We start from the raw sequence: 45,014 nt of genomic DNA, 5'->3' as shown, positions 1-45,014 counted from the left end.
AGTACGATCAACTCAGAGCGGCAGGCAAAGCCTCAAAGGTCGCTATCACCGCAATCATGGCTCATCCTTCTCGCAAACGCTCTGCTCAGGGACGGTCGAATTTGGACCCAATCCCTTCCTTGACCAACACGGATACTTTAGCAGGCAGCGCCGCAATAGGCCTCGATGCGATAACCGTCCGGATCGATGACGAACGCCGCGTAATAATTCTCGCCATAGTCGGCGCGCGGACCCGGCGCGCCATTGTCGCTGCCGCCTTCACGCAAGGCGCCGGCGTGGAAGGCGTCGACGCTGGCTCGCGTCGGCGCCGCGAAGCAGAAATGCAGGCCGGATTTTTCGTCCGCCGGCACGGGCCGCACAGCATCGTTGACCCACAGTGCGACGCCTTGGGCGCCATAGCCCAACGAGCCCGGCGACTGGCTGAGGCAGGTATAGCCGAGCGGCTTCAGCGCGGCATCGTAGAAGCGCTTGGAAGCGACGGCGTCGCGAACACCGATCGAGATATGATCGAACATGTTTTTCTCCATTGATTACAATGCATTGTCGCGTCATTCTGTTGCCGTTCGGCGGGCCAGGAACTCGACTTCCAGCCGCCATGTCGCGCCATTGTCGTGCGAGCGCTCGCCGAGCCAGCGGAAGGAATTCTCGGTGATCCGCGAAAAGCTCCAGCGCACCGAGGAGCCGGTGCCATCGGCGCCGACTTGCACGATCGTTTCGCCTTCGGCACGGCCAAGCTGTTGGCTGTGATGCTGGTTGCGCGGGTCGCTCCAGAAGATGTGCCAGGCGTCGGCGGCGGGGTCGTAGAGGCGCAATGTCGTGCCGTAGAACGTCCATTTGCCTAGGGACGGCGAGTGGCCGGCGTCGCGTGAGGGCAGGATCCACACATCCTGGATCGCCCGGCCTTCCAGCACCCAGCCGAAGTGCACCTCGCCACGCCCGGTCAGCAGCGTGCCGTCCTCGAGATGGCGCGAAGCGTCGAAAGTCCAGGCGCCGACGAAGCGGCCATAGAGGTTCAGTTTTTCGGCAAGTCCGTCGATTGGTCCGGGACTGTGCAAGGCTTCCGCAAAGGAGGATTGGTCGTACATGGCTCCGGTCTCTTCTTGTCAGGAGATCGGGAGGAGTAGGCCGCGATGGGGTTCTGGGCTTGGGAAAAATTGCTATATTTCGATCATGACAGCGACCACGCACACTCTCGCATCCGGGTCCGGCTGGCACGTGGCGGACGTGATCTGCACGGCCGGCGCCGGTGACCGGCCGTTCGAGGAAGCCCATCAGGATTTCTGCGTCGCCGCGGTCACCGGCGGCACGTTCCGCTATCGCGCGCAGCAAGGCACGGCGATGCTGGCGCCCGGCGCGCTCCTGCTCGGCAATCCCGCCACGTGTTACGAGTGCGGGCATGAACATGGCAGCGGCGACCGTTGCCTCTCGTTCCATTTCGGGCCGGCCTATATGGAGCGGATCGCGGCCGGCGTGCCGGGCGCGAAAAAGCTGGCCTTCGAGGCGCCGCGCCTGCCGCCCTTGCCGGCCTTGGCGCCCCTGCTCGCCGAGGCGGAAACCGCTCGCGAGATGGCCGACATCGACGCCTTCGAGGAACTCGGGCTGCGCATTGCGGGGGCTGCCGTGGCAACGGTCTCCGGCCCCGCGCATCTCAGGCGCGCGCCAAGCCGCCGCGATCAGAAACGGGTTGCCGAAGCGGTGCGGCGGATCGAACTCGACGCCGACGGGCCGATTTCGCTTTCAGCGCTTGCTGATGAGACCGCGACCAGTCCCTATCATTTCCTGCGCATTTTCCGCCAGGTCGCGGGCATGACGCCCTATCAGTTCCTGCTCAAGACCCGGCTGCACCGCGCGGCGGTGCGGCTGCGCATGTCAGACGATGCGGTCTCGGTGATCGCCTTCGAGGCAGGCTTCAACGATTTGTCGACGTTCAATCGCCGGTTTCGACGCGTCATGCGAGAGACGCCGGGGCAGTATCGCGCCCGCCGGGCGGCGGCCCGCTGACGCTTGCAGCACAGGTGCGTTGAGAATCAGGTCAGGCCGGGAGAATTCTCAACGCAGCTCAGTCCGATATCGGTCCGCACCAGCCGGGCAAGTAGTCCGCGTCCTTGCCCTTGGCCAGGTTCAGTGCCTCCCTCATCGCCTTGTCGAAATTTTTCGCCACCGCATCCCGATCGACGCGCCGGCGCAGGAAATCCGCCCACAGGAATTCGCTGAACGGCGTGGTGTCCTTGGCAAAACCGCCTTGCCGGCGCAGTTCGCCGGCCATGCTCCTGTAGGGATCGTCGATGAGTTCGGCCATGGTTTTGGGAATGGCTTCATAGCCCCGGCGCCTGCCGTTCCCGTCGAACGGATGCATCCAGCCGCGATTGTCGAGCACGACGAAGAAGGCGTCCTTGTCGAGGCTCGACAGGTCGCTGATCACCGTGACCAGAACATCCCGGATGCCTTCCTCGAGCAGGGCCCGGGCGAGATGGTGGTGATCGGTGACGTAGTTGCGCTTCTTTGGCCCCAGCACGACGGGGACCATATGGGCGCCGAGAAAAGTGCCGGTCTTCCTGGCGCTCTGCGAGCGGATCATCTGGCGCTTCAAGGCGACTTCCCGCATGCCGACGGTGATCTGTGTCGGCCGCAAATCTTCTACCGCGACGGGGGTCAACAAGGGTTCCCGCTGGGTCGTCATTTGGCTTTGTCCTGTTGTTGCGGCTGCCGGTCCGGACCGAGCGTCCTGATTGCGGCATCGACACTGTGAAAAATCCGCTGCGGGCCGATCAGGTCGGCGATGCCAAATCGTGCCAGCGCCGCTTGGGCACGCAGCGATTCCATCCGCGCGATGGCAAAGATCGCGCCCGCCTTGCGGCAATGGGTAATGGTGTCGATGAGGGCTTGCGCGGCTGTGTAATCGATCTCGACGATGTTGCTGGCTTCCAGCACGACCAGCTTCACGCTCTCACTCCTGGCATCGACAAGATCGCAAAGGCCGCGCTTGAAGCGGTCGGCGTTGACGAAGGACAGCGGTGCCTGGAATGCCGCGACGAGTACGCCGGGGAGCTGTTCGCCGGCAGCTGGCTCGCCGGGCGGCCACCACACCGAGGTGCCCGGCACCTGTTCCAGTTCGAGCGGCTGCGTGCGGGTTGCGCTCCAGATTCCATGCAGCAGCGACAGGCCGATGCCGATCGCCACGCCGGTCTCGATGGGCAGCACGACGATGGCCGCCATGGTGATGAGGATCAATGCGAATTCGACCGGCGCCTGCCGGTAGACACTAGCGAACACCTTCCAGCGCAGAATGTGCAGGGCAACGAACAGCAGAACACCGGCAAGGGCCGCCTGCGGAACATCGGCGAGCAGGCCGCCACCGAAAGCTCCCAGCACCAGCACGATGGCCGCGGCGATGAGGCCCGCGACCTGTGAGCGGCCGCCCGACTGGGATACGATTGCCGTGCGCGGCGGGCTGGCATTGACCGCAAAGGCGCCGAACAGGCCTGACGCGATGCTGCCGGCGCCGACGCCGACGAAATCGCGATTGACGTCAGGAGCGTCGCCCTGTTGCGGCGCGAAGGAGCGGGAGGTGGCCGCCGTCTGCACCATGACGACGATGGCGATCAGCAATGCCAGCGGGACCAGCGCCTGCACATCGTCAAGGCTGGCAAGCGGCAGGCCGGCCCGTGGCAGGCCATTGGGCAAAGCGCCGAGCACCTCGACGCCGCGATCCTCGAGGCCGAAGACGGCAACCGCTGAGGTGGCAAGCACCATGCCGATCAACGCGCCGGGGATGCGGGCGCTGATGCGTTCGGCGCAGAACACGATCGCGAACACGCCGAGGCCGAGCCCGAGGCTCCAGGGATTGGTGAAATGCAGGTTGCCGGCGATCTCACCGACGCGCCGCAAGGTTTCACCGCTCTCGGCGGGCAGGCCGAGCAGTCCGGGCAATTGCGAAACGATGATATGGACGGCGATGCCGGCCAGAAAACCCGTCGTGACCGGCACCGACAAGAGATCGGCAACCCAGCCAAGGCGGAAAACGCCGCTGAGGGTCACGATCAGCCCGACCATCAGCGCCAGCATGGAAGCCAGCACCAGATAATGCGGCGACCCTGATGCGGCGAGCACGGCGAGACTGCCGGCAAAGAGAGGCGTGATGGTCGAGTCCGCGCCGGCCGACAGGTGCCGGTTGGCACCGAACAGGGCGAACGCCACCGAACCGGCAACAAAAGCGAAGAAGCCGACCTCGGGAGCAAAGCCGCCGAGCCGGGCGGTCGCCATCTGTTCGGGAATGGCGATCGCGGCCAGTGTGAGGCCCGCGACCAGATCGCCGTTCAGATCCCTCGGCGTCCAACCACTCAGGGCTCGCAACGGCAGCCAAGAGGTCCAATTCATCGCGCTCGTGGCTTTCGCTGGGGGAAAACGGTCCATCGCAGGCTTTTGCCTTGGTGGCGGCGAAACCGCCTTGGCCATATCGTCGCAATCAGTGGTATCCTTTTGAAATTACCACCAAAATTGACACTGGAAAAGTGTCGCGGATATTGGAGTTTCGGGCTTGCTTCCTATATAAGCAGCAAGTGATTCCTGATTAGATTGTGATCCGATTTGACCGACCAAAAGACACCGCGCGGCGCCGACGGCGGCCCCACCGGCATCGAGCCGATATCCATCGTCGAGGAGATGCAGCGCTCCTATCTCGATTACGCCATGAGCGTGATCGTCAGCCGTGCGCTGCCGGACGTGCGCGACGGCCTGAAGCCGGTGCATCGCCGCATTCTCTTCGCCTCGCATGAGAGCGGTTACCACTGGAACCGCAAATATGTGAAGTCGGCGCGCCCGGTCGCCGACGTGATGGGTAAATACCATCCGCATGGCGACGCCTCGATCTACGACGCTTTGGTGCGTATGGCGCAGGACTGGTCGTTGCGCGTGCCGCTGATCGACGGACAGGGCAATTTCGGCTCCATTGACGGCGATCCGCCGGCGGCGATGCGCTATACCGAATCGCGGCTGACCAAGGTCGCTCATGAACTGCTGGAGGATATCGACAAGGACACCGTCGATTTCCAGGACACCTATGATGCGTCCGGCAGCGAGCCCAAGGTTCTGCCGGCACGGTTCCCCAATCTGCTGGTCAACGGCTCCGGCGGCATTGCCGTCGGCATGGCGACCAACATCCCGCCGCACAATCTCAGCGAAGTCTGCAACGGCGCCATCGCTATCATCGACAATCCGGCGATCGACCTGCCGGCACTGATGGAGATCATCCCGGGGCCGGATTTCCCGACCGGCGGCATCGTGCTTGGCCGTTCCGGCATCTACAGCGCCTATTCGACCGGCCGCGGCTCCATCGTCATGCGCGGCAAGGTCAACATCGAGGCGCGCGGCAACGACCGTGAATCGATCATCATCACCGAGGTTCCCTACCAGGTGAACAAGTCGTCGATGATCGAGAAGATGGCCGAACTGGTGCGCGACAAGCGCATCGAAGGCATTTCCGACATCCGCGACGAGAGCGACCGCCAGGGCTACCGCGTCGTCATCGAGCTGAAACGCGATGCCGTTGCCGATGTCATCCTCAATCAGCTTTACCGCTTCACGCCGCTGCAGACCTCCTTCGGCGCCAATATGGTGGCGCTCAACGGCGGCAAGCCGGAACTGCTGACGTTGACCGACATGCTGAGGGCGTTCGTCGCCTTCCGCGAGGAAGTGATCACCCGGCGTACGAAATTCCTGCTGCGCAAGGCGCGCGACCGCGCCCATGTTCTGGTCGGTCTCGCCATCGCCGTCGCCAACATCGACGAAGTGATCAAGCTCATCCGCACCGCGCCGGATCCGCAGACGGCGCGTGAGCAGTTGATGGAGCGGCGGTGGCCGTCCGGCGACGTCGAATCGCTGATCCTGTTGATCGACGACCCGCGCCATCGCATCAACGAGGACGGCACCTACAATCTGTCCGAGGAGCAGGCGCGCGCCATCCTCGAACTGCGCCTGCAGCGCCTGACCGCGCTCGGCCGCGACGAGATCGCCGACGAGTTGAACACGATCGGCGCCGAAATCATTGATTACCTGGACATTTTGTCTTCCCGCGCGCGGGTCCAGCAGATCGTCAAGGATGAGCTTGCCGCCGTTCGCGACGAGTTCGGTACACCACGCCGCACCGAGCTCACCGACGGTGGCGCGGACATGGAAGACGAGGACCTGATCCAGCGCGAGGACATGGTCGTGACGGTGAGCCATTCCGGCTACATCAAGCGCGTGCCGCTGTCGCTCTACCGGGCGCAGCGCCGCGGCGGCAAGGGTCGCTCCGGCATGTCGACCAAGGAAGAGGATTTCGTCACCCGGCTGTTCGTTGCCAACACGCACACGCCGGTGCTGTTCTTCTCCTCGCGCGGCATCGTCTACAAGGAGAAGGTCTGGCGGCTGCCGATCGGCAACCCGCAATCGCGCGGCAAGGCGCTGATCAACATGCTGCCGCTGGAGCAGGGTGAGCGCATCACCACCATCATGCCGCTGCCCGAGGACGAGACCAGCTGGGGCGAGCTCGATGTGATGTTCGCCACCACGCGTGGCACCGTGCGACGCAACAAGCTTTCCGACTTCGTCCAGGTCAACCGGAACGGCAAGATCGCCATGAAGCTGGAGGAGGAGGGCGACGAGATTCTCGGCGTCGAGACCTGCACCGACAATGACGACGTGCTGCTCACCGCCAGCTCCGGCCAGTGCATCCGCTTCTCGGTCGGCGACGTACGCGTCTTCCAGAGTCGCAACTCGGTCGGCGTGCGCGGCATCGCCATGGCCGAGACAGACCGGGTGATTTCCATGGCGGTGATCGAGAATGTCGATGCGCCGCCGGCAGAGCGCGCCGCCTATCTCAAGCGGGCGGCGGCCGAACGGCGGCTTGCCGCCGGCATCGCGGCCGGCGAAGAGGAAGAGATCGCGCTGACCAACGAAGAGGTCGGCGAGGAGACGGAGCTTTCCGACGAGCGCTACGAATTCCTCAAGCAGCACGAACAATACGTGCTGACGGTGACCGAATATGGCTACGGCAAGCGCTCGTCCTCCTATGATTTCCGGCTGACCGGACGCGGCGGCAAGGGCATTCGTGCCACCGACGTTTCGAAGGTAGCCGAGATCGGCAGGCTGGTGGCGACCTTCCCGGTCGGCAATGACGACCAGATCATGCTGGTGTCGGACGGCGGCACCGTCATTCGGGTGCCGGTGAACGGCATCCGTTTCGCCAGCCGCGCCACCAAGGGCGTGACCATCTTCAACACGGCTGAAGGTGAAAAGGTGGTTTCGGTCGAGCGGATTTCGGAACCGCAATCGGACGAGGAAATCGAAGAAAGCGCCGGCGCCGAGATCGATCCGACGTCGGAGGCTGGCCCCGATGGTGCCGAGTAAGGTCCGGCATCCGGTTCTGACATAGCAACGCCGGCCCATCGGCCGGCGTGACAGCAAGTGAAGACGAACTTAGTAGTGGCGATATGGCTTGCGGGGGCCAAAGCCTTCGAAACGCTTGGCGTTGGCCTTGATGCGGATGCGCTGAGCCTCCTGATGCAAGCCGAAAACGGTGGCGATCAGCATGGCGACGGTCATTGCGGTGGCAAGCATGTAGATCAGCATGTGCGTGTTCTCCTGCGCCTAACAACGGATAGATGGGATTTTGGTTTCATCTTATTAAGGTGCAACCTAGTGAACGCTGCGTGAAGGCTTCGTGATCAGCGTGTTCATCTGTCGTTCACGTGGCGGAAAAGGTTCACGACCGGCTCGCCAATCGGATTTGCCTTTGCGAGAGAGGCTCGTTAGAAGCACCAGCCATGACTGAACGCATCGCCCTCTATGCCGGCTCCTTCGACCCGTTGACCAACGGCCATCTCGATGTGCTGAAAGCGTCGCTGGCGGTGGCCGACGTCGTCTATGCGGCCATCGGTATCCACCCGGGCAAGCAGCCGCTGTTTTCCTTCGAGGAACGGGTGGCGCTGATCGAGAGTGCGACGAAGACTTTATTTGGCCGCGACGGTGCGCGCATCAAGGTTGTCGCCTTCGACGGGCTGGTCATCGACGCGGCCAGGAAGCAGGGCGCCTCGATCATGATCCGCGGCCTGCGCGACGGCACCGACCTCGACTACGAGATGCAGATGGCCGGCATGAACGAGACCATGGCGCCTGAACTGCAGACGGTTTTTCTGCCCGCCAGCCCGTCCGTGCGCACCATTACCGCCACACTTGTCCGCCAGATTGCCTCGATGGGAGGCGACATCCGCCCCTTCGTGCCGGCGGCGGTTGCCGGTGCGCTCACCGCCAAATTCGCGAAATAAGATCCCGGAGATAGATATGCAGCTGAAAAAGCTTGCCTCGTTCCTCATTGTGCTTGCTGGTCTTGTGACTTCGTCTGTCTCGGCCTTCGCCGCCGACCCGGAAAACACCATGATCATCACGCTGAAGGACGGCGACGTCACCATCGCGCTTCGGCCCGATCTGGCACCCAAGAACGTCGCGCAGATCAAGAAGCTGGTGCGCCAGGGCGCCTATGACAACGTCGCCTTCCACCGCGTCATCGGCGGCTTCATGGCGCAGACCGGCGACGTCAAGTTCGGCAACATGAAGAAGGGTTTTAGCGCCGAGGCCGTCGGCACCGGCGGTTCCGATCAACCCGACCTGCCGGCCGAATTCTCGCAGACCGAACACTACAAGCGCGGCGTGGTCGGCATGGCCCGCTCGCAGGACCCCAACTCCGCCAATTCGCAGTTCTTCATCATGTTCGCGCCGGCGCCGCCCCTCGATGGCCAATACACCATCGTCGGCACCGTCGTCAGCGGCATGGAACTGGTGGACCACATCAAGAAGGGCGACGAAGCGGACAATGGCACGGTCACCGACCCTGACCGGATGCTCAAGGTGCGCATCGCCGCAGACAAGTAAAGTTGTCAAATAACTCTGTTTTCTGAAAAGGATATCTGACATGGCCGAGATCAAGGACCGCGAAAACGCGCTCATCATGGAGACGACCAAGGGCAACGTCGTCATCGAACTTTTCCCCGACCTGGCGCCCGGCCATGTCGCCCGTATCAAAGAACTGGCGCGCGAAGGCGCCTATGACGGCGTGGTCTTCCACCGCGTCATCGACGGCTTCATGGCGCAGACCGGCGACGTCAAGTTCGGCAATTCCAGCAAGCCCTCCTTTGCTCCGTCGCGTGCCGGCATGGGCGGCTCCGACAAGCCTGACCTCAAGGCTGAATTCTCCAATGCCAACCATGGCCGCGGCACCTGTTCGATGGCCCGTTCGCAGAACCCAAACTCGGCCAATTCGCAGTTCTTCATCTGCTTCGACGAAGCCGCCTTCCTCAACCGCCAGTACACGGTCTGGGGCCAGGTCATCGAAGGCATGGACAATGTCGACAAGATCAAGCGCGGCGAGCCGGTGCCGGATCCCGACAAGATCGTGTCGCTGAAGGTCGCGGCCGACGTCAAGTAAGGCAAAACATCAATGATGGGCGTCGTCTGGTCGCTTCTCGGCATCCTGTCCGGCGCCTTCATTGCGATTCAGGCGCCGATCAATTCGCAGCTGGCGCGCGGCCTGGGGCTCCCGGTCGCGGCGGCTGCGTTTTCGTTCCTGTCGGGCGCGGTGGTGCTCGGCATCATCTCCGTCACGGTGGTGAAGCTGCAAGGCATCACGCTCGACTGGAAGGCGCCGGCACCGTGGCTGTTCATCGCCGGCGGCATGCTTGGCGGCTTCTATGTGACGCTTTCGACCATCCTAACGCCGCGCATCGGCGCCGCCGCCCTGATGGCGTTTCTGGTGGCCGGACAGTTGCTGGCCGGCATGCTCATCGACCGCGTTGGCTTCCTCGGTGTCGCGGTGCGCGAAATCTCGCTCGGCCGGGTCGCCGGCGCGGTGCTGCTGCTGGCCGGGGCGCTGCTCGTCCGGCTCTACTGATGCGCGTCGATCTGTTTGACTTCGACCTGCCGGAGGAGCGTATCGCGCTTCGCCCGGCAGAGCCGCGCGACAGCGCCAAAATGCTGGTGGTCAAGCCCGGCGACGGGCTCGACGACCGGTCGGTTGGCGACCTGCCGTCCTTGCTCCACGCCGGCGATGTGCTGGTGTTCAACGACACCAAGGTCATTCCGGCGCAGCTGAAAGGCATCAGGCGGCGTGGTGAGGCGCAGGCGCAAGTCGAAGCCACGCTGCACATGCGCATGGCGCCGGACCGCTGGCTGGCCTTCATGCGGCCGGGCAAGCGCATTGCCGCCGGTGACCGTATCCATTTCGGCCATGATGGCAATTCCTGTTTCCTCGGCCAGCTCGACGCCACCGTGATCGAGAAAGGCGAGGGCGGCGAGGCGCTGCTTGGCTTCGACCTGTCGGGGCCCTTCCTGGACGAAGCGCTGCATGCGGTCGGCCATATTCCGCTGCCGCCTTATATCGCCTCGAAGCGCGACGACGACGAACGCGACCGGGCCGACTACCAGACCGTCTATGCCCGGGAAGAAGGCGCCGTTGCCGCACCCACGGCAGGCCTGCATTTCACGCCGGAGCTTTTTGCGACACTCGACGCCAAGGGGGTCGAGCGCCGCTTCGTTACCTTACATGTCGGCGCCGGCACGTTCTTGCCGGTGAAGGCGGATGACACCGCCGACCACAAGATGCACGCCGAGACCGGTTCGGTCAGCGAGGCGACCGCCGACGCGCTCAACGCGGCCAAGGCGAGGGGCGGCCGCATCGTCGCTGTCGGCACGACCTCGCTGCGCCTGCTGGAAAGCGCGGCGCGCGCGGACGGCACCCTGATTGCATGGTCCGGTCCGACCGACATCTTCATCACGCCTGGCTATCGATTTCGTACCGCCGACATGCTGATGACCAATTTCCACCTGCCACGCTCGACACTGTTCATGCTGGTTTCGGCCTTCAGTGGTCTCGATACGATGCGTGCGGCCTATGCGCATGCCATCGAGAATCGCTACAGGTTCTACTCCTATGGAGACGCAAGCCTGCTTTATCGAGCGGAGATGAGCGATGGACGATGATCTCGAGAGCCTGGACCGCGATGCACTGATCGCGGAAGTGAAAAGATTGCGCACCGGCATTCGCCAGCATCGCGACGCCACCGGCCATGATTTGTGCTGGCATCATCCGGATCTGTGGGAACTGCTGCCGGAGAAGACCGACTCGGCGATCGCCGTGCCGCCCTGGCGCAGATTCATGCGTGGCTGCATCCAATACCGCCAGTCGCTCGACAAGCAGGCAGCTGGCGCACCGATTCATGACAAGGAATTCAATGGCTAAACCGTTCAGCTTCAAAGTTCTGGCGACGGACGGCAAGGCGCGACGCGGTGTGATCGACATGCCGCGCGGCGAAATCCGCACGCCTGCCTTTATGCCGGTCGGCACCGGCGGTACGGTCAAGACGATGTATATGGACCAGGTGCGCGGCCTTGGCGCCGACATCATCCTGGGCAACACCTACCATTTGATGCTGCGGCCCGGCGCCGAACGTGTGGCGCGGCTGGGGGGCTTGCACGAATTCGCCCGCTGGCCGCATCCGATCCTGACCGACAGCGGCGGTTTCCAGGTGATGTCGCTGTCCAAGCTTAGAAAGCTGACCGAAAAAGGCGTCACCTTCCGCTCGCATATCGACGGCGCCGCCTATGAGATGTCGCCGGAGCGCTCGATCGAAATCCAGGGTTTGCTCGATTCCGATATCCAGATGCAGCTCGACGAATGCACGGCGCTGCCGGCCGAGTTGAAGGAGATCGAGCGCGCCATGGAGCTGTCGCTGCGCTGGGCAGAGCGCTGCAAGACGGCGTTCGGCGACCAGCCGGGCAAGGCGATGTTCGGCATCGTGCAAGGCGGTGACAACGCGGCACTCAGGGTGCGTTCGGCGCAAGCCTTGAGCGCAATGCAGCTGAAGGGCTATGCGGTCGGCGGCCTGGCTGTCGGCGAGCCGCAAGCGGTGATGCTCGATATGCTCGACATCACCTGCCCGGAACTGCCTGAAAACAAGCCGCGCTATCTCATGGGCGTCGGCACCCCTGACGATATTTTGAAATCGGTGGCGCGGGGCATCGACATGTTCGATTGCGTGATGCCGACGCGGGCCGGCCGGCACGGCCTTGCCTATACCAGGCGCGGCAAGGTCAATCTGCGCAACGCCCGCCACGCCGATGATCCGCGCCCACTCGACGAGGAGAGCGACTGCCCGGCAGCCCGGGATTACTCACGTGCCTATCTTCACCATCTGGTGCGTTCGCAGGAAGCACTTGGTGCGATGCTGCTGACCTGGAACAATCTGTCCTATTATCAGAAGCTTATGCAGGACATTCGCGCTGCCATCGAGGCGGGCGCCTTCGAAGCGCGCGCGGCGGAAATCTCCGAAGGCTGGGCGCGCGGGGATATTCCAACCGCTGTTTGACCTTAGTCGCGTTTGCTCGAGCTGTTTTGGGTGCGCAATTTTACCTGCTGATGCCATTCTTCAAAAGTCGTGCGCCCTCGCCCCTCATTGAACCACTCGGTCTCTAGCTGGTCCCGGATCTTGGCGTTTGCCGGTTTGAGCATTTCAAAGCCGTACCGGCGATTGGCGTCGTCTAACAACCCGCGCATTACACCGCGTTTGCTGCAATCCTCAGGAAGAGGGAATAGGGCCGCAATATGCGCCTTAATTCGACCGATAATTCTGAGACCTATGAGCCCGACGTCGTTGTATGAATTGCAATAGTCTGCCCAAAGATCGGGGTCATTGCTCTGTATGTGTTCCAGCAAAACAATGGCATTCTCATCGTTCCATTCGACGTCACCATTAACTACCTGTCGATGTTTCTTTATGTGCGCTAAGAAACGTTCTCTGCGCGAGAGTCGATTTTCGGGCTGCCACATAGGAAATTTAAAATTCCGCTCATTCGTAAATCGAAAGTCAACTGCGCCAGCGCGGTAGTGCTTCCGATGAAGGTCGGGAAACAGCTCTTCAATGAATGAGCAAATGCGATCGCTCATCGTACTGGAAATGAATCCATTATTGTTCTCAGCTTCAAGATAGGCCTGCCACTCTTCCGGATAGCGTTCCTTGTAGGACGTGATGATGAGGTTGATCTCCTCAGGCGTCCATTCCTTGATGCCGAATATTCGACCCGGAAAGGTTGCACGAATTTTGAAAGGAATTGACGCAACCGCTTCGCTCTCAGGCATCGCGTCCCTGATTTCTGGTTGATAACTAGGACTTACATTTTCACGGCGGACGGATGAACGAATATTCATCATCCAGAACATGAGCATCAAGAACGCTGTAAGCCAAACAGCTGAGAACATCGCCTGCACGACGAGATCGAAACCCCTCAAGTAAGTCACACAATAACATTTTTGTCACGAAAATCACTACTCAACACATCCGCCTTTTGTGATTGTCGTTGAAGTGGATTGCGTCAGGTGCTCAGCGAATTCGACGCGCGCAGGCTGCAGCCGGTGATCTGGAACGTGCCGTCGGGCTGTTGCTGCAGCGTGTAGACAGCCTCGTAATCCTTGCCGTCGGGGCCGACGATCAGCACCTGCTGGACGATCGATGTCGGGCTCGTCTCCTCGACCTTGCCAAAAGAATAGGTCTGTGGGTTGCGCACCGGCGCATAGCCGTTGGTCACCATGTTCATGAAGGTGTCGACGGTCGGGAATATCTGCTTCACGTTGGGTGCGGCGAAGCTATAGGCGGTGGCGCCGTCATTGGCGATGAAGGCTTTCAACTGGCCGTCGATGGCGGCTTGCGCCGCCTTGACCTCGGCATCGCCGGCAAGCGCAGACGACGCCAGGACGAGTGGAACGAACGCGAATGCGAAAAACATGCGGCGCATGGCCTGTCTCCGTTGCCCCTTGCGAAAGCTGCCTCTCCCCAAAACTGTTCCAAGAGGCATTTTAACATACGCATGACGGCGCTTCACGGTTTCATCGGTGGCGAACATTCGTGTCGCCCCCCGCGCGTTGCGGGAAGTCTTAGCCCGGGCCCGAGCCGGCTGAGCATTCATCCGGCGCTTGAAAGCCCGCCTCCAGTCTGTCAGAAGGGCCGCTTGGACTTGGACGTTTAGGGACGAAGCCATGAGGGCGTTTTTCGTGCAGATCAAATGCGAGCTTGGCAAATCCTATGAGGTTGCCAGCGCGCTTGCCGATGCCGAGATCGCCTCGGAAATCTACTCGACTGCCGGCAACTACGATCTGCTCGCCAAATTCTACGTCGACGACGAGGAAGATGTGGGCCATTTCGTCAACGAGAAGGTGCAGATTCTCCCCGGTATCAAGGACACTTTCACCGTCGTCACGTTCCGCGCCTTCTAGAGCCCGTTCCATCCCCGATAGAATCGGGATGGGATTCTATCTCAGTGTTTGAGCATGAACTTCTCCTAAGCTGGATTTCGACTTTTTGGGATCATGCTTCAGCTTCTGAACGCGCCTGCCCGGCCACGAGGCAAAGCCTGATCAAGGGCATATTTCAGCTGCCTTAATTTTGGGCAGCCGCCACATACTGGTCGTCCGTATCCCTCAAATCACCGATTGCGCTTGATTTTCTCCGGCGACGCCAGTGAAATGGTGTCACAGGGGAGTATGCGATTGGCAGCGTTCGATGAAATGCTTCCGGAAGTCTCCGGATTGAGAAGACCGTATTCGGCTTATGATCGCTGGCTGAAGGAGCAGGATCCGGCCAGGCTTACCGAGAAGATGCAGGACGCCGAACGCGTCTTCCGCAAGACCGGCATCACCTTCGCCGTCTATGGCGAGCAGGAAGCTTCCGAGCGGCTGATCCCGTTCGACATCGTTCCCCGCATCATCTCGGGCAATGAGTGGCGGCGCCTGACGCAAGGCATCGAGCAGCGCGTTCAGGCGCTGAACGCTTTCCTCGACGATATCTACCATCGCCAGGAGATCCTGCGGGCAGGGCGCGTTCCCAGGGAATTGATCGCCAAGAACGAGGCGTTCTTGCCGGAAATGATCGGGGTCAGGCCGCCAGCTGGCGTCTACACCCACATCATCGGCGTCGATATCGTCCGCATCAGCGAGGACGAATTCTACGTGCTGGAGGACAATGCGCGCACGCCGTCGGGGGTCTCCTACATGCTGGAGAACCGCGAGACGATGATGCAGCTGTTCCCCGAGCTGTTCCAAAAGATCAAGGTGCGGCCGGTGGAAAACTATCCGCAGCTCCTGAGGCAGTCGCTGGCGGCGGTGCGGCCGCAGAGCACCAAGGGCACGCCGACGATCGCCGTGCTTACGCCCGGCAGCTTCAACTCCGCCTATTTCGAACACGCCTTCCTTGCCGACCAGATGGGCGTGCAGCTTGTCGAAGGTCAGGATCTGCGCGTTGTCGACGGCCATGTCGCGATGCGCACCACCGAAGGCTACAAGCAGATCGATGTGCTTTACCGCCGCGTCGACGATTCTTTCCTCGATCCGCTGACCTTCCGGCCGGACTCCGCACTTGGCATACCCGGCATCATGGACGTCTACCGTGCCGGAAACATCACCATTGCCAATGCGCCGGGAACCGGCATTGCCGACGACAAGGCGATCTACTCCTACATGCCCGAGATCGTGGAATTCTACACCGGCCGCAAGGCGATACTCGGCAACATTCCGACCTGGCGGTGCTCGGAGCCGGACAGCCTGAAATACGTGCTCGAGCACATCGACGAACTGGTGATCAAGGAGGTCCACGGTTCCGGCGGCTACGGCATGCTGGTCGGGCCGGCGGCGACCAAGCAGGAGTGCGAGGATTTTTCCAAAAAACTCGCGGCAAAACCGTCGAACTACATCGCCCAGCCGACGCTGGCGCTGTCGACTTGCCCGATCCTGACTGACAAGGGCCTGGCGCCGCGCCACGTCGATCTCAGACCCTATGTGCTGGTTTCCGACCGCATCCAGATCGTGCCCGGAGGGCTGACGCGCGTCGCGCTGAAGGAAGGGTCGCTGGTCGTCAATTCCTCGCAAGGCGGCGGCACCAAGGATACGTGGGTGCTGGATGATTGATTTTCACTTGAAGGGTTTTTGATGCTTTTAGGCCGCACCGCCAACGGGCTCTATTGGATGAACCGCTATATCGAGCGGGCCGAAAACATGGCGCGGTTGGTGGATGCCGGCTTGCGCATGGCGCTGACCCGCACCCAGAGCGCCTCGGAGGAATGGAATTCGGTGCTGCTCAGCGCCGGCTCCGACGTCGCCTTCACGCAGAAATACCAGGATTATACCGCCGCCAATGTCGCCGACTTCCTGTTGCGCGACACGTCGAACCCGTCGAGCACGATGACGGCGATCGAGACGGCCCGCAACAATGCCCGCATGGTGCGCACCGCGCTGACGCGCGAGACGTGGGAAAGCATCAACGAAGCCTGGATGTCGCTGAAGCGGATGCTGGCAAGGCCGATCGACGAGCGCGACCTGCCGAGCGTGCTCGATGCGATCAAGCGCGAGACGGCGCTGATCCGCGGCTCGTTCTACGGCACCATGCTACGCAACGAGATCTTCGATTTCTCGCAGCTCGGCACCTATGTCGAGCGCGCCGACAACACGGCGCGCATCCTCGACGTGAAATACTATGTGCTGTTGCCCTCGATTTCGTGGGTCGGCTCGACACTCGACAACTACCAATGGGAATCGATCCTGCGCTCGGTGTCGGCGCACCGCTCCTACCGATGGGTCTATGACGCAGACTACAAGCCGACCAACATTGCCGACTATCTAATCCTCAATGTCCGCATGCCGCGTTCGCTGACCTTCTGCTACCGCTTCCTGGCCGAACATCTGAAATTCCTCGGCGATGACTACGGGGAACGTCATGCCTGCCATGCGACCGCCGACAAGACGCAAGCCATGCTGAGAGCCGGGTCGATCAAGGACATATTCGACACCGGCCTGCATGAATTCCTGGCCAATTTCATTCGCGACAACACCAGGCTCGGCGACGAGATCGCGCAGGACTACCGGTTCAATTGAGCATGATCGCGAAAAGTGGGACAAGAGCATGCTCACAAACGGGACATAGTGCATGCGGCTAAAGATCACCCACAGGACCGAATACCGCTACGATGCACCGGTGCACTATCTGCTGCAGCGGCTGCGACTGCTTCCTGTCAGCGGATCGACGCAGACCGTTTTGTCCTGGGCACTGGCCATCGAGGGTGCGCGCGAGGAGGTTCGCTTTGTCGACCATTTCGGCAACGACACCAGGCTGTTGAGCGTCGAGGGCGAGCGCGACTTTATCACCGTGGAAGCGGCCGGCGAAGTGGTGACGCGCGACACTGCGGGCGTCTCCGGACCACACCAGGGTTTTACGCCGCTCTGGCTGTACAGCCATGAAACGCCCTTGACTGCTATCGGCAGCGGTGTTCGCGAGCTCGCCGCATCCGTCGGTAAGGGCACCGACATCGAAAGGCTGCACCGGCTGATGGCTGTCATCGGCGATCGCGTCGCCTACACGCCCGGCACCACCAATGCGGCGACGCCGGCAGAAGAAGCCTTGGCGCTGAAGACCGGTGTCTGCCAGGATCACACCCATATCTTTGCCGCCGCGGCGCGCGCCATGGGCTTTCCTGCCCGCTATATCAGCGGGTATCTGATGCTGGATGCCGCCGTCGAGCAGGCCGCAAGCCATGCCTGGGCCGAAGCGCATGTTGCGGGTCTGGGCTGGGTCGCCTTCGATGCCGCAAACGGCATCTCTCCAGACGAGCGCTATGTAAAAGTGGCAACCGGCCGCGACTATCGCGACGCCACGCCGGTGTCGGGAATTCGGCTGGGACAGGCGGAAGAACAGCTTGCGGTCACCGTCACGGTGGAGCAGTAATCCGCCAGGATTGCTGCCGGAGCAATTCCAGGAAAAGCGTGAAACGGTTTTCCCGGGAAAAGCGGATAGCGCTTTCCCTTGGGAATTGCGTCGAAACAAGGAGATAGAGCGGTTCTGCGTTTCCGTGAAACGATGAATCGCTCTAGAAGAGATTCCATGACCTATTGCGTCGGCCTGAAGATTGATCGCGGGCTCGTGTTCATGTCGGACACGCGCACCAATGCCGGTATGGATTCGATTTCCACCTTCCGCAAGATGCATGTCTGGGAGCAGCCGGGCGAGCGCGTCATCGTGCTGATGTCAGCCGGCAATCTGGCGACGACCCAGGCAGTGGTCAGCCTGCTCGACGAACGCACCAAGGCAATCGCCGATCGTCACGCCACGCTTTTGGAGACGCCGTCGATGTATCAGACGGTGCGGCTGGTCGGCGATACGGTCAAGGAGGTCATCGCCAGCTCGTCACCCGCGGGCGAGAAGGCGGATTCCTACTTCAATGCCTCGTTCATCCTCGGCGGCCAGATCAAGGGCAGCGAACCGCGCCTGTTCATGATCTATCCCGAAGGCAATTTCATCGAATCGACCGACGACACGCCGTTCTTCCAGATCGGCGAGACCAAATATGGCAAGCCGATCATTATCCGCGCCTACGAAAAGACGATGAGCCTTGCAGAGACGGTGAAGCTGCTTCTGGTGTCGTTCGATTCGACACTGAAGTCGAATCTGTCGGTCGGCTTGCCGCTCGACCTGCTCTTCCTGGAGAAGGACACTTTCAAGGTGGGGCTGAAGAAACGGATCGGTCAGGACGACCAGTATTACCGCACGATCTCGGATGGCTGGTCGAATGCGCTGAAGACAGCTTTTGCCAGCCTGCCCGATTTCCCGGGGTAGGCGCGCGGCGCCAGATGGCCGTTGCATATATTTCACATGTTAAATAATATCGAGCCTTGAAGAGCCGGCCGTGACGGGTGGCGGCGAGGAATCCTGTCGGGAGGACACGATGAACAACGATGATTTCCGGCAATGGTCGCGGCGCGCCGCCGACTGGGGCGCCGACTACCGCAACACGCTGCGCGAGCAGCCGGTACGGCCGCTAGTCGAGCCGGGCGATATTTTCAGGAGCATAGAGGCTTCGCCGCCCGAAGACGCCGAACCGATGGACAGGATTTTCTCCGACTTCGAAGAGAAGATCCTGCCGGGGATGACGCATTGGCAGCATCCGCGCTTCTTCGCCTATTTCCCGGCCAATGCGGCGCCGGTCTCGGTGGTGGCGGAATATCTGGTCTCTGCGATGGCCGCGCAATGTATGCTTTGGCAGACCTCGCCGGCGGCGACCGAGCTCGAAACGCGCACCGTCGACTGGATGCGCCAGGCGCTTGGCCTGCCGGAAGGTTTCTCAGGCGTGATCCAGGATTCGGCCTCCTCGGCAACACTGGCCGCGGTGCTGACCATGCGCGAGCGCGCGCTCGACTGGCAAGGCAACAAAAAGGGACTGGCGGGGCAGGCGCGGTTGCGCATCTATTCCTCCGACCAGGTGCACACCTCGATCGACCGGGCGATCTGGGTGTCTGGTATCGGCGAGGACAATCTCGTGCGCATTCCCGTCGGTGGCTGCTTTCGCGCCATGAACACGGCTGCGCTCGAGGCGGCAATCATTGCCGACCGGGAAGCCGGCATGCTGCCGGCCGGCATCATCGCTTGCGTTGGTGGCACAAGCACAGGTGGCACCGACGACATCGCGGCGGTTGCGGAGGTGGCGCGGCGCCATGGCCTTTACCTTCATGTCGACGCGGCCTGGGCCGGCTCGGCAATGATCTGCCCGGAATACCGGCATTTCTGGAGCGGTGTCGAAGCGGCGGATTCCGTTGTCTTCAATCCCCACAAATGGCTCGGTGCGCAGTTCGATTGCTCGATCCAGTTCCTGCGCGATCCCGAAAGCCATGTGCGGACGCTGGCCATCAAGCCGGATTACCTGAAGACCCATGGCCATGACGGCATCATCAATTATTCCGAGTGGTCGGTGCCTCTCGGCCGGCGGTTCCGCGCACTGAAATTGTGGTTCCTGCTGCGCGCGCATGGGCTGGAAAGCCTGCGAACGATGATCCGCAACCATGTCGCCTGGAGCGAAGGCCTTGCCGCGCGGCTGGCAAAGGAGCCGGATTTCGAGATCGTCAGCGAACCGATGCTGTCGCTGTTTTCGTTCCGGCACAAGGCTGCCACCGGCGCCGACGCGGACGAGCACAATCTGCGGCTGGTCAATGCGATCAACGACGATGGCCGCATCTACCTGACGCAGACGAGAGTCGACGGACGAGTGGCGATCCGGTTCCAGGTCGGACAGTTCGAGGCGACTGCCGGCGATGTCGATGCCGCCTTCGTCGTCATCGCCGAAATCGCGCGCGGCATGGGCTGAATCTGCCTTGATGAGGTTGCGTACAGCTTTGGCTTTGCGATCAGGTAAATTCTATTAGCCGGCTTATGCCTTTTCATTGCTTTCGTTTTCGACTATAGACAAGAAAAACGAAAACGGGAGGTTGCCCATGTATCTGTCGCCGCGCCATTCCGAAATCATCCAGATGGCCAAGGATCATGGTCGCGTGCTGGTCGACGATCTGGCCACCCACTTCAATGTGACGCCGCAGACCATACGCAAGGATCTCAACGACCTGTGCGATCAGCGGCTGCTTTCGCGCATCCATGGTGGTGCGTTGTTCCCCTCCGGCATCGAGAACATGGAGTATGAGGCCAGGCGCAAGATCGCCGCCGACGAGAAGGAAGCGATCGGCCGCGCGGCAGCCAGACTGATCCCCGACAATGCCTCGCTGTTCATCAACATCGGCACCACGACGGAGTCGGTCAGCAAGGCGCTGCTCGATCACAACGGGCTGATGGTCATCACCAACAACATCAATGTTGCCAACAGGATGCGCATATATCCCTCGATCGAGGTGGTGATCGCCGGTGGGGTTGTGCGCGGTTCCGATGGCGGCGTGGTCGGCGAAGCTGCGGTCGATTTCATCCGGCAGTTCAAGGTCGATTATGCGGTGATCGGCGCTTCGGCCATCGACCATGACGGCGCCTTGCTCGACTTCGATTTCCGTGAGGTCAAGGTGGCGCAGGCGATCATCGCCAATGCGCGTCATGTCATCCTGGTTTCCGACCAGACCAAATTCGAGCGCACCGCGCCGGTCCGCATCGGACATCTGTCGCAAGTCAACACCTTCATCACCGACCGTTGCGACATTCCGTCAGTGCGCAAGATTTGCCAGGAGGCCGAGGTTCAACTGATCGAGACGTCGCTCGGCTAAGCGGTATCGGCATATCATCACGCGCCCGTGATATTTCGTTTGACATTCGTTCTTATTTCGAAATAATCCCGATACGGTTTCGTAAAAACCTAAAAATGCTGCAATGCGAAATCGCGGGAGGGCTTTTTGGACGCAATCCGGGACATCTTCGTCATCGGTGGCGGCATCAATGGTTGCGGCATTGCCCGCGATGCCGTCGGGCGTGGCTTTTCCGTGTTTCTCGCCGAGATGAGCGACCTCGCCAGCGGGACCTCCTCAGGATCGACCAAGTTGATCCATGGCGGCCTGCGCTACCTCGAATTCTATGAATTCCGCCTGGTGCGCGAGGCGCTGATGGAGCGCGAGGTTCTGTGGAAGAACGCGCCGCATATCATCTGGCCGATGCGCTTCGTGCTGCCCTATGCCAAGGGCTTGCGTCCGGCCTGGTTGATAAGGCTCGGCCTCTTTCTCTACGATCACATTGGCGGGCGCAAATTGCTGCCGGCGACCAGGACGCTGGACATGACCAGGGATCCGGCCGGCAAACCCCTGAAGCCGCTGTTCAAAAGGGCCTTCGAATATTCGGATGGTTGGGTCAACGATGCGCGGCTGGTGGCGCTGAACGCGCGTGATGCCGCCGATCGCGGCGCAACCATCCGCACCCGTACGAAAGTGGTCGAAGCACGCCGCGAAAATGGGTTGTGGACGATCAAGATCGAGAACCTGCAAACCGGCGAGACCGAGGAGATCAAGGCAAGGCTGCTGGTCAATGCCGCCGGACCCTGGGTCGATCATGTGCTGTCCGGCGTGGTCGGCCTCAACGATGTGCACAATGTCCGCCTCGTGCAGGGCAGCCACATCGTCATCGCCAAGAAATTCGACGATCCGCGCGCCTATTTCTTCCAGAACAAGGATGGCCGCATCATCTTCGCCATTCCCTACGAGGAAGAGTTCACCTTGATCGGCACCACCGACCAGGACTATCCCGGCGACCCGCATGACGTGAAGATCAGCGACACCGAGATCGACTACCTCTGTGCCGCGGCAAGCGAATATTTCGCGCAACCGGTCAAGCGCCAGGACATCGTCTGGACCTATTCGGCCGTCCGTCCTCTCTACGATGACGGCGCTTCGAAGGCGCAGGAAGCGACGCGCGACTATGTGATCAAGGCCGATGGTGGCGAGGGCGCTGCGCCGGTCGTCAATGCGTTCGGCGGCAAGATCACCACCTATCGCCGGTTGTCGGAATCGATGCTGGAAAAGATCGAGGGCTTCCTCGGCAAGCGCGGCAAGCCATGGACGGCAAACGCGCCGTTGCCGGGCGGAGATTTCCCGGCCACCGGCTTCGACGCGCAAGTGGCGAAGCTGAAGTCGGCCTATCCCTTCCTCGACGCACGCCTGGCCCGCAGGCTGACCCGGCTTTACGGGACGCGGGCGCAGGTTCTGCTGGGCCTGGCCAAATCGAATGCCGATCTCGGCCGCAATTTCGGTGCCGATCTCTACGAGGCCGAGATACGCTACCTCGTTGAGAACGAATGGGCGGTCACCGCCGAGGATGTGCTATGGCGCAGGACCAAGCGCGGCCTGCACCTTAGCCGCGAGCAGGTGGCATCGCTGGATGAATTCATGCGCGGCATAAGCCGGCGGCATGTCGCGGCTGCCGAATGAAGAGGGGTTTGAGCTGATGCGGAAAGCCTGGGAGGAGGCGTCATGCTGGAACTGAGAAACGTCACCAAGATGGTCGGCGCGGTCGAGCATATCCGCGATGTCTCGCTGACGCTTCAGCACGGCTCGCTCAACGTCCTGCTTGGGCCCACGCTTTCCGGCAAGACCAGCCTGATGCGGCTGATGGCCGGTCTCGACGTGCCGACCTCCGGTTCGGTCTGGTTTGATGGCCACAATGTCACCGGCGTGCCGGTGCAGAAGCGCAAGATCGCCATGGTCTACCAGCAGTTCATCAATTATCCGGCGATGACCGTCTATGAGAACATCGCCTCGCCGCTGCGGGTCGCCGGCGCCGATCAGGCCAAGATCGACAAGGAAGTGCGCGAGGCCGCGGCCCTGCTCAAGCTGACGCCCTATCTCGACCGCACGCCGCTCAGCCTGTCGGGCGGGCAGCAGCAGCGCACGGCACTGGCGCGCGCCATCGTCAAGAATGCCAGCCTGGTGCTGCTCGACGAGCCGCTTGCCAATCTCGACTACAAATTGCGCGAGGAATTGCGCGCCGAACTGCCGAGGATTTTCGCCGCCGCCGGCACCATCTTCGTCTATGCCACGACCGAACCGCATGAAGCGCTGCTGCTCGGCGGCAATACGGCGACACTTTCCGAAGGACGCATCACGCAGTTCGGCCCGACCATCGAGGTGTTCCGCAAGCCGGCCGACCTGGTGACGGCAAGGACCTTCGCCGATCCGCCGCTCAACACCATCGTGCTCGCCAAGAAGGGCCCGGATTTCCTGCTCGACGGCGGCGTGAAGCTGCCGGTGCCGGCCGAGCTCTCCGGCATTGCCGATGCCAACTATACGATTGGCTTCCAGCCGCATCATCTGTCGCTCGAACGGCCCAATGCCTTGGCCGTGCCGGTGCGCGCAAAGGTCACGATCACTGAAATCACCGGGTCGGAGAGCTTCATCCATCTCGATTTCGCAGATGTGCGTTGGGTGATGCTGACCCACGGCATCCGCCATTTCGAGCCGGACGAGGTGGTCGAGGTGTTCATCGATCCACGCCACATCATGGTTTTCGACGAGCACGGCCGCGCCGTCAGCGCGCCGAAGCTGGCGGCATAGGAGGGCGACATGGCGCGCATCGACGTCAATCATGTCAGGCATTCCTATCTACCGAACCCGCGCACGGATGCCGATTTTGCGCTGCGCGAAGTGCATCACACCTTCGAAGATGGCGGCGCCTATGCGCTGCTCGGCCCGTCCGGTTGCGGCAAGACCACGCTGCTCAACATCATTTCGGGCCTGCTTCATCCCTCGCATGGCCAGTTGCTGTTCAATGGCAGGGACGTGACCAACCTGTCGACGCAGGAGCGCAACATCGCGCAGGTGTTCCAGTTCCCGGTCATCTACGACACCATGACCGTCTACGACAATCTGGCCTTCCCGCTGCGCAACCGCGGCGTGCCGGAAGCCGATGTCGACCGCAAGGTGCGCGAGACGCTGGAGATGATCGATCTGGCGTCCTGGGCAAAGAAGAAGGCGAGGGGCCTGACCGCCGACCAGAAGCAGAAGATTTCGCTTGGCCGCGGACTGGTGCGCTCCGACGTCAACGCCATCCTGTTCGATGAACCGCTGACCGTCATCGACCCGCACATGAAGTGGGTGCTGCGCTCGCAGCTGAAGCAGCTTCACCGCCGCTTCGGCTACACCATGGTCTATGTCACCCACGACCAGACCGAGGCGTTGACCTTCGCCGACCAGGTTGTGGTGATGTATGATGGCGGCATCGTGCAGATCGGCACCCCGGCGGAACTGTTCGAACGGCCGCGTCACACTTTCGTCGGCTATTTCATCGGCTCGCCCGGCATGAACGTCATGCCGGTGGCAATCGACGGCAAGACGGCAACGCTTGGCTCGCAGCGGGTCGAACTGCCGGGCGCGCCGAAGGCGGGCAGCGGCGCCATCGAACTTGGTATCCGTCCCGAATATGTGCGGCTCGGCCGCGACGGCATGGCTGTCTCCATCAGCAAGGTCGAGGATGTCGGACGCCACAAGGTGGTGCGCGCCAAGCTGGAAGGCCGCGACATCGCGGCGGTCATCGGCGAGGACGAAACCGTGCCTGCCGAACCGAAAGTGCGGTTCGACCCGGCCGGCATCAACATCTATGCCGATTCCTGGCGCGTCGAGATGGGGGCATAGATGGAAAAGACCTGGAACAACAAGGCCTGGTTTTTGGTGCTGCCGGTGCTGGTGCTGGTGGCCTTCACCGCGGTCATCCCGCTGATGACGGTCGTCAACTATTCGGTGCAGGACACGTTCGGCAACAATGTCTTCACCTGGGCAGGCACCGAATGGTTCGAGGAGCTGCTCTCGTCCAGCCGCTTCTGGGAGGCGATGGTCCGCAACCTGATCTTCTCCTTCATCATCCTGGCCATCCAAGTGCCGCTCGGCATCTTCATCGCGCTCAACATGCCGAAAAAGGGCTGGGGCGTGCCGGTCTGCCTGGTGCTGATGTCGCTGCCGCTGCTGATCCCGTGGAACGTGGTCGGCACCATCTGGCAGGTGTTCGGGCGCAACGACATCGGGCTGCTGGGCTATTATCTCAACGCGATCGGCATCAACTACAACTATGTGCAGGATCCGTTCGATGCCTGGGTGACGATCATCGTCATGGACGTCTGGCACTGGACCAGCCTTGTCGTGCTGCTTTGCTATGCCGGCCTGGTCTCGATCCCGGATGCCTTCTATCAGGCGGCCAAGATCGACGGCGCCTCGCGCTGGGCGGTGTTCCGCTACATCCAGCTGCCGAAGATGCAGCGCGTGCTTTTGATCGCCGTGCTTTTGCGCTTCATGGATAGTTTCATGATCTACACCGAACCTTTCGTCGTCACCGGCGGCGGTCCCGGCAATTCGACGACCTTCCTGTCGATCGACCTCGTCAAGACCGCGCTCGGCCAGTTCGACCTTGGTCCGGCGGCAGCGATGTCGCTGGTCTACTTCCTCATCATCCTGTTGTTGTCATGGGTGTTCTACACCGTGATGACCAATTACGACGCGGAGCGCTGAGATGAGCGGCGCCAACGAAAGAGCGAACAGAGTGAGCGAGACGACAGCTTCGGGAGACCTGGCCAGCACGCTGTCGCAGGACGAGGTCGCCCGGCTGATGCGGCGTCGCGGCGAGGAATCGCGCTGGTGGTGGATCGTGCCGACGATCTACATCATCGTTCTCTTGCTGCCGATCTACTGGCTCATCAACATGAGCTTCAAGACCAATGCCGAGATCGTCTCCTCGCTGACGCTCTATCCGCACGCGCCGACGATCGCCAATTACGTCACCATCTTCACCGACGCCTCCTGGTATTCGGGCTACATCAATTCGATCACCTATGTGGTGATGAACATGGTGATTTCGGTGGCCGCCGCGTTGCCGGCGGCCTACGCCTTCTCGCGCTACCGCTTCCTCGGCGACAAGCATCTGTTCTTCTGGCTTTTGACCAACCGCATGGCGCCGCCGGCGGTGTTCGCGTTGCCGTTCTTCCAGCTCTACTCAGCCTTCGGCCTGATCGACACCCATATCGCGGTGGCGCTGGCACACTGCCTGTTCAACGTGCCTTTGGCGGTGTGGATCCTCGAAGGCTTCATGTCGGGCGTGCCGAAGGAGATCGACGAGACCGCCTATATCGACGGCTATTCGTTCCCGCGTTTCTTCGTCAAGATCTTCATGCCGCTGATCGCCAGCGGCATCGGCGTCGCCTGCTTCTTCTGCTTCATGTTCTCATGGGTGGAACTGCTGATCGCCCGCACGCTGACGACGACCGATGCCAAGCCGATCGCCGCCACCATGACCCGCACTGTCTCTGCCGCCGGCATGGACTGGGGTCTGCTCGCCGCCGCCGGGGTGCTGACCCTGATCCCTGGCGCGCTCGTGATCTGGTTCGTCCGCAATTATATCGCCAAGGGCTTCGCCCTGGGGAGGGTATGACAATGAACTTTGACCTCTCCTGGATGGCGTGGACGTGGCCGACGGCGGCCTTCTTCGCAACCATTCTTCTGCTGCTGTGCGGCATGGCGGTGTGGGAATACGCTTCGCCGGGTGGCAATCCGCGCGTCGGCATCCTGCGCTTCGAGACGACGCGCGGCGACCGCCTTTTCCTCTCGCTGCTTGGCAGCGCCTTTATCCATCTCGCTTGGCTGGGTCTCGTTGGGCCCAGCCTGTGGTGGGCTCTCGCTCTCTCCGTGGTCTACGCCATCGGCGTGTTCCGCTACGTATAGAGGGGGAAACTGTTGGAGCGACCGCGTGCCGGCGGCCGCTCCAGATCGCACTTGAAACCTGAAACAGTGGAGGAAACTTATGCGACGGCAATTTTTAACATCAACGACTGCCCTTGTCCTATTGCTCGGGGCAGGCAACGCCTATGCCGGAATGGACGAGGCAAAGGCATTCCTGGACAAGGAAATCGGCCCGCTGTCGACGCTTTCGCGCGCCGACCAGGAAGCTGAAATGCAGTGGTTTATTGACGCAGCCAAGCCGTTCGCCGGCATGGACATCAAGGTCGTCTCCGAAACCATCGCCACCCACCAGTATGAATCGCAGGTGCTGGCGCCAGCCTTTACCGCCATCACCGGCATCAAGATCACGCATGACGTCATCCAGGAAGGCGACGTCGTCGAGAAGATCCAGACCCAGATGCAGACCGGCCAGAACCTCTATGACGGCTGGGTCAACGATTCCGATCTGATCGGCACCCACTGGCGCTACCAGCAGGTGCGCAACCTGACCGACTGGATGGCGGGCGACGGCAAGGATGTCACCAACCCGAACCTCGACCTGAAGGACTTCATCGGTACCTCATTCACGACGGCGCCCGACAAGAAGCTCTATCAGCTCCCCGACCAGCAGTTCGCCAACCTCTACTGGTTCCGTTACGACTGGTTCAACGACGAGAAGAACAAGGCCGACTTCAAGGCGAAGTACGGCTACGACCTCGGCGTTCCCGTCAACTGGTCGGCCTATGAGGACATCGCCGAATTCTTCACCGGCCGCGAGATCGACGGCAAGAAGGTCTATGGCCACATGGACTATGGCAAGAAGGACCCGTCGCTCGGCTGGCGGTTCACCGACGCCTGGCTGTCGATGGCCGGCAACGGCGACAAGGGCATTCCGAACGGTCTGCCGGTCGATGAATGGGGCATCAAGGTCGACGAAAACTCACGGCCCGTCGGCTCCTGCACGGCACGCGGCGGCGACACCAATGGTCCTGCGGCAGTCTACTCGATCCAGAAGTACCTCGACTGGCTGAAGGCCTACGCTCCGGCCGAAGCCCAGGGCATGACCTTCTCCGAATCCGGCCCGGTGCCGGCTCAGGGCGCGGTCGCGCAGCAGATCTTCTGGTACACCGCCTTCACGGCGTCGATGGTCGATGCCGGCGCCAAGGCGGTGCTGAACGACGACGGCACGCCGAAGTGGCGCATGGCGCCGTCGCCGCATGGCGTCTACTGGAAGGACGGCATGAAGCTCGGTTATCAGGACGTCGGTTCCTGGACGCTGATGAAGTCGACGCCGACCGACCGCGCCAAGGCCGCCTGGCTCTACGCGCAGTTCGTCACCTCGAAGACCGTGGACGTGAAGAAGAGCCATGTCGGCTTGACCTTCATCCGCGAGAGCACGATCCACGACAAGAGCTTCACCGAGCGTGCGCCGAAACTCGGCGGCTTGATCGAGTTCTATCGCTCGCCGGCTCGCGTCCAGTGGTCGCCGACCGGCACCAACGTGCCTGACTATCCGAAGCTGGCACAGCTCTGGTGGCAGGCGATCGGCGATGCGTCGTCGGGTGCCAAGACCGCGCAGGAAGCGATGGATTCGCTCTGCGGCGAGCAGGAAAAGGTCATGACCCGCATCGAGAAGTCGGGCGTCCAGGGCGATATCGGCCCGAAGATGGCCGAAGAGCATGACCTCGCCTACTGGAACGCCGAGGCGGTCAAGAAAGGCAATCTCGCGCCTCAGCTCAAGATCGAGAACGAGAAGGAAAAGCCGATGACCGTCAACTACGACGAACTGGTCAAGAGCTGGCAGAAATAGGACTGTCCTATGCGGGCGTTCGCGCCCGTGTGAAAATTGGGGGAGGCGGCATGTTGCCGTCTCCCCTGTTTGTATCAAGGCGGAGGACGTGGGAATGAGCGGTTTTGTGCTGGCAATCGACCAGGGAACGACATCGACCCGGGCGATCCTGTTCGATGGCCAGATGAAGGTTGTCGGCAGCGGGCAGAAGGAATTCACCCAGCACTATCCGGCCTCCGGCTGGGTCGAGCATGACCCTGAGGAAATCTGGGCGAGCGTCGTGACGACGGTGAAGGCTGCGCTGAAACAGGCCGGCCGCCCCGCTTCGGACGTCGCGGCGCTCGGCATCACCAATCAGCGCGAGACCATCGTCATCTGGGACAGGGCGACCGGCAAGCCGATCCACAATGCCATCGTCTGGCAGGACCGGCGCACCGCACCGCTCTGCCAGAAACTCAAGAAGCAGGGGCTGGAGAAGAAATTCACCAAAAAGACCGGTCTGCTGCTCGATCCCTATTTCTCCGGCACCAAGATCGCCTGGATGCTCGACAAGGTGAAAGGAGCGCGACGGCGCGCCGAGAAGGGCGAATTGCTGGCCGGCACCATCGACAGCTTCCTGATCTGGCGCCTGACCGGCGGCACGGTCCATGCCACGGATGCCACCAACGCCTCGCGCACGCTGGTCTACAACATCGCTGAGAATGCCTGGGACGACGAGTTGCTGTCGATTCTCGACATCCCGGCAAAGATGCTCCCCGAGGTAAAAGACTGTGCCGATGACTATGGAATCACGGAGAAAAATCTCTTCGGTGCCGAGATAAGAATCCTCGGCGTAGCCGGCGACCAGCATGCCGCGACCATTGGCCAGGCCTGCTTCGAGCCGGGCATGATGAAGTCGACCTATGGCACCGGCTGTTTTGCGCTGCTCAACACCGGCAGCGACCTGGTGCGTTCGAAGAACCGGCTGCTGACCACCATTGCCTACCGGCTGAATGGCAAGACGACCTACGCGCTGGAAGGCTCGATCTTCATCGCCGGGGCTGCCGTGCAATGGCTGCGCGATGGCATCAGGGTGATCGGCAAGGCCGAGCAGAGCGGCAAACTGGCGGCCGAAGCCGATCCGACCCAAAACGTCTATCTGGTGCCGGCCTTTGTCGGGCTCGGCGCACCGCATTGGGATGCCGACGCTCGAGGCGCCATTTTTGGGCTGACGCGCAATTCCGGTCCGGCGGAGTTTGCACGCGCTGCCCTGGAATCCGTCGCCTACCAGACGCGGGATCTGCTTGATGCCATGCACAAGGACTGGAAGGGCGCGTCGGTCGAGACCGTGCTCAGGGTCGATGGCGGCATGGTGGCGTCGGACTGGACCATGCAGCGCCTGGCCGACATCCTCGATGCGCCGGTCGACCGCCCGACCATTCTGGAGACGACGGCACTCGGTGCCGCATGGCTGGCCGGCTCGAGGGCCGGCGTCTGGCCGGATGCCAGGAAGTTTGCGAAAAGCTGGGCGCTCGAACGGCGCTTCCAGCCGGACATGGACACGCCGACGCGCTCCACCAAGCTGGCGGGCTGGCGCGATGCTGTGCGCAGGACACTGAGTGTGCCATAAGCAATCATCAGGGTCTTGGGACGAGAGAAATGAAGCCTGACTGGGTATCCAGCTTGGCGCGACGAGGCCATCAAACAACTGAAGGTCAAGAATGACCGCTTGGAGAAAGACTTCCGCATCGGCCACTGGTCTCGCTACGACTATGACATAGCAACCAGAAGGCTTCTGTTTTCAAAAGACGGGGACGTCAGAGTGACTGCGGAGGTCCAGATTGCAGGTTACACGACCGCTAAGTCACAGAGTTGGCTCTGGGCTTGGGCAGCTTCAAATTGGCCCGACGATGTCATGATCGACGCAAAACTGGTTCGAACGTTCGGCGAGACGAACAGCATCGACGAACTGACTCAGCTTTACGTCACGGATGCGGATGGTGACCTGGAAGTGCTTGGGTGGGAACTTAGCGCTGTGGCGGTTCGAATTAGCGACGCACTCGGAGCATATCGCTCACCGCACGGGGAATCAGATGGGCGTTATTACATCATCAAGAGCGTCAGCTGGGCTGGCTGATAATGGCTCGCCAAATTGAAGAGCCCGCGCCATTTATGACGCGGGCCTTTCAAAGCGATGCGGTTAACGTACTCACCCACAAATCAATAGGGTGAAAGGCACTCCTGGCGAGGACCGTAGTTCGGCTGGAACGTGTTGTCCGAAGCGCGGTAGCTGCGATAGCGGTCATAGCACCACTGCACATGCGAGTTTCCTTCGTAGACACGGTTGTTCTCGCTGTTGATGATCGCGCCGGTGATCAAGGCGCCGGTGGCAAAGGCAGCCAGCGGGAACCAGTTGTCGCCATGGCGACGATAACCGCGATGGTATTCGCGGTAGCCGCGATGACCATTCCAGTAGACAGCCCCGTCGTTGTTTCGGGCAAAGTTGCGACGGTTGCCGAAATCGCGGTTGCTGAAGTTGCGGTTGAAATGTCGGTTATGACGCCACTGCGAAGGGCCGTAGCGTGACTCTCCGACATTCAGAATATTCGACGACGAGTGAGACGCCTGTGGCACGAACATCTGAGCGGCATTGGCCGGCATGGCAGCCGCGGCGAACGAAACTGAGAAAGTGGTCGCCAGTATACCCGATACGATCTTGTTCACTGTTCTTCTCCTTCGAAAGGGTGATTGACGTCCCTTGTGCTGGGAGAACGGACGAGCCCGGCAATAGTTCCGCGCAAAAGTATCAAGTCTCTGATTTGTAATGTTTCTTTGGCCTAGCGATGGCCCAGGGGGCCGTTCGTTCGGCTGCTCGGGACGACCTCTGATACCCTACTCGAAGCGGACAGGCAGACAACGTCGCCTTGCCGGGAAAGCTTGGCTTGCCCATGCTCTTTTTCCGGTTGACCGGTCGAAGCACTCTCCCTATGTTCCGCGCAATTTCGAGGGCAGCGTTTCGAGCCCGCGGGAGCGCGTAGCTCAGCCGGTAGAGCAACTGACTTTTAATCAGTAGGTCATGGGTTCGAATCCCATCGCGCTCACCAAAACTCCAAGAAAATCAATACGTTGCAAGAGGTGAGGGGAGCTCTCCGACTCTATCGAAATTCGTGTCCGCGTAATGTCCGCAAAAACCGCTATGTCCGATCATTCCGCCGCGCATCGATTCCGGCATAATCAGGCACACAGGTGAAGAACACCGACCGGCGATCCCTGCCAACCGACTTGCACCGTTCGCACCGGAAAACCTTCACCAGATCCCATGGCGCCGTGGTCGAGCCCCAGGCGGGCACACAGGGCTTTCAGGTCGATCTTGTGGGAATGCTGGCAGGCTGGATGCCCGCAATTGACGTAAAACGATTCGCCCTCGCGGATAGCGTCGGCGATCGTCTTTGAGGCATGGTGCGGCCTCCAGATTGGAACGGGTGCCGCAAGGCGGAATATGGGTGCTGTTGGGCAAGAAAAAAGGCCCGGAAGCCGAAGCCGCCGGGATGAATGGCGGTCCGAAAAGCGTTTGTGGTTCATGCCGGGTGCTCACAACCCGAGCGCCCTCCTTAAAAACGTGATGATTTTTGGGAGAACACCATGAAACACCTTCTCGCGCTTATGACCGCTGGCTTGCTGGTAGGCACCGCCGGCACGGCTTTGGCTGCCAACGTCCACACCGTAACAGGCTCGCCCGGTCAGCCCAGCCAAACAATCGGCACCCCTGAAACAGGAAGTGCCACCCCCGGGCATTCCAGCACTGCTCCAGGCTCTGCCTTCAACCCGGACGGAAATGCGGGAACACACTATGCGGGCGAGCAACCGCAGAACTCGAAAAATCCTAAGAGCGTATCTCAATACGACGCGGCCGGTTTCCAGCAGTCACATAATCATTAGCTCTGAAAAACAATGGCCCGCCACGTGTAAGCAGCCTCGACAAGATGCGCGCGGCCCTAGAGGCGGCCGGCGTCGAGTTTATCCCCGAGAATGGCGGTGGCGCTGGCGTGAGGCTTCGGAAGGGCGGCCAAGACGGGGCAGGCTAAGGGCGTCCACCCCGTCTATATTCGCCGGGATTGATAAAGTTCCCTGCCCACAAGTTACGTTTGGCAATGCGGGCTTCGTGCTCTTCGGCAAGGTATCGAGGCGCTTGTTTGTCGGCGACCGCCAATCTGTGTTTCACCAGGTCGCGTCCGAGATCGATGCTTCCCGCGAAGCAGACGCCGACATCGTCGTCATAGCGGTCCTTGCCTTCGATGCTGCAAGATACATCCCCTACAGCAATGAGATGGCGAATGTGGTCACGCGCATACCTGCCGCAGGGCCAGATCTTGTCAGCGGCATCAAGACACGCCTGCGAAAGTTCGGGGGCATCAATACCCAGCAACTGAACTCGTTTCTTGTCATGCCACAGCGTGTCGCCGTCATTAGCAAACCAATGCTCTCCTGCGTACAAGGGGCCACAGGTGATCAAAAAGGCGAGAGCAAGGGTCAATCTACACATGGCCAGAGCAATTGTAATTATTGCGCCTTCTCGTCGTATCGAAAAGTGGGCCGGTTCGCTTTCCGCAATAAAACAGACGTTCCAAACCTGCTTCCTGTTCTCTGAAATCGTCAAGCACCCTCCCTTCGGGGGAGCCCGCTTGCTCTACTGGAATTCCGGCGCGATGGTCCGGCGCGGAAAAGGGAGCTGCCTTGATGATCGTAAAGTGCCCGAATTGCTGTGTGAGTGCCGACGTCCATATCCCGGGATCATCCAACAGGTTTCGACCGGCCCACCCACATCGCCAGAGAATGTCCGGTGTTGAAAGAGCGCCTTGAGGCGAAGGGGACGCTCAAAGGCGCGGACATGGACTGCCCCAACCTGATCAGGGCGGCAGGCGATGCCGCCGAAGATGTTCAGCGCGGTCGGCGCTAGGAGCCCTTCGCCTTCGCATAGTGAGGCTGAGGAAATAGCGCCGTACTTCAGTTTGAAATATCGGGCAGTTGAATCATGACTGCTTCAAACGGCTCATCGGAGATGACCTCTGTGGAGTGGCCGCTACCTTCCGTATCTTCCATCTTTAGAATATCGCCAGCCGAGATGACATGGGGCTCGCCAATATCTGGCGTAATCCTCATCCTGCCAGCTAGGCCGAACAGGATGTGTCGCCTGGGCGTTGGATGTTTTTCACCATTCCAGCCCAAGGGGAGCCGGATCAATACGTATGCCGAAGCCGGTTCGGCATCCGAAGCCCATAGAGGGGCGGCTGGCGGCGCGAAGTTCCTTAAATCGCGAGAAATTTCATAGGTTTCAAAACAGCTCGCACCTGAAGCATTCGCGAACAGCCGAAGCGCGGTTCTGGGAGCGTTCATAACGGTCTCCACAAGGTTTGATAGCGACACCTAGAATTATATATCGAACGCCAGAAAGACGCCCTCCGAGATTCAACGTCGCTGCCATATATCCCCGTTCCAACGCCGCGACCAAAATAACGCTGCTCAGGACACCTGCCGGAACGGCAGAAGCTCGACTTCCCGTGACGCGTGCTCCCTAGCGCTTTCCGACATCAGTTGCTGCGCGACCGGCTGCACATTTTCCTTATAGGTGATGCATCTGTCGTAGACCTTCTTGGCCACGCGGTCCTTGCCAATGCGCTCCCATTCCGGCGTCCAGGGCGCATCCCAGTCAAACTGCTGCGCGATGAGAAGTTCTCGGTCAAAGCATTGCGGATCCCGTTCCAAAATCTGGCGGGCTTCATCGGCCAATGGCGTATAGGCCTGGACCGCAGCCATCTTTCTGGCGCGAGCAGCCGAATCCAGTTGGATTTCCACTTCGACAGCCTCCGGCACGTTGGGAACCGCGGCGGAGCAAAGCTGCTTGCGCCCCGGCTTCGTGCCTTGCAGACGCCTGTTGAGGGCATTGCCGAATGCAAAGGCCAGATCATGCATCGGATTGTAGCCATCGACCGCGTCCGAGACGACTTGCACCTCATGCATGTGAGACAGATCGGCGCTGATTCTCGTCAGCACATCGGCAAAGACGGCACTATCCCTGGCCAACAGCGCTTTATACCAGGTGGCGTCGGGAATATCGCCGAACACCGCGCCTGCGGTCGCGCCGGCAGCTTCCACCAAGTCGCGTGAATATTGGGTTCGGGAAGAATGGCGTCCGCCTGAACCGTCCGTCAAAAGGTAGATTCGCGGTTTCTTGAGCTCAAGCCAGTGATGGATCCTGAGCTCATGCCCCGGATGGGCAAGGATCAGCACATGTTGCAACTTTTCAGGCAAAAAACGGCTCCAATCCAGGTTCGGCATGCATCCGCCTTTCAGACCGCATCAAAGGCGACCAGGCATCAAAGGGTTTCCCACATGAGTTGGCCCCGGCCATCTTTGTGCAACTTGTTTGGCCGATGCCTTCAAACTAAGAACGCTGCCTAGCATCTGTTATCCTCGCCGCCAATGCGGAGGTTGTGAAACAGCTAAGGAGGCGGCATTTGCGGGTTCTCATCACCAATCTGTTCGTGTCGTACAACAGCGGTACCGAAGCCGTTGTTGAATTGCTGGCCGACGGGCTTCGCCGCGGCGGTCATCAAACCATGTTGCTGGCTCCAACCCTTGGCGAGATGGCTGATCGAATGCGCCTGCGGGGACACCATGTGGTGGACCGAATTGCCGAGATCGTCGAAAAGCCCGACATTATTCACGCCCAGCATTTGACGCCTTGCCTGACCGCGCTGGCGCGGTTTCCCGATGTACCAGCGGTGTTTTCCTGCCACAGCGCTTTCTTCGAGGTCGAAGCTCCTATGCTTCATCCGCAGATACGCCGCTGGATCGCGGTCGACGAAGCGTGCAAGGCCAAATGCCTGTCGCGGGGTGTGCCGGCGGACCGATTGGACCTCATCTACAATGCAATTGACCTTGAACGCTTCAAACAGCGTCCGCCCCTGCCATCGAAGCCTTTGAAGGGGCTTCTGCTGACCAAGAATTTCGAACATCAGCAAGCGGTGCGCGAAGCCTGCGCCAGGAGCAATATGCAACTGGATGAGTTGGGACCCGCCACGGGCCGGTTTTCACATCAACTCGAAAAGGATCTGCTGCAATACGATATCGTGTTCGCAACCGCCCGGATGGCCATTGAAGCCGCAGCAGTGGGATGCTCGGTCGTGGTCTGCGACGCTCGTGGTTTCGCCGGTTTGCTCGACACGGCAAATATGGAGGCATGGCGGCGAATGAACCTCGGCGTCGGCCTTCTGACCAGGCCGACCACTGTCGAAAACCTGATGGAGGCGTTGTCAAATTTCGACGCTGACGACGCCGCGGAGGTCTGTGCATACTTTCGAAAGGTGGCGGGTGCCGAGCATTTCATCAACGAGCATCTTCGCACCTACAGTCAGGCCATTGAGACGAATGTCCAAACGACGGACGATGAGCGATCGCTCGCCACCGCATCCTGGATCGAGGAGATAGGCGTTTCGCGCGAACGCCGCAGATGGTTCAATGTCGCCAACGAAATTGGCGGTGCCTGGCGTGATTCCTCAGAACAGGCGACGCTTCTCGATCTGCTCAGGTCGAACACAAAAACCTTGGAGAGTGGTGCCGCAGCACTGACGGACCTTCGCGAACGGGTCAAATCCTTTGGCTCCGATGCGCTCCTCAACGTGGCCCATGATAGCCAGGCCAGACTATACCGGCTTGAAGGGCAGCTATCCGGCCTTTCAAGCTCTGTCGTTGATAGCGCCGCTTCGCTCCACAACGTGGCCCATGATAGCCAAGCCCGATTGCATCGACTTGAAGGGCAGCTATCCAGCCTTTCAAGCTCTGTCGCTGATGGTTCTGCTTCCCTCAACAGCGCGACCCAGGACAGTCGGGCTGCATTGCATCGAATTGACGGAGAGCTGTCGCGCCTTTCAAATTTCGTCAATGAGAGCAAACGGCTCTACAACGGCATGATACCGCTTTTTATAAGAAAAATGTTTCGTCGGGCTCGGGGGCGAGGTTGAGGGTGTCTGGAGGCGTTCGTGGCTATTCAATTTGCACATCGCCAAGGTCCGGCAGCAATTACCTGTGCCAGCATCTCAGCAGCACCGGAATGCTCGGGCATCCGCTCGAGTATTTCAATTGGAGGGGACGCCGATTTTTCGACGATCCAAATTTTCCCGAAGATGTAGCCGGGCAGGTCGAAAAAATTCTCACCATGGGCGCAACCTCCAATCGTATCTATGGTCTGAAAATTTTTGCCCACCAGCATGATTGGATTTCAAGCGAAATAGGCTGGTTCGACGCGCTTCCGAATCTTCGGTTCATCTTTCTATCAAGGCGGGACCTCCTCGGTCAGGCAATTTCCTGGGCGAGGGCCCTCCAAACCGGTCAATACCGCTCTACTCAACCGGTGAGCCAAGAAACGGTTTTCGATGCCGAGCTGATCCAGAGGCGACTCGATGCGCTGGTTCGGGAGAGGGCGCGCTGGGAGATGTTCTTTGCCCGGACCGGGATTGATCCTCTCAGGCTTGAATACGAGTCGATAGTCGCGGATCCATCGGATGCCGTCCGCCAAGTCGCGGACATGATGGGTGTGACGCTCCAACGCAGCCCGGGTTCCATCAGCATCGCGATCGAGCAACAGCGGGACTCAATCAGCTTCGAATGGGCCGATCGTTTCAGGCGTGAGCGGGGCAATCCAAATACGCTGGACTTTGTATAGGGTTGCCAGCATGCGGTGACGAACGTCGAACGGGTCGGGGATCGACGCTGCCCTTCAGCGACCTTCGAACACCAGCGAAACATGTCCGCCGGCATGCCGCTCCAGCCGGCCGGCGAGGTCGAGTTCCAGGAGCACCATGAAGACCTGGGCCGGATGCAGGCGGGTGTGGCGGATGATCTCGTCGACCGACACCGGCGTCGGGCCGAGCGCCTCGATGACGCGGGCGCGGTCGCTTTCGCCGGGCGGCGGCGTGACCGAGAAGTCGGGCGGGTCTTGAAACGGCGGCACGTCCGGCGCCCGCAAACCGGTCAATGGCGCGATCGCCCTGGAAATGTCCGACGCCTCGGTGACCAGAGTCGCGCCGTCCTTGAGCAGGCCGTTGGCGCCGGCGGCGCGCGGATCCAGCGGCGAGCCCGGCACGGCGAAGACCAGCCGGCCCATTTCGCCGGCAAGCCTCGCGCTGATCAGTGATCCAGAGCGCTGCGCTGCCTCGACCACCACCAGCCCAAGCGCCGCGCCCGCGACAAGGCGGTTGCGGCGCGGAAAATCCTGGGCGCGTGGCTGCCAGCCGAACGGCATTTCCGAAATGACGGCGCCGCGCTCGGCAATTTCCTCGCACAGGCCAGCGTTTTCGGGCGGATAGGGCAGGTCGAGCCCTCCGGCCAGCACACCGATCGTGCCGGTCGACAGGCTGCCCTGATGTGCCGCCGTGTCGATGCCGCGGGCCAGTCCCGAGACGATGCCGTAGCCGTCGCGGCCGAGCTCGGCAGCCAGCATGCGCGCCATCTTGATGCCGGCCAGCGAAGCGTTGCGGGCACCGACGATGGCGACCCCCGGCAGCCGGAACACTGCGGCATTGCCCTTGACGGCCAACAGTGGCGGCGGATGGTCCATGTTGCGCAACAGCGGTGGATAGTCGGGCTCTCCGATGCCGACAAAGCGCGCGCCGGCCTTTCGGGCTGTCTCCAATTCGGCCTCGGCTTCGGCGATCGACGGGATGCGAGCGACGCGGTTGGCGCCGCCCGAAATCATCAATTCCGGAAGGACCTCCAGCGCCACCTCGGCAGAACCGAAGCGGTTGATCAGGTCGCGAAACGAGGCCGGACCGACATTCTGGGTGCGGATCAGCCGCAGCCAACTCACCCGCTGCCGGTCGCTGAGGCGCGGCCCGGCGGCGGGTTCGCTCACGTCTTGGCTCCGATCTTGCCCTCGGTGCCGGCAAGCAGGCGCGAAATGTTTTCCCTGTGTTTGATAAAGACGATGATGCTCATCACCACGAACAGGGCGGCGATCTGCGGCGTGCTCAGGAAATAGAGGGCGATCGGCACGACAATGGCCGCCGTCAGCGCTGCCAGTGAGGAGTATCGGAACAGGAAGGCCATCACCAGCCATACGACGGCGAAGATCAGCGCCACCTGCCAGGCAAGGCCGATGAGCACGCCGAAATAGGTCGCGACGCCCTTGCCGCCCCTGAAGCCCAGCCATGCCGGGAAGAGATGGCCGAGAAAGGCGCCGAGACCGGCCCAGAGCGCCAATTCAGGCGCGAAATGGCCTGATATCAACACGGCGGCGGTGCCCTTCAGCGCGTCGAGCAACAGCGTCGCGGCGGCAAGCCCCTTGTTGCCCGTGCGCAGCACATTGGTTGCGCCGATGTTGCCCGAGCCGATCTTGCGCACATCGCCAAGGCCGGCGGCGCGGGTGAGCAGAAGTCCGAAGGGAATCGAGCCCAGGAGATAGCCGAACACCAGCGCCGGGATGAGGCTGTAAGTCATTGTTTCCCCCGCATTTCCCCAAAATGGCCGGATCAGGCGCGGTGCGCGGTGGCCGGCTCAGATTGAGAACACTGTGCGGCCCGCCACCAGCGTTTGCAAGACCTTGCCCTGCAACCGCGCGCCTTCGAAACAGGTGTTTTTCGAACGCGAGCGAATGCCGCTCTCGGCGACGATCCAGGGTTCGTCCAGATCGACCAGCGCAAGATCGGCAATCGCCCCCGGCTTCAGCGTGCCGCCAGGCAGGCCGAACAATCTCGCCGGAGCAGTCGATAGCGTCTCGATCAGCCTTAGCAGTGGCACATCGCCATTGTGGTAGAGCCGCAATGCCGCGCCCAGCAGGGTTTCGAGCCCGATGGCCCCTGCCGCCGCGTCGGCAAAGGGCAGGCGCTTGGTGTCGACATCCTGCGGATCATGCGAGGAGACTATGATGTCGATGGTGCCGTCCCTCACCGCCTCGATCATCGCAAGCCGGTCTTCCTCGGCGCGCAACGGCGGCGTCAGGCGGAAGAAGGTGCGGTATTCGCCAACGTCGTTTTCATTGAGCGACAGATTGTGGATCGCCACGCCTGATGTCACGGTCGCGCCGTCGCCTTTCGCCCGCGTCACGGCGTTTGCCGCCATCGCGGTCGAGATCTTCGCCGCATGGTACGAACCCCGCGTCAGCCGTGCCAGCGCAAGGTCGCGCTCGAGCGGGATGGATTCGGCTTCACGCGGGATACCTGAAAGGCCGAGCCAGCTGGCGTATAGGCCTTCGTTCATGACGCCGGACGAACCGAGGTCGGCATCCTGCGTTTCATGCACGATGGCGGCGCCGAAGTCGCGTGCATAGGTCAGCGCGCGGCGCATCACCAGGGCGCTCGATATGGTGTGGCGGCCGTCGGTGAAGGCGACGGCGCCGGCTTCGCGCAAGAGGCCGAACTCGGTCATCTCGCGGCCGTCGAGGCCTTTGGTAATCGCCGCCGCCGGAAAGACGTTGACGCTTGCGGTGTCCTTGGCGGTGCGCAGCACGAATTCGACCAGCGCCACATTGTCGATCACCGGGTCGGTGTCGGGCATCATGACGATGGAGGTGACGCCGCCGGCCGCCGCGGCGACACTGGCCGAAGCGATGGTTTCGCGATGCTCGCCGCCCGGCTCGCCGATGAAGACGCGGCCGTCGATCAGGCCTGGAATGATCGCCTTGCCGGCGCAGTCGATAACGGTCGCACCCCCGGGCGCGCCCTGGTTCAGCGCTGCCTTGCCGGCGGCGACGATCTTGCGGCCATCGACGATGACGGAGCCGACTTCGTCGATGCCACGCGAGGGGTCGACGATGCGAGCGCGCTCAAAGACCGTTATGCTCATGCGCCGCGGCCCTCTTGATTGCGGCCCTCTTGATTGCGACGGGGGTCGAGCAGCGCTTCCATCACAGCCATGCGCACCGCGACGCCCATCTCGACCTGTTCCTGGATGACGCTTTGCGGGCCGTCGGCGATTTCCGAGGCGATCTCGACGCCGCGGTTCATCGGGCCTGGATGCATCACCAGCGCGTCGTCCTTGGCCGCCTTCAGTTTTTCGGCATCGAGGCCGAAATAGCGGAAATATTCGCGCACCGAAGGCACGAAGGCGCCTTCCATGCGCTCGCGCTGCAGGCGCAGCATCATCACCACGTCGGCGCCCTTGAGGCCTTCGGCCATCGAGTGGGTGACGATGACGCCCATTTTCTCGATGCCGGCAGGCAACAGGGTCGACGGTGCTACGACCCGCACCTGCGCGCCGAGCGCGTTGAGCAGCATGATGTTGGAGCGCGCCACGCGCGAGTGCAGGATGTCGCCGCAGATCGCCACGATCAGCTTCGACAGCGGACCCTTGGCGCGGCGGATGGTCAGCGCATCGAGCAGAGCCTGTGTCGGGTGTTCATGTGCGCCGTCGCCGGCATTGACCACCGAGCAGCCGACCTTCTGGGCAAGAAGGGCGGCAGCGCCCGCCGACTGGTGGCGGATGATCAAGATATCGGGCCGCATGGCATTCAGCGTCATCGCCGTGTCGATGAGCGTCTCGCCCTTCTTCACCGATGAACTCGCCACCGACATGTTCATGACATCGGCGCCGAGCCGCTTTCCGGCGAGCTCGAACGACGATTGCGTGCGCGTCGAAGCTTCATAGAAGAGGTTGATCTGGGTGCGGCCGCGCAGCGTCGAGGTTTTCTTCTCGGACTGCCGTGAAATCGCGACGGCGCGGTCCGCCCGGTCGAGCAGAAGCTCGATGTCGGCGGGGGAAAGATCGCGGATGCCCAGAAGATGGCGGTGAGGGTAGAGTGGCAGGGACGAAGCGTCGGTCATCTCAAGGCGCTGCTATAGGGTGGAGATTTTGCGGCTGCAAGCGGCAGCTTTGGATTGGAGCCGTTCTCCCCGGTATTTTCATCGCGCGCCTTGTATGGCTTGGGCTATATCTAGCCGATGGCCTCGGATTCGTGGTTTTCTGACGATAGGGACCTTTCTCCCGATAAAAGGATTGGGCGTGACCGACGACGTGACGAACCAGCCGCCGCCGCTGACGGGCGGCAACGCCTGGCGGGGCGATCCGTTGCTGATCCAGCTTGCGGAGCGCTTTTCCGATCCGGTGCGCAAGGACCTCGACGGGCTCGGCCGTTTCGTGCTGACGCAGGAGGCGCAGGAATTGGCCCGTCTCGCGAATGTCGAGACGCCGAAGCTCAGGACGCATGACCGCCAGGGGCGGCGCATCGATGTGGTCGAGTTCCATCCCGCCTATCATGCCCTGATGCGCCGCTCAGTGGCCAATGGGCTGCATTCCTCGGTTTGGGAAAACGGCGACGCCGAGATTGGCCGCCGCCACCAGGTTCGCGCTGCCCGTTTCTATCTGACGGCGGAGCTCGAGACCGGGCATCTGTGCCCGATCACCATGACCAATGCTTCCCTGGCGGCGTTGATGGCCAGCCCAAAACTGTTTCGCGAATGGGCGCCGCGGGTGACGACGCGCAAATACGACCAGGGCCAGAAGCCACCGGTCGAAAAGACCGGGCTGACGCTCGGCATGGGCATGACCGAGAAGCAGGGCGGCACGGATGTGCGCGCCAATGTGACAAGGGCGGAACGCGTCGGTAGCGGGTTCTATCGCCTGACGGGGCACAAATGGTTCATGTCGGCGCCGATGTCGGATGCGTTCCTGGTGCTTGCACAGGCGCCGGAGGGGCTCTCCTGCTTCCTCGTGCCGCGCGTTCTCGGCGACGGCTCGGGCAACGGTTTCCGTTTCCAGCGGCTGAAAGACAAGCTCGGCAACCGCTCGAACGCCTCTTCCGAGGTGGAATTCGTCAACGCCATCGGCGAGATGGTCGGCGAACCGGGTGCGGGCGTGAAGACGATCATGGACATGGTGACCTTGACCCGGCTCGACTGTGCGGTCGCATCTTCGGCGATCATGCGTGCAGGTCTTGCCGAAGCCGTTCATCATGCCCGCCATCGACAGGTGTTCGGCGCCAATCTGATCGAGCAGCCGCTGATGCAGCGCGTGCTGGCCGATATGGCGCTCGATGTCGCCGCCGCCACCGCGCTGTCGTTCCGGCTGGCGCGGTCCTTCGACGAGGCGGCGAGCGATCGCGGCGAAGCGGCATTCGCCCGCGCCATGACGCCGGTCGTCAAATACTGGGTGTGCAAGATCGCGCCGCCTTTGCTCTACGAGGCGATGGAGTGCCTCGGCGGCAACGGCTATGTCGAGGAGGCGCCGCTCGCCCGCTACTATCGCGAGGCCCCGGTCAATGCGATCTGGGAAGGATCCGGCAATGTCATGGCACTCGACGTGCTGCGCGTGCTCGGCCGCGCGCCCGGCCTGTTCGAGGATGTGCTGGCCGGTATCGACCGTGACCTCGGCGCCGGCGGGCGCGGCACGATCGGCGTGCTGAAGGCGGCGATGCAGGTTGCCGCGACCGACGACGGCTCGGCCCGGCTGCTTACCGAACAGCTGGCGCTGTCGGCGGCGGCGGCGGAATTGCGCCGGCTGGGGGCAGGGCGAATCGCCGACGCGTTCGTCGAGACGCGGCTCGCCGGCCAGTGGCGCAACACCTATGGCATGCTCGATTCGCGCCATGACGCGCGCATGATCGTCGACACGCTCTATCCGCCTGTGAATTGAGTCTGCAAGATCGCAAAAAAACCGGCGCCTTTGATCATTTTGAGGCGCCGGCGAGCCTCCACACGCGCGTCACTAATCGCCGTTAACCTTAACAAATGGTTTCCGTTGCGGTGACGAGCGGCAAAGCCCACTGTCGCGGCGAGAGCAAGGAATGGTTCAAATTGGCCAAATCCCTGCTTTGCGAAGCGGGAATGCCGATGCGACATGTACTGACCTCTTTTCTGGCCTTGCACTGGGCGATCGTTTTCGCCCTGCTTGCGTTCATCTGCATCGACGGAAACCGTGGTGTGGCTGCGGCGCTGGGCGTGTTGGGTGCCACCATCGAGGGCACTCGCTTCATCGACCTCGACAACGCCATCGTCGTGGCCCCGCTCGCCACCGCCTTGCTGGTCGTCGCTGTGCTGTTCTTCTGGGCCTTTGTCGAAACCCTGATCAATGACGCGACCAGCCAGGACGTCGACAGCGTCGCCCGCATCGCTTTCATCTCCGCGTCCGGCGTGTTGTCGCTGATCGTCGTCGGCGGCGCCGCGCAAGGCATCAACGGGCTGTTCATGGTTGTGGCGGTGCAACTGGCGGCACTTCTGGCATCTTATGTCGCGATGCTTGCCGAGCGACGGTCCGTTGCGGCGGTTGCTCAGGGCGATGGCGAGATCCGCGTCGCCGCGCACGGCATGGCCGAGGCCGCGGCCCACAATTCGCTGCTTTCGCTCATATCGGGCCGGACAGGCCCGAATCCCAGGGGAGGCCGCTGATGCGTTACATCTTCGCATTGTGGGCGGCCCCGATGGCGCTGTTCTGGGGCTGGTTCTACCTGTCGCTTAACGACATGAATTTCGGTTATGTCATGCTGAGCCGGCGGCTGCACGACTTCGTCTTCCAGCTCTATGGCCAGATGCTCGGTATCGATCCGGCGACCATCCCCGGCATGGTGGCAAAGGCCTGTGTCTTCGATGGGTTTCTGCTGATGGCGCTGTGGGCGTTTCGCCGCCGCCGCGAAATCGCCGGCTGGATCAAGCGGCGTTGGGCGGGTCCGGTTCCGTTCGACCGGATGCGTGGAGCGACTGAAGCCGGTCCAAAACTCCCTGCAGAATAAACGCGGCTGCCGCCGAATCGATCTTGCCGGCGCGTTTGCGGCGCGAGAAATCCATCTCGATCAGCGTCCTTTCGGCCGCGACCGTCGACAGCCTTTCGTCCCAGAGCACGAAGGGCAGGTCGCTCACCTGCGCCATGTTGCGGACGAAGGCGCGCGATTTCTGCGCGCGCGGCCCTTCCGAACCGTCCATGTTGATCGGCAGTCCGATCACCACCGCGCCGGCATTCTCCTTCTGCAGCAAGGCTAGCAGCACGACTGCGTCGAGCGAGAATTTCCTTCGCATGATAACCGGGCGCGGATGGGCGAAGGAGAACCTCTGGTCCGAGACGGCGACGCCGATCGTCTTGTCGCCGAGGTCAAGCCCTGCCAGCGTCTTGCCGCCGGCAAGCCGCGCCGGCAATTCCTCGATCATGATAATGCCCAATGGCCGTCCTTCGCCCTTCACCGCCATGTGTTCTCTCAGACACACAACGGACACAGTAACCCTTTGATCTCAGGGCTATCGGCGTTCTATCCTT

Annotated in this window: 48 protein-coding genes, 1 tRNA gene and 1 pseudogene; 34 read left to right on the top strand and 16 right to left on the bottom strand. The window is 61.5% G+C overall.

Annotation, left to right across the window (positions count from 1 at the left end; genetic code table 11):
• Positions 1-137 precede the first annotated feature (137 nt).
• Positions 138-515: a VOC family protein gene (locus AC07FD_RS31225; protein WP_478352976.1), complete on the bottom strand. Its 378-nt coding sequence runs from the start codon at positions 513-515 to the stop codon at positions 138-140.
• Positions 516-548: 33 nt separating this feature from the next.
• A complete protein-coding gene (locus AC07FD_RS31220; protein ID WP_478352975.1) occupies positions 549-1,085 on the bottom strand; it encodes a hypothetical protein in 537 nt (178 codons plus the stop codon).
• An 85-nt stretch (positions 1,086-1,170) separates the two neighbouring features.
• Between AC07FD_RS31220 and AC07FD_RS31215 the strand changes: the two genes are divergently transcribed.
• Positions 1,171-2,001 carry a helix-turn-helix transcriptional regulator gene (locus AC07FD_RS31215; protein ID WP_478352974.1) on the top strand — a complete coding sequence of 277 codons (831 nt, stop codon included), beginning with the start codon at positions 1,171-1,173 and terminating at the stop codon, positions 1,999-2,001.
• A gap of 58 nt (positions 2,002-2,059) precedes the next feature.
• Here the strand turns inward: AC07FD_RS31215 and AC07FD_RS31210 are convergent, their stop codons facing one another.
• Both AC07FD_RS31210 and AC07FD_RS31205 read right to left on the bottom strand, forming a co-directional pair.
• On the bottom strand, positions 2,060-2,680 hold the full coding sequence (locus AC07FD_RS31210) for a ParB-like protein (protein ID WP_478352973.1): 621 nt from the start codon (positions 2,678-2,680) through the stop codon (positions 2,060-2,062).
• Entirely contained in the window at positions 2,677-4,377 is a 1,701-nt protein-coding gene (locus AC07FD_RS31205; protein ID WP_478352972.1) for a SulP family inorganic anion transporter, read from the bottom strand. Before AC07FD_RS31205 ends, AC07FD_RS31210 begins: the two co-directional genes overlap by 4 nt.
• A gap of 210 nt (positions 4,378-4,587) precedes the next feature.
• On the opposite strand from AC07FD_RS31205, the gene gyrA reads away from it, so the two are divergent.
• The gene (gene gyrA / locus AC07FD_RS31200; RefSeq protein ID WP_478352971.1) at positions 4,588-7,386 is read left to right on the top strand and encodes a DNA gyrase subunit A; all 2,799 of its coding nucleotides are present in this window, start codon (positions 4,588-4,590) and stop codon (positions 7,384-7,386) included.
• Between the two features lie 69 nt (positions 7,387-7,455).
• On the opposite strand, the gene AC07FD_RS31195 is transcribed toward gyrA, so the two are convergent.
• On the bottom strand, positions 7,456-7,608 hold the full coding sequence (locus tag AC07FD_RS31195) for a hypothetical protein (RefSeq protein WP_478352970.1): 153 nt from the start codon (positions 7,606-7,608) through the stop codon (positions 7,456-7,458).
• A 194-nt stretch (positions 7,609-7,802) separates the two neighbouring features.
• On the opposite strand from AC07FD_RS31195, the gene coaD reads away from it, so the two are divergent.
• From coaD to tgt, 7 genes are read left to right on the top strand one after another with little or no spacing between them, the layout of a single operon-like run.
• Positions 7,803-8,303, top strand: a complete 501-nt coding sequence (gene coaD, locus AC07FD_RS31190; RefSeq protein WP_477288833.1) for a pantetheine-phosphate adenylyltransferase — start codon at positions 7,803-7,805, stop codon at positions 8,301-8,303.
• Between the two features lie 16 nt (positions 8,304-8,319).
• Positions 8,320-8,907: a peptidylprolyl isomerase gene (locus tag AC07FD_RS31185; RefSeq protein WP_478352969.1), complete on the top strand. Its 588-nt coding sequence runs from the start codon at positions 8,320-8,322 to the stop codon at positions 8,905-8,907.
• Between the two features lie 40 nt (positions 8,908-8,947).
• Entirely contained in the window at positions 8,948-9,460 is a 513-nt protein-coding gene (locus AC07FD_RS31180; RefSeq protein ID WP_478352968.1) for a peptidylprolyl isomerase, read from the top strand.
• A gap of 12 nt (positions 9,461-9,472) precedes the next feature.
• Positions 9,473-9,922, top strand: a complete 450-nt coding sequence (locus AC07FD_RS31175) for a DMT family transporter (RefSeq protein ID WP_477303664.1) — start codon at positions 9,473-9,475, stop codon at positions 9,920-9,922.
• On the top strand, positions 9,922-11,010 hold the full coding sequence (queA, locus tag AC07FD_RS31170) for a tRNA preQ1(34) S-adenosylmethionine ribosyltransferase-isomerase QueA (protein WP_478352967.1): 1,089 nt from the start codon (positions 9,922-9,924) through the stop codon (positions 11,008-11,010). Before AC07FD_RS31175 ends, queA begins: the two co-directional genes overlap by 1 nt.
• Entirely contained in the window at positions 11,000-11,269 is a 270-nt protein-coding gene (locus AC07FD_RS31165) for a hypothetical protein (protein ID WP_478352966.1), read from the top strand. Before queA ends, AC07FD_RS31165 begins: the two co-directional genes overlap by 11 nt.
• Positions 11,262-12,395, top strand: coding sequence for a tRNA guanosine(34) transglycosylase Tgt (tgt, locus tag AC07FD_RS31160; protein ID WP_478352965.1), 1,134 nt, complete (start codon positions 11,262-11,264; stop codon positions 12,393-12,395). Before AC07FD_RS31165 ends, tgt begins: the two co-directional genes overlap by 8 nt.
• Before the next feature lie 2 nt (positions 12,396-12,397).
• On the opposite strand, the gene AC07FD_RS31155 is transcribed toward tgt, so the two are convergent.
• Together AC07FD_RS31155 and AC07FD_RS31150 are read right to left on the bottom strand one after the other, a co-directional pair.
• Positions 12,398-13,294 (bottom strand): hypothetical protein, encoded by an 897-nt coding sequence (locus AC07FD_RS31155; RefSeq protein ID WP_478352964.1) that lies wholly within the window; start codon positions 13,292-13,294, stop codon positions 12,398-12,400.
• Positions 13,295-13,398: 104 nt separating this feature from the next.
• Complete coding sequence (locus AC07FD_RS31150; RefSeq protein WP_477227299.1) at positions 13,399-13,818, bottom strand: DUF4864 domain-containing protein; 420 nt, start codon at positions 13,816-13,818, stop codon at positions 13,399-13,401.
• Between the two features lie 241 nt (positions 13,819-14,059).
• Between AC07FD_RS31150 and AC07FD_RS31145 the strand changes: the two genes are divergently transcribed.
• The 16 genes from AC07FD_RS31145 to AC07FD_RS31070 all read left to right on the top strand — a co-directional run bounded on the left by AC07FD_RS31145 (position 14,060) and on the right by AC07FD_RS31070 (position 30,918).
• Positions 14,060-14,296, top strand: a complete 237-nt coding sequence (locus AC07FD_RS31145) for an Lrp/AsnC family transcriptional regulator (protein WP_095085044.1) — start codon at positions 14,060-14,062, stop codon at positions 14,294-14,296.
• Between the two features lie 273 nt (positions 14,297-14,569).
• Positions 14,570-15,982, top strand: coding sequence for a circularly permuted type 2 ATP-grasp protein (locus AC07FD_RS31140; protein WP_478352963.1), 1,413 nt, complete (start codon positions 14,570-14,572; stop codon positions 15,980-15,982).
• A gap of 21 nt (positions 15,983-16,003) precedes the next feature.
• Positions 16,004-16,945, top strand: a complete 942-nt coding sequence (locus tag AC07FD_RS31135; protein ID WP_478352962.1) for an alpha-E domain-containing protein — start codon at positions 16,004-16,006, stop codon at positions 16,943-16,945.
• A gap of 52 nt (positions 16,946-16,997) precedes the next feature.
• Positions 16,998-17,792, top strand: coding sequence for a transglutaminase family protein (locus AC07FD_RS31130; protein WP_477227297.1), 795 nt, complete (start codon positions 16,998-17,000; stop codon positions 17,790-17,792).
• Between the two features lie 156 nt (positions 17,793-17,948).
• Positions 17,949-18,680, top strand: coding sequence for a proteasome-type protease (locus tag AC07FD_RS31125; RefSeq protein ID WP_095085040.1), 732 nt, complete (start codon positions 17,949-17,951; stop codon positions 18,678-18,680).
• A gap of 109 nt (positions 18,681-18,789) precedes the next feature.
• On the top strand, positions 18,790-20,202 hold the full coding sequence (locus AC07FD_RS31120) for a pyridoxal phosphate-dependent decarboxylase family protein (RefSeq protein ID WP_478352961.1): 1,413 nt from the start codon (positions 18,790-18,792) through the stop codon (positions 20,200-20,202).
• 127 nt (positions 20,203-20,329) lie between these two features.
• Positions 20,330-21,097, top strand: coding sequence for a DeoR/GlpR family DNA-binding transcription regulator (locus AC07FD_RS31115; protein WP_478352960.1), 768 nt, complete (start codon positions 20,330-20,332; stop codon positions 21,095-21,097).
• Between the two features lie 126 nt (positions 21,098-21,223).
• Entirely contained in the window at positions 21,224-22,744 is a 1,521-nt protein-coding gene (gene glpD, locus AC07FD_RS31110; RefSeq protein WP_478352959.1) for a glycerol-3-phosphate dehydrogenase, read from the top strand.
• A 42-nt stretch (positions 22,745-22,786) separates the two neighbouring features.
• The gene (locus AC07FD_RS31105; RefSeq protein ID WP_478352958.1) at positions 22,787-23,866 is read left to right on the top strand and encodes an ABC transporter ATP-binding protein; all 1,080 of its coding nucleotides are present in this window, start codon (positions 22,787-22,789) and stop codon (positions 23,864-23,866) included.
• 9 nt (positions 23,867-23,875) lie between these two features.
• On the top strand, positions 23,876-24,943 hold the full coding sequence (locus AC07FD_RS31100; protein ID WP_478352957.1) for an ABC transporter ATP-binding protein: 1,068 nt from the start codon (positions 23,876-23,878) through the stop codon (positions 24,941-24,943).
• On the top strand, positions 24,944-25,810 hold the full coding sequence (locus tag AC07FD_RS31095; protein ID WP_478352956.1) for a carbohydrate ABC transporter permease: 867 nt from the start codon (positions 24,944-24,946) through the stop codon (positions 25,808-25,810).
• 1 nt (position 25,811) lies between these two features.
• Entirely contained in the window at positions 25,812-26,726 is a 915-nt protein-coding gene (locus tag AC07FD_RS31090) for a carbohydrate ABC transporter permease (RefSeq protein ID WP_478352955.1), read from the top strand.
• 2 nt (positions 26,727-26,728) lie between these two features.
• On the top strand, positions 26,729-27,016 hold the full coding sequence (locus AC07FD_RS31085; protein ID WP_095085033.1) for a DUF2160 domain-containing protein: 288 nt from the start codon (positions 26,729-26,731) through the stop codon (positions 27,014-27,016).
• Between the two features lie 79 nt (positions 27,017-27,095).
• Positions 27,096-28,823 (top strand): ABC transporter substrate-binding protein, encoded by a 1,728-nt coding sequence (locus AC07FD_RS31080; RefSeq protein WP_478352954.1) that lies wholly within the window; start codon positions 27,096-27,098, stop codon positions 28,821-28,823.
• A gap of 94 nt (positions 28,824-28,917) precedes the next feature.
• Positions 28,918-30,411 (top strand): glycerol kinase GlpK, encoded by a 1,494-nt coding sequence (gene glpK, locus AC07FD_RS31075; protein ID WP_478352953.1) that lies wholly within the window; start codon positions 28,918-28,920, stop codon positions 30,409-30,411.
• Between the two features lie 99 nt (positions 30,412-30,510).
• Positions 30,511-30,918: a DUF6882 domain-containing protein gene (locus tag AC07FD_RS31070; RefSeq protein WP_478352952.1), complete on the top strand. Its 408-nt coding sequence runs from the start codon at positions 30,511-30,513 to the stop codon at positions 30,916-30,918.
• An 83-nt stretch (positions 30,919-31,001) separates the two neighbouring features.
• Here AC07FD_RS31070 and AC07FD_RS31065 read toward each other — a convergent pair whose 3' ends face one another.
• A complete protein-coding gene (locus AC07FD_RS31065; protein ID WP_478352951.1) occupies positions 31,002-31,505 on the bottom strand; it encodes a BA14K family protein in 504 nt (167 codons plus the stop codon).
• A 304-nt stretch (positions 31,506-31,809) separates the two neighbouring features.
• Between AC07FD_RS31065 and AC07FD_RS31060 the strand changes: the two genes are divergently transcribed.
• The 4 genes and pseudogenes from AC07FD_RS31060 to AC07FD_RS31045 all read left to right on the top strand — a co-directional run.
• Positions 31,810-31,885 (top strand) — tRNA-Lys (locus AC07FD_RS31060).
• 142 nt (positions 31,886-32,027) lie between these two features.
• Positions 32,028-32,234, top strand: coding sequence for a hypothetical protein (locus AC07FD_RS31055; protein ID WP_478352950.1), 207 nt, complete (start codon positions 32,028-32,030; stop codon positions 32,232-32,234).
• 189 nt (positions 32,235-32,423) lie between these two features.
• Positions 32,424-32,720: an adenylate cyclase gene (locus AC07FD_RS31050; protein ID WP_478352949.1), complete on the top strand. Its 297-nt coding sequence runs from the start codon at positions 32,424-32,426 to the stop codon at positions 32,718-32,720.
• Positions 32,721-32,764: 44 nt separating this feature from the next.
• Positions 32,765-32,866: pseudogene (locus AC07FD_RS31045) on the top strand (transcriptional regulator); the annotation flags it as partial.
• On the opposite strand, the gene AC07FD_RS31040 reads toward AC07FD_RS31045, so the two are convergent.
• The 3 genes from AC07FD_RS31040 to AC07FD_RS31030 form a co-directional block, all read right to left on the bottom strand.
• Positions 32,863-33,438 carry a thermonuclease family protein gene (locus tag AC07FD_RS31040; protein ID WP_478352948.1) on the bottom strand — a complete coding sequence of 192 codons (576 nt, stop codon included), beginning with the start codon at positions 33,436-33,438 and terminating at the stop codon, positions 32,863-32,865. The pseudogene AC07FD_RS31045 and the gene AC07FD_RS31040 sit on opposite strands and share 4 nt — an antisense overlap.
• A gap of 347 nt (positions 33,439-33,785) precedes the next feature.
• Positions 33,786-34,175 carry a cupin domain-containing protein gene (locus tag AC07FD_RS31035; protein WP_478352947.1) on the bottom strand — a complete coding sequence of 130 codons (390 nt, stop codon included), beginning with the start codon at positions 34,173-34,175 and terminating at the stop codon, positions 33,786-33,788.
• A gap of 126 nt (positions 34,176-34,301) precedes the next feature.
• Entirely contained in the window at positions 34,302-35,117 is an 816-nt protein-coding gene (locus tag AC07FD_RS31030) for a hypothetical protein (RefSeq protein WP_478352946.1), read from the bottom strand.
• Between the two features lie 179 nt (positions 35,118-35,296).
• Here AC07FD_RS31030 and AC07FD_RS31025 point away from each other — a divergent pair, with 179 nt between their 5' ends.
• Positions 35,297-36,802, top strand: a complete 1,506-nt coding sequence (locus AC07FD_RS31025) for a glycosyltransferase (RefSeq protein ID WP_478352945.1) — start codon at positions 35,297-35,299, stop codon at positions 36,800-36,802.
• Positions 36,803-36,804: 2 nt separating this feature from the next.
• Positions 36,805-37,503 carry a Stf0 family sulfotransferase gene (locus tag AC07FD_RS31020; protein ID WP_478352944.1) on the top strand — a complete coding sequence of 233 codons (699 nt, stop codon included), beginning with the start codon at positions 36,805-36,807 and terminating at the stop codon, positions 37,501-37,503.
• A 54-nt stretch (positions 37,504-37,557) separates the two neighbouring features.
• Here the strand turns inward: AC07FD_RS31020 and dprA are convergent, their stop codons facing one another.
• Genes dprA through AC07FD_RS31000 form a run of 4 tightly spaced genes read right to left on the bottom strand, consistent with a single transcriptional unit; the run spans position 37,558 to position 41,596 of the window.
• Positions 37,558-38,691 carry a DNA-processing protein DprA gene (gene dprA, locus AC07FD_RS31015; RefSeq protein WP_478352943.1) on the bottom strand — a complete coding sequence of 378 codons (1,134 nt, stop codon included), beginning with the start codon at positions 38,689-38,691 and terminating at the stop codon, positions 37,558-37,560.
• On the bottom strand, positions 38,688-39,275 hold the full coding sequence (gene plsY / locus AC07FD_RS31010; RefSeq protein ID WP_478352942.1) for a glycerol-3-phosphate 1-O-acyltransferase PlsY: 588 nt from the start codon (positions 39,273-39,275) through the stop codon (positions 38,688-38,690). Before plsY ends, dprA begins: the two co-directional genes overlap by 4 nt.
• Before the next feature lie 57 nt (positions 39,276-39,332).
• A complete protein-coding gene (locus tag AC07FD_RS31005; protein WP_478352941.1) occupies positions 39,333-40,619 on the bottom strand; it encodes a dihydroorotase in 1,287 nt (428 codons plus the stop codon).
• Complete coding sequence (locus AC07FD_RS31000; RefSeq protein ID WP_478352940.1) at positions 40,616-41,596, bottom strand: aspartate carbamoyltransferase catalytic subunit; 981 nt, start codon at positions 41,594-41,596, stop codon at positions 40,616-40,618. The genes AC07FD_RS31005 and AC07FD_RS31000 overlap by 4 nt, the downstream gene beginning before the upstream one ends.
• A 178-nt stretch (positions 41,597-41,774) precedes the next feature.
• Between AC07FD_RS31000 and AC07FD_RS30995 the strand changes: the two genes are divergently transcribed.
• The 3 genes from AC07FD_RS30995 (at position 41,775) to AC07FD_RS30985 (ending at position 44,496) form a co-directional block, all read left to right on the top strand.
• A complete protein-coding gene (locus AC07FD_RS30995; RefSeq protein WP_478352939.1) occupies positions 41,775-43,403 on the top strand; it encodes a DNA alkylation response protein in 1,629 nt (542 codons plus the stop codon).
• Between the two features lie 197 nt (positions 43,404-43,600).
• Positions 43,601-44,155: a hypothetical protein gene (locus tag AC07FD_RS30990; RefSeq protein ID WP_478352938.1), complete on the top strand. Its 555-nt coding sequence runs from the start codon at positions 43,601-43,603 to the stop codon at positions 44,153-44,155.
• Positions 44,155-44,496 (top strand): DUF6105 family protein, encoded by a 342-nt coding sequence (locus tag AC07FD_RS30985; RefSeq protein ID WP_477288773.1) that lies wholly within the window; start codon positions 44,155-44,157, stop codon positions 44,494-44,496. Before AC07FD_RS30990 ends, AC07FD_RS30985 begins: the two co-directional genes overlap by 1 nt.
• Here the strand turns inward: AC07FD_RS30985 and ruvX are convergent.
• Positions 44,414-44,920, bottom strand: coding sequence for a Holliday junction resolvase RuvX (ruvX, locus tag AC07FD_RS30980; protein WP_478352977.1), 507 nt, complete (start codon positions 44,918-44,920; stop codon positions 44,414-44,416). The two genes, AC07FD_RS30985 and ruvX, sit on opposite strands and share 83 nt — an antisense overlap.
• Positions 44,921-45,014: the final 94 nt, after the last annotated feature.

The organism is Mesorhizobium waitakense (genome assembly GCF_056431085.1).
Note: the sequence above shows the minus strand (reverse complement) of the source record. Positions and strands in the feature narration are given on the sequence as shown.

Coding starts and splice junctions, on each gene's coding strand:
- AC07FD_RS31175 (WP_477303664.1), top strand. CDS start 9,473: ATGATGGGCGTCGTCTGGTCGCTTCTCGGCATCCTGTCCGGCGCCTTC.
- AC07FD_RS31130 (WP_477227297.1), top strand. CDS start 16,998: ATGCGGCTAAAGATCACCCACAGGACCGAATACCGCTACGATGCACCG.
- AC07FD_RS31090 (WP_478352955.1), top strand. CDS start 25,812: ATGAGCGGCGCCAACGAAAGAGCGAACAGAGTGAGCGAGACGACAGCT.
- AC07FD_RS31000 (WP_478352940.1), bottom strand. CDS start 41,596: ATGACCGACGCTTCGTCCCTGCCACTCTACCCTCACCGCCATCTTCTG.
- AC07FD_RS30990 (WP_478352938.1), top strand. CDS start 43,601: ATGCGACATGTACTGACCTCTTTTCTGGCCTTGCACTGGGCGATCGTT.
- AC07FD_RS31105 (WP_478352958.1), top strand. CDS start 22,787: ATGCTGGAACTGAGAAACGTCACCAAGATGGTCGGCGCGGTCGAGCAT.
- AC07FD_RS31150 (WP_477227299.1), bottom strand. CDS start 13,818: ATGCGCCGCATGTTTTTCGCATTCGCGTTCGTTCCACTCGTCCTGGCG.
- AC07FD_RS31050 (WP_478352949.1), top strand. CDS start 32,424: ATGAAACACCTTCTCGCGCTTATGACCGCTGGCTTGCTGGTAGGCACC.
- coaD (WP_477288833.1), top strand. CDS start 7,803: ATGACTGAACGCATCGCCCTCTATGCCGGCTCCTTCGACCCGTTGACC.
- AC07FD_RS31030 (WP_478352946.1), bottom strand. CDS start 35,117: ATGCCGAACCTGGATTGGAGCCGTTTTTTGCCTGAAAAGTTGCAACAT.
- AC07FD_RS31115 (WP_478352960.1), top strand. CDS start 20,330: ATGTATCTGTCGCCGCGCCATTCCGAAATCATCCAGATGGCCAAGGAT.
- AC07FD_RS31035 (WP_478352947.1), bottom strand. CDS start 34,175: ATGAACGCTCCCAGAACCGCGCTTCGGCTGTTCGCGAATGCTTCAGGT.
- AC07FD_RS30985 (WP_477288773.1), top strand. CDS start 44,155: ATGCGTTACATCTTCGCATTGTGGGCGGCCCCGATGGCGCTGTTCTGG.
- AC07FD_RS31120 (WP_478352961.1), top strand. CDS start 18,790: ATGAACAACGATGATTTCCGGCAATGGTCGCGGCGCGCCGCCGACTGG.
- AC07FD_RS31135 (WP_478352962.1), top strand. CDS start 16,004: ATGCTTTTAGGCCGCACCGCCAACGGGCTCTATTGGATGAACCGCTAT.
- AC07FD_RS31145 (WP_095085044.1), top strand. CDS start 14,060: ATGAGGGCGTTTTTCGTGCAGATCAAATGCGAGCTTGGCAAATCCTAT.
- AC07FD_RS31205 (WP_478352972.1), bottom strand. CDS start 4,377: ATGAATTGGACCTCTTGGCTGCCGTTGCGAGCCCTGAGTGGTTGGACG.
- AC07FD_RS31185 (WP_478352969.1), top strand. CDS start 8,320: ATGCAGCTGAAAAAGCTTGCCTCGTTCCTCATTGTGCTTGCTGGTCTT.
- AC07FD_RS31210 (WP_478352973.1), bottom strand. CDS start 2,680: ATGACGACCCAGCGGGAACCCTTGTTGACCCCCGTCGCGGTAGAAGAT.
- AC07FD_RS31125 (WP_095085040.1), top strand. CDS start 17,949: ATGACCTATTGCGTCGGCCTGAAGATTGATCGCGGGCTCGTGTTCATG.
- plsY (WP_478352942.1), bottom strand. CDS start 39,275: ATGACTTACAGCCTCATCCCGGCGCTGGTGTTCGGCTATCTCCTGGGC.
- AC07FD_RS31085 (WP_095085033.1), top strand. CDS start 26,729: ATGAACTTTGACCTCTCCTGGATGGCGTGGACGTGGCCGACGGCGGCC.
- AC07FD_RS31005 (WP_478352941.1), bottom strand. CDS start 40,619: ATGAGCATAACGGTCTTTGAGCGCGCTCGCATCGTCGACCCCTCGCGT.
- AC07FD_RS31165 (WP_478352966.1), top strand. CDS start 11,000: ATGGACGATGATCTCGAGAGCCTGGACCGCGATGCACTGATCGCGGAA.
- queA (WP_478352967.1), top strand. CDS start 9,922: ATGCGCGTCGATCTGTTTGACTTCGACCTGCCGGAGGAGCGTATCGCG.
- AC07FD_RS31180 (WP_478352968.1), top strand. CDS start 8,948: ATGGCCGAGATCAAGGACCGCGAAAACGCGCTCATCATGGAGACGACC.
- tgt (WP_478352965.1), top strand. CDS start 11,262: ATGGCTAAACCGTTCAGCTTCAAAGTTCTGGCGACGGACGGCAAGGCG.
- AC07FD_RS31220 (WP_478352975.1), bottom strand. CDS start 1,085: ATGTACGACCAATCCTCCTTTGCGGAAGCCTTGCACAGTCCCGGACCA.
- AC07FD_RS31225 (WP_478352976.1), bottom strand. CDS start 515: ATGTTCGATCATATCTCGATCGGTGTTCGCGACGCCGTCGCTTCCAAG.
- AC07FD_RS31195 (WP_478352970.1), bottom strand. CDS start 7,608: ATGCTGATCTACATGCTTGCCACCGCAATGACCGTCGCCATGCTGATC.
- AC07FD_RS31215 (WP_478352974.1), top strand. CDS start 1,171: ATGACAGCGACCACGCACACTCTCGCATCCGGGTCCGGCTGGCACGTG.
- glpK (WP_478352953.1), top strand. CDS start 28,918: ATGAGCGGTTTTGTGCTGGCAATCGACCAGGGAACGACATCGACCCGG.
- AC07FD_RS31100 (WP_478352957.1), top strand. CDS start 23,876: ATGGCGCGCATCGACGTCAATCATGTCAGGCATTCCTATCTACCGAAC.
- AC07FD_RS31080 (WP_478352954.1), top strand. CDS start 27,096: ATGCGACGGCAATTTTTAACATCAACGACTGCCCTTGTCCTATTGCTC.
- AC07FD_RS31095 (WP_478352956.1), top strand. CDS start 24,944: ATGGAAAAGACCTGGAACAACAAGGCCTGGTTTTTGGTGCTGCCGGTG.